The sequence below is a fragment of the Dyella subtropica genome (assembly GCF_026283965.1).
Taxonomy (GTDB): domain Bacteria; phylum Pseudomonadota; class Gammaproteobacteria; order Xanthomonadales; family Rhodanobacteraceae; genus Dyella_D; species Dyella_D subtropica.
The window spans coordinates 1-55,119 of sequence record NZ_JAPDPD010000029.1 but is presented as its reverse complement, the minus strand read 5'-3'; the positions used below and the strand labels follow the sequence as shown (position 1 = coordinate 55,119).

51 protein-coding genes are annotated in these 55,119 nt (G+C 61.5%); 26 read left to right on the top strand and 25 right to left on the bottom strand.

Features of this window, described 5'->3' with window-relative positions:
* Positions 1-148 precede the first annotated feature (148 nt).
* The 8 genes from OUZ45_RS19725 to OUZ45_RS19690 form a co-directional block, all read right to left on the bottom strand.
* Positions 149-553 (bottom strand): hypothetical protein, encoded by a 405-nt coding sequence (locus OUZ45_RS19725; RefSeq protein ID WP_266172038.1) that lies wholly within the window; start codon positions 551-553, stop codon positions 149-151.
* A 94-nt stretch (positions 554-647) separates the two neighbouring features.
* Positions 648-953 (bottom strand): hypothetical protein, encoded by a 306-nt coding sequence (locus tag OUZ45_RS19720; RefSeq protein WP_266172037.1) that lies wholly within the window; start codon positions 951-953, stop codon positions 648-650.
* 79 nt (positions 954-1,032) lie between these two features.
* Positions 1,033-1,446, bottom strand: coding sequence for a hypothetical protein (locus OUZ45_RS19715; protein WP_266172036.1), 414 nt, complete (start codon positions 1,444-1,446; stop codon positions 1,033-1,035).
* 140 nt (positions 1,447-1,586) lie between these two features.
* A complete protein-coding gene (locus OUZ45_RS19710; RefSeq protein WP_266172035.1) occupies positions 1,587-1,958 on the bottom strand; it encodes a hypothetical protein in 372 nt (123 codons plus the stop codon).
* A gap of 150 nt (positions 1,959-2,108) precedes the next feature.
* Positions 2,109-2,516, bottom strand: a complete 408-nt coding sequence (locus OUZ45_RS19705) for a hypothetical protein (RefSeq protein WP_266172034.1) — start codon at positions 2,514-2,516, stop codon at positions 2,109-2,111.
* 108 nt (positions 2,517-2,624) lie between these two features.
* On the bottom strand, positions 2,625-2,834 hold the full coding sequence (locus OUZ45_RS19700; RefSeq protein WP_266172033.1) for a DUF1737 domain-containing protein: 210 nt from the start codon (positions 2,832-2,834) through the stop codon (positions 2,625-2,627).
* Positions 2,827-3,303, bottom strand: a complete 477-nt coding sequence (locus OUZ45_RS19695) for a hypothetical protein (protein ID WP_266172032.1) — start codon at positions 3,301-3,303, stop codon at positions 2,827-2,829. Before OUZ45_RS19695 ends, OUZ45_RS19700 begins: the two co-directional genes overlap by 8 nt.
* A gap of 252 nt (positions 3,304-3,555) precedes the next feature.
* Positions 3,556-4,293, bottom strand: a complete 738-nt coding sequence (locus OUZ45_RS19690) for a cytochrome P460 family protein (protein WP_266172031.1) — start codon at positions 4,291-4,293, stop codon at positions 3,556-3,558.
* A 1,074-nt stretch (positions 4,294-5,367) separates the two neighbouring features.
* Between OUZ45_RS19690 and OUZ45_RS19685 the strand changes: the two genes are divergently transcribed.
* Positions 5,368-6,345, top strand: a complete 978-nt coding sequence (locus tag OUZ45_RS19685) for a hypothetical protein (RefSeq protein ID WP_266172030.1) — start codon at positions 5,368-5,370, stop codon at positions 6,343-6,345.
* Between the two features lie 142 nt (positions 6,346-6,487).
* Here OUZ45_RS19685 and OUZ45_RS19680 read toward each other — a convergent pair whose 3' ends face one another.
* From OUZ45_RS19680 to wecB, 4 genes are read right to left on the bottom strand one after another with little or no spacing between them, the layout of a single operon-like run.
* Positions 6,488-7,381: a DUF4434 domain-containing protein gene (locus tag OUZ45_RS19680; protein ID WP_266172029.1), complete on the bottom strand. Its 894-nt coding sequence runs from the start codon at positions 7,379-7,381 to the stop codon at positions 6,488-6,490.
* Positions 7,382-7,386: 5 nt separating this feature from the next.
* Positions 7,387-10,266: an NfrA family protein gene (locus tag OUZ45_RS19675; RefSeq protein WP_266172027.1), complete on the bottom strand. Its 2,880-nt coding sequence runs from the start codon at positions 10,264-10,266 to the stop codon at positions 7,387-7,389.
* Positions 10,267-10,292: 26 nt separating this feature from the next.
* On the bottom strand, positions 10,293-12,530 hold the full coding sequence (locus OUZ45_RS19670; RefSeq protein WP_266172026.1) for a glycosyl transferase family protein: 2,238 nt from the start codon (positions 12,528-12,530) through the stop codon (positions 10,293-10,295).
* A 17-nt stretch (positions 12,531-12,547) separates the two neighbouring features.
* On the bottom strand, positions 12,548-13,660 hold the full coding sequence (gene wecB, locus OUZ45_RS19665) for a non-hydrolyzing UDP-N-acetylglucosamine 2-epimerase (RefSeq protein ID WP_266172025.1): 1,113 nt from the start codon (positions 13,658-13,660) through the stop codon (positions 12,548-12,550).
* Positions 13,661-14,235: 575 nt separating this feature from the next.
* On the opposite strand from wecB, the gene OUZ45_RS19660 reads away from it, so the two are divergent.
* The 5 genes from OUZ45_RS19660 (at position 14,236) to OUZ45_RS19640 (ending at position 19,849) form a co-directional block, all read left to right on the top strand.
* Positions 14,236-16,014 carry a polysaccharide deacetylase family protein gene (locus OUZ45_RS19660; protein WP_266172024.1) on the top strand — a complete coding sequence of 593 codons (1,779 nt, stop codon included), beginning with the start codon at positions 14,236-14,238 and terminating at the stop codon, positions 16,012-16,014.
* A gap of 304 nt (positions 16,015-16,318) precedes the next feature.
* Entirely contained in the window at positions 16,319-17,950 is a 1,632-nt protein-coding gene (locus OUZ45_RS19655; RefSeq protein ID WP_266172023.1) for a DUF2334 domain-containing protein, read from the top strand.
* A 342-nt stretch (positions 17,951-18,292) separates the two neighbouring features.
* Positions 18,293-19,033: a nuclear transport factor 2 family protein gene (locus OUZ45_RS19650; RefSeq protein ID WP_266172022.1), complete on the top strand. Its 741-nt coding sequence runs from the start codon at positions 18,293-18,295 to the stop codon at positions 19,031-19,033.
* Between the two features lie 51 nt (positions 19,034-19,084).
* Positions 19,085-19,519, top strand: coding sequence for a DUF6326 family protein (locus OUZ45_RS19645; protein WP_266172020.1), 435 nt, complete (start codon positions 19,085-19,087; stop codon positions 19,517-19,519).
* 66 nt (positions 19,520-19,585) lie between these two features.
* Positions 19,586-19,849 carry a hypothetical protein gene (locus OUZ45_RS19640; RefSeq protein ID WP_266172019.1) on the top strand — a complete coding sequence of 88 codons (264 nt, stop codon included), beginning with the start codon at positions 19,586-19,588 and terminating at the stop codon, positions 19,847-19,849.
* A 229-nt stretch (positions 19,850-20,078) separates the two neighbouring features.
* Here the strand turns inward: OUZ45_RS19640 and OUZ45_RS19635 are convergent, their stop codons facing one another.
* The 3 genes from OUZ45_RS19635 to OUZ45_RS19625 form a co-directional block, all read right to left on the bottom strand.
* A complete protein-coding gene (locus tag OUZ45_RS19635; RefSeq protein WP_266172018.1) occupies positions 20,079-20,699 on the bottom strand; it encodes a hypothetical protein in 621 nt (206 codons plus the stop codon).
* A gap of 74 nt (positions 20,700-20,773) precedes the next feature.
* Complete coding sequence (locus OUZ45_RS19630; RefSeq protein WP_266172017.1) at positions 20,774-21,169, bottom strand: carboxypeptidase-like regulatory domain-containing protein; 396 nt, start codon at positions 21,167-21,169, stop codon at positions 20,774-20,776.
* An 87-nt stretch (positions 21,170-21,256) separates the two neighbouring features.
* Positions 21,257-23,569, bottom strand: a complete 2,313-nt coding sequence (locus OUZ45_RS19625; RefSeq protein WP_266172016.1) for a transferrin receptor-like dimerization domain-containing protein — start codon at positions 23,567-23,569, stop codon at positions 21,257-21,259.
* Between the two features lie 306 nt (positions 23,570-23,875).
* Here OUZ45_RS19625 and OUZ45_RS20925 point away from each other — a divergent pair, with 306 nt between their 5' ends.
* The 18 genes from OUZ45_RS20925 (at position 23,876) to OUZ45_RS19540 (ending at position 37,628) form a co-directional block, all read left to right on the top strand.
* Positions 23,876-24,265: a GNAT family N-acetyltransferase gene (locus tag OUZ45_RS20925; protein WP_425601723.1), complete on the top strand. Its 390-nt coding sequence runs from the start codon at positions 23,876-23,878 to the stop codon at positions 24,263-24,265.
* 114 nt (positions 24,266-24,379) lie between these two features.
* Positions 24,380-25,180, top strand: a complete 801-nt coding sequence (locus OUZ45_RS19615; protein ID WP_266172014.1) for a hypothetical protein — start codon at positions 24,380-24,382, stop codon at positions 25,178-25,180.
* 213 nt (positions 25,181-25,393) lie between these two features.
* On the top strand, positions 25,394-25,849 hold the full coding sequence (locus OUZ45_RS19610; protein WP_266172013.1) for a hypothetical protein: 456 nt from the start codon (positions 25,394-25,396) through the stop codon (positions 25,847-25,849).
* A 169-nt stretch (positions 25,850-26,018) separates the two neighbouring features.
* Positions 26,019-26,366 carry a hypothetical protein gene (locus tag OUZ45_RS19605; RefSeq protein ID WP_266172012.1) on the top strand — a complete coding sequence of 116 codons (348 nt, stop codon included), beginning with the start codon at positions 26,019-26,021 and terminating at the stop codon, positions 26,364-26,366.
* A gap of 21 nt (positions 26,367-26,387) precedes the next feature.
* A complete protein-coding gene (locus tag OUZ45_RS19600) occupies positions 26,388-26,783 on the top strand; it encodes a DUF2489 domain-containing protein (RefSeq protein WP_266172011.1) in 396 nt (131 codons plus the stop codon).
* A 73-nt stretch (positions 26,784-26,856) separates the two neighbouring features.
* The gene (locus OUZ45_RS19595; RefSeq protein ID WP_266172010.1) at positions 26,857-27,315 is read left to right on the top strand and encodes a hypothetical protein; all 459 of its coding nucleotides are present in this window, start codon (positions 26,857-26,859) and stop codon (positions 27,313-27,315) included.
* Positions 27,316-27,403: 88 nt separating this feature from the next.
* Positions 27,404-27,703 carry a hypothetical protein gene (locus tag OUZ45_RS19590; RefSeq protein ID WP_266172009.1) on the top strand — a complete coding sequence of 100 codons (300 nt, stop codon included), beginning with the start codon at positions 27,404-27,406 and terminating at the stop codon, positions 27,701-27,703.
* Between the two features lie 62 nt (positions 27,704-27,765).
* Positions 27,766-28,143: a hypothetical protein gene (locus OUZ45_RS19585; RefSeq protein WP_266172008.1), complete on the top strand. Its 378-nt coding sequence runs from the start codon at positions 27,766-27,768 to the stop codon at positions 28,141-28,143.
* Positions 28,144-28,201: 58 nt separating this feature from the next.
* Positions 28,202-28,504 carry a hypothetical protein gene (locus OUZ45_RS19580; protein ID WP_266172007.1) on the top strand — a complete coding sequence of 101 codons (303 nt, stop codon included), beginning with the start codon at positions 28,202-28,204 and terminating at the stop codon, positions 28,502-28,504.
* A gap of 350 nt (positions 28,505-28,854) precedes the next feature.
* The gene (locus OUZ45_RS19575) at positions 28,855-29,169 is read left to right on the top strand and encodes a hypothetical protein (RefSeq protein WP_266172006.1); all 315 of its coding nucleotides are present in this window, start codon (positions 28,855-28,857) and stop codon (positions 29,167-29,169) included.
* A gap of 112 nt (positions 29,170-29,281) precedes the next feature.
* The gene (locus OUZ45_RS20920) at positions 29,282-29,809 is read left to right on the top strand and encodes a CbrC family protein (protein ID WP_425601722.1); all 528 of its coding nucleotides are present in this window, start codon (positions 29,282-29,284) and stop codon (positions 29,807-29,809) included.
* Positions 29,810-30,506: 697 nt separating this feature from the next.
* Entirely contained in the window at positions 30,507-30,776 is a 270-nt protein-coding gene (locus OUZ45_RS19570; RefSeq protein ID WP_266172005.1) for a hypothetical protein, read from the top strand.
* Between the two features lie 66 nt (positions 30,777-30,842).
* Positions 30,843-31,178 carry a hypothetical protein gene (locus OUZ45_RS19565; protein WP_266172004.1) on the top strand — a complete coding sequence of 112 codons (336 nt, stop codon included), beginning with the start codon at positions 30,843-30,845 and terminating at the stop codon, positions 31,176-31,178.
* Between the two features lie 78 nt (positions 31,179-31,256).
* On the top strand, positions 31,257-31,628 hold the full coding sequence (locus OUZ45_RS19560) for a hypothetical protein (RefSeq protein WP_266172003.1): 372 nt from the start codon (positions 31,257-31,259) through the stop codon (positions 31,626-31,628).
* 56 nt (positions 31,629-31,684) lie between these two features.
* Positions 31,685-32,053, top strand: a complete 369-nt coding sequence (locus OUZ45_RS19555; protein ID WP_266172001.1) for a hypothetical protein — start codon at positions 31,685-31,687, stop codon at positions 32,051-32,053.
* A 581-nt stretch (positions 32,054-32,634) separates the two neighbouring features.
* Positions 32,635-33,081, top strand: a complete 447-nt coding sequence (locus OUZ45_RS19550) for a hypothetical protein (RefSeq protein WP_266172000.1) — start codon at positions 32,635-32,637, stop codon at positions 33,079-33,081.
* Between the two features lie 316 nt (positions 33,082-33,397).
* Positions 33,398-34,528, top strand: coding sequence for an efflux RND transporter periplasmic adaptor subunit (locus tag OUZ45_RS19545; protein WP_266171999.1), 1,131 nt, complete (start codon positions 33,398-33,400; stop codon positions 34,526-34,528).
* Positions 34,529-34,550: 22 nt separating this feature from the next.
* A complete protein-coding gene (locus tag OUZ45_RS19540) occupies positions 34,551-37,628 on the top strand; it encodes an efflux RND transporter permease subunit (RefSeq protein WP_266171998.1) in 3,078 nt (1,025 codons plus the stop codon).
* Between the two features lie 114 nt (positions 37,629-37,742).
* Here OUZ45_RS19540 and OUZ45_RS19535 read toward each other — a convergent pair whose 3' ends face one another.
* The 7 genes from OUZ45_RS19535 to OUZ45_RS19505 all read right to left on the bottom strand — a co-directional run bounded on the left by OUZ45_RS19535 (position 37,743) and on the right by OUZ45_RS19505 (position 48,442).
* Positions 37,743-38,090, bottom strand: a complete 348-nt coding sequence (locus OUZ45_RS19535) for a helix-turn-helix domain-containing transcriptional regulator (protein WP_266171997.1) — start codon at positions 38,088-38,090, stop codon at positions 37,743-37,745.
* A 59-nt stretch (positions 38,091-38,149) separates the two neighbouring features.
* Positions 38,150-38,551: a type II toxin-antitoxin system RelE/ParE family toxin gene (locus OUZ45_RS19530; protein WP_266171996.1), complete on the bottom strand. Its 402-nt coding sequence runs from the start codon at positions 38,549-38,551 to the stop codon at positions 38,150-38,152.
* Positions 38,552-38,717: 166 nt separating this feature from the next.
* A complete protein-coding gene (locus OUZ45_RS19525; protein WP_266171995.1) occupies positions 38,718-43,922 on the bottom strand; it encodes a hybrid non-ribosomal peptide synthetase/type I polyketide synthase in 5,205 nt (1,734 codons plus the stop codon).
* Between the two features lie 979 nt (positions 43,923-44,901).
* Positions 44,902-45,162: a hypothetical protein gene (locus tag OUZ45_RS19520; protein WP_266171994.1), complete on the bottom strand. Its 261-nt coding sequence runs from the start codon at positions 45,160-45,162 to the stop codon at positions 44,902-44,904.
* Between the two features lie 464 nt (positions 45,163-45,626).
* A complete protein-coding gene (locus tag OUZ45_RS19515) occupies positions 45,627-46,235 on the bottom strand; it encodes a hypothetical protein (RefSeq protein WP_266171993.1) in 609 nt (202 codons plus the stop codon).
* A 170-nt stretch (positions 46,236-46,405) separates the two neighbouring features.
* The gene (gene queF, locus OUZ45_RS19510; RefSeq protein WP_266171992.1) at positions 46,406-47,227 is read right to left on the bottom strand and encodes an NADPH-dependent 7-cyano-7-deazaguanine reductase QueF; all 822 of its coding nucleotides are present in this window, start codon (positions 47,225-47,227) and stop codon (positions 46,406-46,408) included.
* A gap of 222 nt (positions 47,228-47,449) precedes the next feature.
* Complete coding sequence (locus OUZ45_RS19505) at positions 47,450-48,442, bottom strand: aldo/keto reductase (protein ID WP_266171991.1); 993 nt, start codon at positions 48,440-48,442, stop codon at positions 47,450-47,452.
* 117 nt (positions 48,443-48,559) lie between these two features.
* On the opposite strand from OUZ45_RS19505, the gene OUZ45_RS19500 reads away from it, so the two are divergent.
* Positions 48,560-49,462: a LysR family transcriptional regulator gene (locus tag OUZ45_RS19500; protein WP_266171990.1), complete on the top strand. Its 903-nt coding sequence runs from the start codon at positions 48,560-48,562 to the stop codon at positions 49,460-49,462.
* Positions 49,463-49,658: 196 nt separating this feature from the next.
* Here the strand turns inward: OUZ45_RS19500 and OUZ45_RS19495 are convergent, their stop codons facing one another.
* Complete coding sequence (locus OUZ45_RS19495; RefSeq protein ID WP_266171989.1) at positions 49,659-50,054, bottom strand: acyl-CoA thioesterase; 396 nt, start codon at positions 50,052-50,054, stop codon at positions 49,659-49,661.
* A 163-nt stretch (positions 50,055-50,217) separates the two neighbouring features.
* On the opposite strand from OUZ45_RS19495, the gene OUZ45_RS19490 reads away from it, so the two are divergent.
* Entirely contained in the window at positions 50,218-52,566 is a 2,349-nt protein-coding gene (locus OUZ45_RS19490) for a S9 family peptidase (RefSeq protein ID WP_266171988.1), read from the top strand.
* A 61-nt stretch (positions 52,567-52,627) separates the two neighbouring features.
* On the opposite strand, the gene OUZ45_RS19485 is transcribed toward OUZ45_RS19490, so the two are convergent.
* On the bottom strand, positions 52,628-54,520 hold the full coding sequence (locus tag OUZ45_RS19485) for a M56 family metallopeptidase (RefSeq protein WP_266171987.1): 1,893 nt from the start codon (positions 54,518-54,520) through the stop codon (positions 52,628-52,630).
* A 1-nt stretch (position 54,521) separates the two neighbouring features.
* Entirely contained in the window at positions 54,522-54,908 is a 387-nt protein-coding gene (locus OUZ45_RS19480) for a BlaI/MecI/CopY family transcriptional regulator (RefSeq protein ID WP_266171986.1), read from the bottom strand.
* Positions 54,909-55,119: the final 211 nt, after the last annotated feature.

The following is a 55,119-nucleotide window of genomic DNA, read 5'->3' as shown; positions in this document are numbered from 1 at the left end:
CAAGCCAAGCTCAACGCCGTGGCTCGACAGTTGAATGCGCGTCCGAGAAAGACCTTACACTTCGAAACACCGGCCGAACGGTTTCATCAATCTGTTGCAACGACCGGCTGAATCCGCAGTCGAAAGCGGACCTAACAGGAAATTGTTGTCAGGTCGCTACTTTGGTTGCCTGACGACTTCCGCGCGCTCGTAGACCAACCGGAATGCCCAGAAACATCCCGAGCAATAGCAGGCTTGCGCACGTAGGGCCAAAGTTCATGGAAATGAACTTGGGAAGGCTTGCAATGATGATGCTGAGGCCCGCGCCGGCACCCACTGACATACTCATCCATCGTCTCGGGGCTGCGCGAAGGACGGCCAGGCTCACCGCATAGCCAAAGAATCCGGCGAAGCTCCCGGCAATGCAGAAGCTGCGCAAGATCGCACCAAAGTGAGCCAGCTGGTAGGTCGACAGTCCGACGGGGGGTGAAACAAGCCACGACGCTGGCAGACAGACAAGAATAGAGCCCCAAAAGAACCAGATGGCTGGGTAGTACAGTCGCTTCAGTTCCATAACCCCTCTTGAGCTTCAACGAAACCCCATGCTCCTCGATTGCAACTTCCCCTAATGTCTGCTTAGGGTCGGAAGCGGACACTCCGACCCAACGTTAAGCCAACATGATTTCCGGGCCAATAGCTCGCAGTGAGGCGAGCTCCAGTTCGGAATAGCTACTATTGAACAGAACCAACGATTGCAGCCCAGGAGTGCCCGCAACCTTCGCGACAGCCGACAGGAACAGTTCGGCCGCATTGAGCGCTATCTGTTGGACTCCTCGAAGTTCGACAAGTGGCAACACGTCTGCGTCGGTGATGGCGACGTTTGCCATGAACGCGACTGTAAAAACCTCAGTCTCCCATACATAAACACCCCCACGAGCTTCGACATTCGCGAGGATCGCTTCATTCGAACTCATGAAATCTCCCTTTGAAAGTGTCCGCCACGGGTCGAAAGCGGAACTTGTAAATGTCGCTGCTTGGAACAACGCTCAAGTCCTAACTGATCTGCTTGTACATCAGACTCGTTATCCCAGAGGCGGGTGCACGAGTGTTTAACTCCAAGCTCCCCATCTTCTCAAAAGCGTCCAGCGATTCCTTAAGTACTGACAACCTAAGGATCCGCTCGGTGCGATTGGCCGTAACTACGCTTACGAGAATTTCCACGCCATCGAGCGTCGCCAAGTACTTGTGCCGTAGCAACGCCACTACTCTCTTGCAAGCTGCAGGAACAACTTCCTTTCTAAGATTCTCATTGTGGAAGAACACTGCAACAAACAGATAGCTTCTCGCATGACCCTTCGCGAAGGGCATGACGATCGCCTGAGGAGGGGCAGCGTTGATCAGTCCACATAGGAGCGCATCGCTTTGCAGACAATTAACTACCGCCAATAGATCAACATCATTGCTCATGAAATGGCCTGAAAGGGTTCTATGGGAGCCGACGTGGCGGCGGAATCACCGTCTCCGGTATGGACGCTGCGGCTCGGGAGAGGCAAGGTCCAGATGCCGAAGACGGGGAGGAGTTCATATACGGACATTGGATCCCGCTTTTAAACAAGGCTGATATCTTCCAAAGTGATATGCCGTTCCGATCCGTCCCCGCTCACGATGAGCTCAACTAGGACTGCCGGACCTTCGGGCATGCGGGCGACGTATTCAACAACGGCGAACAGGTTCGTGGCGTTTGGTTTGAAGTACTTAACGGTTTGCCACGGAGTCGCTTGCTCAAGCTCCTGATCGGCCTGAGCTAGACAGGAAGCGAGGTCAACCTCAATCGCATCCGAGACCTTTCGATCGTAGGCCAAGGCATAGCCAAAGCGATCAGCCAATGCACAAAAGTCCCTGCCAACAAGCAAGGCGGCAGCTTCGGCGCCAATGCGCAACAAAGATTGTTGGTCGGTCTGATCTTCCGTGAGCAACATGCCGTTACACCCCTAAATTTTTGGTCCGCTTCGGGTCGAAAGCGGACCTTTCAGTTGCGACGAAAGAACGTCATCGCTGCGTAGGCGCGCTCACTCCCCAAGGCGTCGACCTTCGACATGGTTGCCTTGTCGCGCCGTAGAGAAAATCGACTAAAGATCTTCCCACAGCACTGAGATGATCTGCCAATGATCGCCGACGCGGCACAGCTGCACAAATTTCCGCCCTTCGCCGCAATAAGGTGCCCCATGTAACGTCCCAGCTTTTCCATAACGGGATTGCCGATTGGCTATGTTGCCCAACACCGTCGTTTCGGCTTCGATCTCCCATTCATGAAAATCGACCAGCGTGCCGTTCTTCAGCATCGTGAGGCGAGGCGCAATGAATTCGTCGACGGTCCAGGACTCGACGCCGTCTGGAGACACGCGCGTGACCCGCCCGTTCGGCAGGAACATGCGCCGTACTTCCGCCGTCGTCGGCAGTTGCGCTCCGCGATTGTCGAACGCCGCGTAAAAGGCCGCGATCAACTCATCGATGGCGGCGTGCTTCGGTTTGTCCATACCCACTCCCTGCCAATGAGAACAACAACCCGGCTCGACGATAGCCGCTTGCCGGGCCCTATCCAGCCCGTGCGCCAACGTGAGCGGTAGAGCCGCACCGGAGCGCAGCTAGGCTTTCTCCGGCCAGAGTAGCGCCTGAGCGACTATCACATGCTCGCCGTTGAACGTCGCCGCTGGAGAACCGTACAGCGTGTAGCCAAGGTTCAACGCTTCCGAAACGCGGTGGCAAAACGCTGCGTCATCCTTGCCCGTGAGCAATCGATATCGCGGAAGACCATCGGGTGGCGAATCAGACAATGGGAATACTGCTTCAGTCACTGCGCACCGAAGGCGCTTTCGTCGAGGGGAGTGCCTGATGAGATGCGCACTCGCCCCTTGGGTGAAATATGGGCGTGGTGGAGATGTTCTGCCAGCAGTACCAGGCGATGAGAACAGCAAGCGCAGCAATGGCGAGAAGAAAGTAGGCTCGCCTTCGCACGGCAACGCCACGCTGGATTTTGGTGCGCTGAAACACCCAGGTGCCGGGCGGAGGCGATTGGCCGTGTCGCAGAAGCTGGAGAGCGTTCCATGTGGAGAGAAAAGCGACGAAAAGGAACGACACCAAGACGCTGATCAACAGACCGCGCCACCAGGGAAGCTGGTCGCAAAGGGGAAGCGAATGGATATAACCAAGGAGCGCGGGTTGCAGCCAAAACCGGTACGAGATGGCGAGCACGACGCCTATCACCAAGAGCACGATCAGGCTGCGACGCCCCTGAGGCGTTGGCTCGATGAACTCATCGGTCATGCGCATCTACCTGCCGAATGGACGGACCGTTGGATCCGGTTATGCATCCCTTGTTGCGCTCAAAAATCGCTGCGCAGCCCCTTTGCTAGCTGGAAGCCTATCGGTGCTTATGCCAGCTAACAACCATGCGTATGGTCGGACGAAAAAGGCGACTCAGGAAATGTCTGTTTCGGATCGGAAGGGACTCTAGGATCGGAAAAGAGGGCAAGCTAGCTTGCGGACATCGCCGCGCCAGAGGAATTCGGCGCGATATCAATGCACGGTGTTGGCGGCTTGAGCCTCATCCTTCATGTATGCGGTGCTGAGGGTGACGTGCTGTTGAGCAATGGGCAAAAGAGTCGGGTAAAACTGCACGAAGGTCGTGTCCACCGCGCCGTGTGCGCTATGACAGCTATAGCAAGCCTGCGTCAGCGGGATTTGCTTGGCAGGCGATTGGCCATCGATACCGAAAAATGCCCAACCTCCTTGAAAACGCGATGTGTCCTTAACGTGCACTTCCATACCGGTGATAGCGCCACTTTGAAAGTGGCCGCGGTGATTGATTGATCCTTTTGCGGAAGAGCTGCGCACTTCAAGAACAAACTGCGTCTTGTCTGGCCAGGTTCCCGTCTTGAGGAACGCACGATAAGCCTCAGGATTGACAAAGACGTTATCGAAAACAGGCTGGCTTGATGCCATGGCCTTTTCGTTATAACTCATGTCCAGACCCGAGCTTAGAAAGACCCATTCGCGATAGTCCGCCGGCGGATTCAACCGGCCATCGGACGTGTAGGAGGGTGCGTGTGAGTACTCCGCAGACCCGTCGCCCATTGCTACAGATGCCTGGGCGGCGAGTGCCATTGCAATCAGCGCAGAGCGATAGATTGTTGCCTTGACCATAACGGTTACGCTCCCTGTTTGTTGTCGAAATTTCGACGCCAACAAAGCAACAGTTCTAAGCGCCCTGGCCTGGCCGAATCTCGCGCTCAGGGCGCAGATACGCCGACGCATGCTCCCGTTGCAGATCTATACGGTCAATGAGCCATTGGTAATGTCCGCAGTCGAAAAGCAGACATGGCCAACCTGCCGGCACCACCCGTCCGATGGCAATCCAGGCCTTCGCGGGAATGCTGGTCAACACCGGCAACTTGGTCAGCCCTTTCCGGAAATGGCGTTCAGTCCGACCGGAATCCGCAGTGGGCATTACCAGCTCGGCGATGGCCTGGCTGACCGCAAGCTCCGAATCCGGACCAAGGAGCATGTAACTATGATGAGCCAATCGCTTTCTCACCATCGTTACATGACAGCTCATGCCTCTCTCTGACGCCAAGGCGGTGAGAGATGGTTGGAAATCCGTCGATGTACATCCAATCCAGGCTGAGGAAACGTAGAGCAAGCACCGCGCCACCAGTCTCGGGCCGGGCCGAGACATGCGCCACCGATGATCTTCTTTGCCTCATTTTGTCATTGTAATTCATGGTGTTAGGAAGATTCTGTCCGGCCGCAAATCCGCCGTGCGCGCCCTCGACAGGTAGTCAGCCTTCCTCGCCCCTCCACGCGGGGAGAGCACAAGGATGTGGTCTGTTCCGGGGAGCGAGGAAAGCCGAGTCATCCCATTTCGCAAGCTCCGCGTAAGTTTGTTATGACCAAAAACACCTGGTCGTCACGAAAAATTGGCATAACTAACCAAATTTTGATCACCCGGGAGATCGATTCGTTAGACTCGTCGGGCCAGCGATACCCGGTGCGTCATCTCCCGGGTCTGTGCGGTCCGGCTTTGTCCAGGAAGGGCGGAATCGTTCAAGTCGAGGAATGCTTCCGAGACTTGCTTCGATCATCCATGTGGTTTTCGCCGCTTTCGCTGGCTTTCCCAACGGTGGTTTCAGCCTCCTCCTCTTGCATAAGCGCCAGGGGATAGGGGAACCGTTGTATGGACGATCTCCACCAGTGCTCGGATGAGCACGACTAAGCCCGGCTCCGCAAACTTTTTCCGCGGCGTCGTCGTCATGTCGTGGCAAACCATTTGTGTCATGGCCACTACTCCTAACCGGGTAAAGGATCGCCCCAGTACGTGAAAACTATTAAATGAAAAAACTTACGAATTCTGCAAAAACTCTTCTTACGCCACTTGCTGCTGCTGTTGCTCTCTTTGCTGCATCAGCCCCGCTTTCGCTGAACGCCAACGCCCAGGCGGCGGCGACGATCAAGGCACCGATCTACGGTGTCACCCTGGACGACCTGTCCAATATCAATGCGATCATCCCGTCGCTGACCAAATTGCCTTACAAGCCCACGGTTCGCGTGGTGTTCGATCCCGGCACCTCCGCTGCCGAGTACTACCCCGCCTTGGTCAAGCTGCACACAGTGGCTTACGTGATGGGCGAGATCATGGACTCCTACTATTTCCCGTCCGACATCGACACCTACACGGCGCGCACCAATGAGCTGGTCCATGGCCTGAACGGCACCGTCGACGTTTGGGAAATCGCCAACGAGATCAACGGCGAATGGCTGCGTCAGGATCCGAGCGGCGACGACGCCACCGTCAACGCCGAAGAGACCGCGATTGGCCAGATGGTCGACGCCGCCAACACGATCGTGAAGAGCGTCGGTGGCAAGACCGCCGTCACGCTGTATTACAACGACGACAGCAAGGGCAACAATTGCTGGCAGTTGCCCCAGGATTACTGGAAGAGCTGGGCCAGCACCTTCCTGTCGGCTCGCGTTCGCCAGGGTGCCGACTACGCGCTCTTCAGCTACTACCCGTACCAGGATTGCACGGGACTGTCACCCTCGTGGGGCGCCGACTTCCACGCGCTCGAGAGCATCTTCCCGAACGCCAAGGTCGGCTTCGGCGAGATCGGTACGTCGAGCACCTCCGCGCCCACCTATATCCAGACGGGCCTGATCAAGAAGTACTACCCGATGGTGAACACCTTCAACGATCCGAAGTTCATCGGCGGCTTCTTCTGGTGGAACTACGCCGAGCAGATGGTTCCGTACACCAAGTCGTACTGGAACGTGCTCGACCAGACCATCGCTCCGCTGAAGGCTCCGCAGTAAGTCATCGACCGTTGCTTGTCATGGACGGGGGTGCCTACTCACCTTCGTCCGCAAGCGGTTTGACCGTGAAACAGAACGCCTCCCTCGGGAGGCGTTCTGTTTTTTGTACTCACACTCCAGATAGATGATGTCGCTCCATCCGTCATTCGTGCCGCAGCAGCGCCGCCATTTCGGGCAGATAACGCAGCTCGAAGAAGACGCTGTCACCCTCGCATGGCGCACGTTGGGCCAATGCCGCACTGGCTTCGGCGTCAGGCAGTGCCGAAGCGGTAAACGCCTTGTCCCCGCCGGTCTGGCGGAAGATTTCGAAGACGATGCCACGCGCATGCGGCCCCGCGCATTGGCTGGCCGCGCCGAGATACAGCTCACGCTCCCACTTCAACAGGCGCCCGGTACCCGCGCCGTCCTGTATCCATGCGCGCACGCCGCTGCGTTGCATGTCGCCCAATAGATCGGCATAGCCCGATGGTGTCATTCGGCCAGTGAAGAACGAAGTCACGTAGATCGGTCGCTGTGCGATCCGATCCAGCTGACGTCGTTCCGTGGCGAGATAGCCCAGCAATAGCTTGCGTGCCTTGGGATCGGGCCATCGCTTATCGTCGATTTCGATGGGCAGGTACCAGCCAGCGATCGCATCCTCACCCAGGTCGTCGGCCCACCGGCGGGCCACCGCAGCGTTGCGGCGCGACAGCGTTTGCAGGTAGTCGTCCAAGGCCGCCGCCGCCGCCTCCTGGCGCTGGAAGAACGCGGGATCGCTGCCCAACCCCAGCACGATACGCAAGTTGGCGGCGCGCGCTTCGCGTACGCGCTGCAACAGCCACGCATGCCCGGCGGGGTCGCCGAACGCATCGCCGTACTGCGTCCACTGCACCACCAGCGTGTCGAAGCCCTGCGCATGCACCTGCGCAAACAGCCGCGGCCACTGCGCTGCCGCTACCCCGCGATCGCGCAATTGCGGCTGGTAGAAAATCGCTGTGGTCGCACTGGCCAGCAGCGGCGCCAGCAGCAGCGACAGTCCAACCCACCAACGCAGCATGTGTCTCACCATTGTGTCCTCGCGATCAGGAAGATCGCATTGTTCTCGCGCAGGTAGGTGGTGAAGGCGTGTTGCCCCTCCAGCGCCACGCTGAAGCGATGCGGGTAGGCGTCGTAGCGGGTTTCGCCGTACCAGAGATTCCACTGCACGCCGACGCCGGCACGCGCATCGCGCACATAGCCTGCGCCGTGCGCGCGGTCGATGCCGGTGTACTGCAGATGGACGTAGGGCTCGATGGTTTGTCCCTCGACCAGTTTGCGATGCCAGCCCAGCTGGTAGTCGGCGGTGAACACCGTTTGTTTGGCGCGCAGGTAGCGGGCGATGTCCACGTAGAAGTTCTGGCTGAACCAGCTTGGCCCGGTGGCATGCCAGTCGTCGCTGAGCCGCGGACTGAACGCCCACGATCCGCTGGCGCGCAGCATGGTGTCGTTGCGGGTGTTGCGGCTGTTGCCCATCGGCGTCTGCTGCTCGACGGAGAGCACGATGTTCTGCGAGCGCAGCGGTTTCCAGTGCAGGCCCACGCCGAGCATCGGCGAATGGATCGGCCACACCGCGCCGCTGCCGCCGCTGCCGGCGAACACGCGGGCGTAGGCAGCCAACGTGTTGGCATCGCCGCCGGTGAGGTGCGGATCGAAGCGGTACTGCGCTTCGAGTTGCATGTAGCTGCGATAGGAGAAGCCCGGGTGCGCCGTGTTGGCGGCCGAGGAGACGGTATTGCCCAGCGTCATGTCGGCGTTGAAGCGCCACTTGCGGCCTAGGTCTTCGTGCAGGCGCCGCAAGGTGTAGCGCTGGTCGTCTTCGTCCTCTTGCGCCTTGCCGCTCGGGCTGCCGGCATCAATGGCGGGACCGAGCTGGTCGATCGCTTGCGCGGCGTAGACCTGTGCTTGCGCGTTATCGCCGAGCTGCTGGTGCACGTACAGCAACTGCCGAGTCATGGCGGTGTCGTCGGGGTTGGCCTGGTGCGCGCGTTCGAACTGCACCACCGCCTTGTCCGGCGCACCCACTTGCATATAGGCGTAGCCCAGCGAGGCCGCCAGCTTGCTGTCGTCGGGTGCGAGCACGCTGGCTCGCTGCAGCGAGGCCAGCGCCTGCTGCGGTTCGCCGGCCTGGCTTTGCAAGGCCGCCAGGCGCGCGTAGTACTGCGGGTCGGGGCGCATCGCCACGGCGTTTTCAAGGTCGGCACGCGCCAGCGATGGATCGCGCGGCTCGTCGGCCTGCGCGCGCAGCCACCAGTACGTGTCGTCTTGCCGCCCGCCCTGCGCTGCATAGGTATCCAGCCAGGAACGCGCGACGGCCGGTTGGTCGATGGTGAGCGCGGTGGTCGCGGCGGCGATCAAATCGGTGAGTTGCATGCGCGTCGCCGGCAGCGAACGCCAGGCTTGCAGCGCCGTCGCATAGTCCCGTGCGCTGAAGGCCTGATAGGCCAGCGCGCGGGTGGTGTCGCTGTCGGGCTTGCGCTGGTTGGCCTCAGCGTAGGCGTACTCGGCCAGGCCGGGCCGATCGTTGCCATAGCAGTCGCCGAGCTGCCGCCACAGCGCCGCGGGATAGTCCGGCGAATGGTCGGCCATCACCTGGCGGATGCCATCGCAGTCGCGCAGCGCGCTGAGGATGGGAATTTGCGCCACGCGCAGCGACACGCTTTCCAGTGGCCGCTCCAGGCGCGCGCGATCATCGGATGAAAACAGCTTCGGTTGCCCGCTGGCTAGTACGGCCAGGCGAGCAAACAACGTCGCCGCGCGCGGGTTGCCGGCAAACGGATACGCCGCCAGCAGCAGGTGCTTCGCTTCGTTGCGTGCGCCGGCTTCCATCAAGCGATAGCTCAGTGGATCAAGCAGGCGATGGCCGTCCGGTTGGGCGATCAGTGCTTCGGCCTGCTGCCTGGCCTCGGCATGCCGGCCCTGCTGCAGAGCAAGGCTGAATCGGTCCTCGCGGAAGCTTTCGCCAGGCAGTCGCGACAGCATGCGTTGGGCCATCGCGCTATCGCCGCGCGCCATGGCCAGCGGCACCGAAAGCTGTGCCTGCAACGCGGCGTTGGCGGGATAGCGCGCGGTGTAGCCGGCCAACAGCTCCGGTCGATCGCGCGCAGCCAGCGCGAGCAGGTTCACCCATTGCCGCTCGTCCTTCTCACTGGCGAATGCGGGTTGGCGCGGTGCCATATAGGCCGCCAACAGCTTGCGCTCGCCGCTGTTGCTCAACGCCTGCGCCATGGCCAGGTCATACGCCGGTGCATCCAGCCCGCCGCGCGATTGCAGCTGGCGGGCCTCGCCCAGCTTGCCGAGCTTGAGCAGCAGATTGAACCATTGATCACGTTCGTCGGCGCTGAGCTTATCGCTGGCATCCAGCTCGGCCAGTTGCGTCTCGGCCCGGGGGGCGTCTCCGAGGTAAATCGCGCGCTGGACCAGTGCATGGCGCAAAGCACGGCCTTCCGTGCTGCGCGCGAAATCCGGCGCATCGAGTTCCGCCTGTGCCTTGGCGAGATCGCCCGCCTGCAAGTCGTCGAAGCCGCGCTGGGCGCGACACACCGGCCGGTTGTCCCGGCCACAATCGACGGCGGGGGCTGCCGCCACAGTCTTGGGGGCGCGCAGTCGTGGATCGGCCGGCGTGTAGCGGCGTTGTTCGTCCAGCACCGCCTGCGCACGCGCCGCATGTCCGAAATGCCGATACACCTCGGCCAGATCCAGTGCGGTGTCGATACTCTGCGGCGCCAGCGCGCGTGCGCGCTCGAATTCATCGACAGCGGCGCGCTCGTCGCCGGCCCGCATCGCTGCGTAGCCGGCTTGCCGGTGCGGGTACACCATGAATTGTTGGTAGCGGCTGGCGTTTCCGGCCGACTCCTGGCCTGCGGCGCAGAGCGGCCACGCTGGCGCCATCACGAACAACGCCATTGCACATCGGGTTGGCCATGGTCGTTTCATGCTGCTCGGCCCGTTGGTGTCTCCTGCTGCGCCGAACCGGCGGCTTCCTGCTCCAGGAGGCTCGCGATGCTCGGTTGCAGCGCCGCCTGCAGGGTCAGCATGCGATCCAGCGTTTCGCGGCTGATCACACCCTGCCCAACCAGGAACTCACCCAGCGGCAGCCCGCTGCGTGCATGTTTCAACAGCAATGCTCTGAACGCGACTTCGTCCAGATGACCTTGTGCGACCAGGACTTCGCCCAAAGTGACCTGCCGCGACACATAGCTGTCCCACAGTGTCGTCGCGCGGTCGCCATCGATTTGCCCGCTGCGCATCGCGGCATCGAGCAAGCCGCGCGGGTCGTGATTGTGGTCGCGTACGTGGGCATACCAGCGGCGCAGGCCCACCGTGACCTGTCCTTTGTGGGCGATCACATAGCGCACGGGCCGGTCGAGCTGGCGCGCGATGGCAGCCATCGATACCGGGTCGATATAGGACTCGCTGGCAAGCACCAGCTTGCCGCTCTCAACCCGTAGCGGCAGCACGGCGTAATGCAGCGCGATGCTGGCCGGGATCGCATCCAGCAACTCGGGCGGTAGCCTGGACGCGTCCACCGATTCGCAGTGCACTCCGATCCGCTCCGCAATCGGGCGGGCCAGCTGCTCGGCGGTGATCAGGCCTTTATGGATCATCGAGCTGCCCAGTTGCAGGCCGTCGATGCGGTGCAGTTCCGCCTCGCGCAGTGCCGCCGCCGACACCGCGCCGTTCGCGACCAGCATCTCGTCCAGCGAGCGCTTGGCGTGATTCTCGCCGCCGATGCTGGGGAAATCGTGCTTGGTTTTATCCCAGGCCACCCGGTGCGGATCGCCGCATTTGATGATCTGGTGGATCGCACGCCAATTGGCCAAGAAATTGACCAGGTTGCCCCACAGCAGCCGCGGTATCGACAACAGGCCTTGCTTCACGCCGTAGTAGCTGGATACGAAGATGATCCGCTGCAACATGCGGTTGCCCATCAGCGTGGCGTTACCGATCAGGATGGCATCGAACCACGGCTGCCCCTCGAAGATCGATACGAAGTGCGGCGCTTGCGTCCACACCTGCTGCAACAGCCAGATCATGAACAGGTGGAGCAGGATCAGCATGGCGGCGAAACTGACAAAGTTATTGATCGCGCCTTTGCGATCGCGCCACAGGAAGTAGTTGAGCACCGGGCCGTGCTTCCAGCCGTGGGTGCGGTAGCCCTGGTAGACGATGCCGATGATCCAGCGCGACTTTTGGCGCACGGCCGTTCCCAGGCGATCAGGGAAGTATTCGCGCACGCAGATGACGTTGGACTCGCGCAAGCTCTGGCCCAGATGGCTGTCGTGCACGCGATGGCGCTGGTAACGCAATACCGGAAAGCGCACGAAGATCTCTTCCATGCCCCACTTCTTCAGGCGCAGGCCGATGTCATAGTCCTCAGTGAGACTCTGCGCGTCGAACGCGATGCCGTTGCCTTCGTCGATCAAGGCAAGCATCGCGCGTCGGCTGAAGCAGGTGCCGACGCCAGCACTGGGCACTTGCCCCGCCAGCGCCTCGCGCACCGGCACGTCCTTGCCGTGCAGTTCGGCGAACTCGTCCAGGTAATGCAGGCTGGTGAAATTGTTCCACTGCCGCTCGAACGGGTAGACCGGAATCTGGATCAGGTCCTTGCGCCCCACCAGGAAGTTGAACAGGCGCAGCTCGAGTGCGCACACCACGTCTTCGGCATCGTGCAGGATGAATCCCTCGAAATGCATGTGGGCGCGCCGCTCGAATTGCAGGATGGCGTCCAGCACGTTGTTGAGGCAGTCGGCCTTGCTGGTCGGCCCGGGGCGCGCGCACACCACTTTATGCACATTGGGAAAGCGCGCGCAGACCTCGTCGACGTCGCGCGGGGTATCCGGGTCGTTCGGATAGGTGCCGACGAAGATATGGTAGTTCTCGTAATCCAGCGTGGTCGCGACCAGCTCGGCCATCTGACCGATGACGCCGGTTTCATGCCAGGCCGGCACCATGATCGCCAGCGGCTTTTCCACCGGGCGATACAGCTCGTGGAAATAGGTGCGCTCGTGCCTGCGATAGACAGTCAGCGACTTCCACAGCCGGCGCACCCAATAAACGACGTCGATGAACAAGTCGTCCAGACCGCTGATCAGCAGCATGAAGGCGATCGCGGAGACGACCGCGCCCAGGCCGTAGAGGTAAGTCGTAAATGCATCCAGCCACCACATGCCTGGCCTCCGCCCCCCTAGCTCGCTACGCGCTGACCCTCGCTACACGCCAGCGCGTTCTGGAGCAGATCGGCGATCCGGATGCTAGCCCGGCCGTCGCCAAACGGATTGTCCGCACGCGCCATCGAAAGGTAGGCGTTCGGGTTCGACCACAACTCCTCGATCTGCTTCACGATTGACGCGCGTCGTGTGCCAGCCAGCCGGGCGCAACCGGCCTCGATCGCTTCCGGCCGCTCGGTCGCCGTGCGCAGCACCAGCAGCGGCACGCCAAAAGTGGGTGCCTCTTCCTGCAGGCCGCCGGAATCGGTCAGCACCAGCCAGGAGTCCACCAGGGCTTGCTGCATGGCCAGATAGTCGAACGGCGCACTCAGGTGCACATTGGGCAGTTCGCCGAGGATGGCGTGTACGGGCTGGCTCACCACCGGGTTGAGATGCACGGGAAACAGCACCTGCAACTCCGGGTGCCGGCTGGCCACGTCGGCGATCGCGTAGCAGATCTCGCGCAGGTCGCTACCCCAGCTCTCGCGCCGATGCGCGGTGACCAGCAGGTGGCCGAGACCCTTCACCTTGCGCTGAATCTGGTAGCGCCGGGTCACCCAGTGCTGCGCATCGATCACGGTATTGCCAGTGACGAATATGCGCTCCTGGGGGATGGACTCCGCGCGCAGCGCCATTGCCGCGCGTGGAGTCGGCGCGAAATGGAAACTGGCGATGCGGCTGACCATCTGGCGCAGCCCCTCCTCGGGGAAGGGCTGTTCCAGGTCATGGGTGCGCAAGCCCGCTTCGACATGCGCGACCATCACATGGTGATAGAACCCGCCCAACGCGCCGAGGAAGGTGCTCTCGGTATCGCCCTGAACGATCACCAGCGACCAGGTGCCCTTCGACAACACCTGGTCGAGCAAGCTGCGGCAGCGGGTACTGAACTCGCACAACCCGTTGCCGCCCCGCTCAAGCGAGATGTCGGGCGCAATGTCGAAACAGCCGAGCATCTGGCGCGCCATCTCGTCGTGTTGCCCCGTGTGCAGCCATTGCGGTCGTGCCCATCGGCTGGCACGCAGACAGTGATACAGCGGCGCCAGTTTGATGATTTCCGGACGCGTGCCGGAGATGATCAGTATGTCCTGCATACGCCCCCCTAGGATGGCGGTCCCAGCCTGCTACACGGGCATCCCGTCCCTGCCTTCCGTGCTCCATTGCGAGCAGCAGTCCGTGAATGCCTCGAGTGGACACCGCACCTGCGGTCATGCCGGCATCGGCAACTCGAGGGGTTTTGTGATTCGTTCGATATCGCGATTCAGAAGTTAAGGGAATCTCGAAAAGCCGCCATTCTGGCGATCTTTCGAGTCCGCCAATCCGGCACGTGTCCGGACTGGCTTTCGCCACTCAAGCACGCACGTGCTTGAGCGCGAACGGCACATCCTTAGTGCCGCAGGGCACCTCGAAGTCTTTCGAGGCTCCCTTAATTTCTGACGCATTATTGGAGCGCGCTGGCCGCATTGCACTTGACTGAAAGCCATACCTCTAGCGGCCAGTGAAGCGGGCAGGCGGTTTGGTCGTAAGCTTCCCTGCGGAAGGCGAGGCTTCCCCTTCGCGGGAACAGGGGCCTGGGCATTCGGGATGTGAATCGCACTCCGGTAATGCGCGCGTCAGTTGTGCAGCAACTGTGGCGCGTCGATTCCATCACCGTGTGTGAGGAGTTCCCATGGCCAGCTCAGTGCTCCCCAAACCCTCCCTTCTCAAGTCCCTTGTTGTCAGTGCGGTACTGGTATGGGCCTCGACCGTCGGCCCGATGTCCGTTGCCAGTGCGACACAGCTAAGCTCTACACCGACCTTGCATAACGCGGGCCATGGCGTGCTTCGCGCGCCACCGCCGCCGCCGAAAGCGGCATTGCCCACGAAGGATGCGCTGACCATCGTCTCGGCACCGGTCAGCAGCGCGCAGTCGCTGCTGCTGCCGGCATCGAACCACTACGCTGGCGCACCTGGTGCGAACGCAAACCAGAACACGCTGGTGCTGTACGACAGCACCGGTCCTTATGGCTGGTTGGGCGAGGCCTATGGCGTGATGGCCGGGAACCTGACAACCCACGGTAGCCAATACACCTTGCAGCCAGCGGTGAATTACGTCGCCGGCGAGTTGGGCGGCTACACCGGCCTGATCTATGTCGGCTCGACGTATGGCGAACCGCTGCCGACTGCGCTGCTGGACGACGTGCTGGCGACCACCAAGCCGGTGCTGTGGATGAACGACAACATCTGGCAGCTGTCCGCCCGTGCGAGCAATTTCGCCGGGCAGTACGGCTTCACGCCGATGTTCTTCGACTTCAGCAATGCGCTGACCGTGACCTACAAGGGCATCGCACTGCAGCGCAACGCACTGCAGGTACCGTCCGGTCTGCTGCAGACGGTGATCAGCGACCCCACCAAGGCACAGGTGCTCGCCGTCGCGACCAATGACACCGGCGGCACCATCAACTGGGCTACCAAGGGCGCCAACCTGACCTACATCGGCGAGGTCCCCTTCAGTTATACCGGGCCGAACGATCGCTATCTTGCCGCCGTCGACCTGATCGGCAAGGTCTCCAACCCGACCATGTTGGCGCGCAAGCGCGCGCTGGTGCGCATTGAGGATGTCGACCCGCTGGCCGACCCGGCCGCGCTGCGTGCGATCGCCGACTATCTCTACAGCGTGCATGTGCCCTTCAGCGTGGCGGTGATTCCGTTCTACGTAGATCCCAACGGCTACTACAACAACGGCATACCGGTATCCCAGCATCTGTATCAGTCCCGTGGCGTGGTCAACGCGCTCAAGTACATGCAGTCCAAGGGCGGCACGCTGCTGATGCACGGGTATACGCACCAGTATTCGAACGTCGCCAATCCGTATAGCGGGGTCAGTGGCGATGACTTCGAGTTCTATACCGCCCACATCAACGCCAGCAACTATGTGATTTTCGACACGCCCGTAGCGGAAGACTCCATGCTGTGGGCGCATGGACGCGTCGTGAAAGGGCAGATGGAATTCGCCTTGGCGGGCTTTTTTGCACCGACCATTTTCGTGCCGCCGCACTACGCCGCCTCGGCCATCGACTATCAGGTGTTCAACGCCTCCTTCAGCGCACGCTACGATCGCGGCCTGTACCCCATCGGCTGGTGCCCGAACGGGATCTGCGGCACGGGAACGCCGAACTACGCCAGGATTTACGGTGAGTTCTTCCCCTACCTGGTGCGCGACATCTATGGCTCAGTGGTGGTGCCGGAGCAGCTCGGCAATGTCGAACTGGTGGAGTTCAACAACAACCCGCCGCGCTTCCCGGCCGACATTCTCTACAGCGCCAATTGCAACACAGTGATCCAAGACAGCGTGCAGAGCTTTTTCTTCCACCCCTACCTGGACATCAGCTACCTGAAGCAGATCGTCCAGGGCCTGCAGACGATGGGCTACACCTTCGTGCCCGCGAACACGGTCAAGCAGGGCTGAGGCATTTTGCTGGCAGACCGCGGATGGAGCGGTCTGTCAGCTGGGGGCCGGGAGAGCCGGCGACTTCTTCGGCCAGGCGCACATCGCCTGAACCTGAAACCGGAGCCGCTCGCCCGACGCGTTTCGATTCCATAACTGTGTACGAGGCACTCCCATGACCAGGTCAATACGCGTTGGGCCGTCCACACTCAAGTCCCTCCTTGTTAGTGCAGCACTGGTGTTTGCCGCGGCATCCGGCCCGATGTCCGTAGCCAGTGCAATGCCACCGGGCTCCCCTTCAACCACGCAACATGTCGACCAACGCATGTTGCCCGCGCCGCCGCCGCCACCGAGCGCCGCGTTGCCGAAAAAGGTGGCGTCGGTCGCTGCCCCAAGGGTGATCCGCAGCGCGGCCTTCGTGCCACCCCCACCGTCGAACGGCTATAGCGGAGCGCCGGGATCAAACCCCAACCAGAGCACGCTGGTGGTGTACGACAGCACCGGTCCCTACGGTTGGTTGGGCGAAGCCTACGGTGTCATGGCCGCCAACCTGGCAAGCCACGGAAGCCAATACACGCTGGAGCGGGCGGTGGACTATGCCCAGGGTGACCTCGACTTTTTCACCGGCCTGATCTATGTCGGCTCGACCTATGGTGAACCACTACCGACGGGCTTTCTGGACGACGTGCTGGCGACCACCAAGCCAGTGCTGTGGATGAACGACAACATCTGGCAGCTGTCCGCCCGCGCGAGCAATTTTGCCGGGCAGTACGGCTTCACCCCGATGTTCTTCGACTTCAGCAATACGCTGACGGTGACCTACAAGAGCGTTGCGCTGCAGCGCAATTCACTGTCGGTACCGTCCGGCCTGCTGCAGACGGTGATCAACGATTCTACCAAGGCACAGGTGCTCGCTGTGGCGACCAATAACACCGGCGGCATGATCAACTGGGCTACCAAGGGAGCCAACCTGACCTATATCGGCGAGATTCCCTTCAGCTATATCGGCCCGAACGACCGTTACCTTGCTGCCGTCGATCTGATCGGCAAGGTTTCCAACCCGACCATGTTGGCGCGCAAGCATGCACTGGTGCGCATCGAGGATGTCGACCCGCTGGCCGACCCGACGCGGCTGCGCGCGATTGCCGATTACCTGTACAGCAAGCACGTGCCTTTCAGCATCGCCGTGATTCCGTTCTACGTGGACCCGAAAGGCTATTACAACAACGGCGTACCGGTGATGCAGCACCTCTACCAATCGACCACCGTCGTCAGTGCGCTTCACTACATGGTGTCCAAAGGCGGCCTGATTCTGATGCATGGCTACACACATCAATACTCAAACGTGGCCAACCCCTATAGCGGTGTCACCGGCGATGACTTCGAGTTCTACCGTTCGCATATCAGCCCCGACAACTACGTGATCTACGACACGCCGGTGGCGGAAGACTCCTACGATTGGACGCTGGGACGCATCCAGAACGGTTTCAATGAATTCGGGGCGGCAGGTTTCAACTGGCCGAACTTCTTCGTGCCGCCGCACTATGCAGGCTCCGCGATCGACTATCAGGCATTCGACTCCCAGTTCAACGCCCGCTATGACCGCGGATTGTTCGCCAGCGGATGGTGCCCAGCCGGTGCATGCGGCGCAGGCACGCCCGACTACACTCGGATCTACGGGCAGTTCTATCCGTACGTAGTGCGAGACATCTTCGGGACTATCGTCATCCCGGAGCAACTGGGCAACATCGAGCTTGTTCCGTTCAACCACAACCCGGCGCGCTTCCCCGCCGACATCCTCTACAGCGCCAATTGCAACACGGTGATCCAGGACGGAGTGCAGAGCTTCTTCTTCCACCCGTACCTGGACATCAGCTACCTGAAGCAGACCGTCGAAGGCCTGCAGGCGATGGGCTACACCTTCGTCACGTCCAGGTCGGTCAAGCAGGGCAACTAAGGCAACTGAGGGATTTGCTGGCAGACCGCCATGGAGCGGCGGTTTGCCAGCTGGGGCTAGGGACACTCCGAGTCGGTCAGCGCCAACTCTGTAGGAGCCCACCCTGTGGGCGACCAGGCGCTAACGAACCCTCCTTCGTGTGGTCTTCATTCGGGCCATCCATGGCCCTCGCCCTATGGGCGGCTTTCGCCGTGCAAACCGGCAGTCCTGCCGGTTTGTCGCGCACAGGGTGCGCTCCTACAGACACGTGAACGGCGCATCACCTTAGCAATCTGTGACTTCATGCACGGGTAGGGCGCATGGGGAGCAGCGCATGCTCTGCACATCCTTGGGGAGCTCGCCATGCGTATGAGATCGCTCGGTCTTCTGCTGGTCACGGCTGTTTTGAGCCCGGTCCCGGCAGCGCGAGCCGCCGAGGCACCGAAGTCCTTGCGCGATGAGCTGCTGCAGAGCACTCAAGCGCTGGTCGATGCGATTCCCACGGGGGACAAAGCCGTGTGGGAACGTGCGCTCACCGACGACGCTGTCCTTGTTGACGAATTTGGCCGTGTCACGCACAAGGCCGATACCATTGCCTCCCTGCATCCCTTTCCAGCCGGCTTTTCAGGCAGCATCGAACTGCGCGACGCGCACGCGCAGCAGTACGGCGACACGGCGATTCTGCAGGTGGAGGAGTACGAGCGTGAAACCGTGTTCGGTCAGAACCTCATCGTGCGTTACCTGTCGATGCTCACTTTTGTGAAGCAGTCCGGTGTGTGGAAAGTCGCCGGCTATGCAGACGTCACCCTGCCTACCGCACCACCGAAGCTGGCCGTAGCGGATCTTGTACTCGCTGACTATAGCGGCACCTACCGCTACGCGCCCGATCGCGCCTGGAAGGTAAGTGATGAGCATGGTGTGCTCAGCTACGTCACGAAGCCCGGTGGGCCCAGGAACGTACTCGAGCCGATCGGGAAGGATGTGTTCATGAGCAGCGACGACGAACGAAACCTGCTCATCTTCCGTCGCGATGAACACGGAAAGGTCAGCGCGCTGATCGAGCGACGCAAGTTCAACGACCTGCGCCTGATCAGAGAGATCTAGGGTGTGCGAAAGGTGCGCTATCACCTTCGCCCTTCAATCCAAGGAGAGAGTGTGAATTCAAAGAAAACAGCCTTGCTTGCCCTGGAGGACGTCAAGATTCCCGTCAAGCTGAAGCTTTCAGCTCTATGGGCGAGCCTGATGTTTTGTTACATCTACGGCGACTATTTCGGGCTGTATGAGCCTGGGACGCTGCAGAGCATGCTGCAGGGACACATGGGGCCGTTAGGTCCGACGACTCAAGGCGTGCTGCTGGGAACGGCGGCGCTTATGGCCGTTCCAAGTGTGATGGTGTTTCTGTGCCTGGTGTTGAAGCCGGCCGTGAACCGCGTGGCGAACATCGTTCTCGGCGTCTTCTATACGGTCATCATGTTGATCTCCATGCCGGGTGCCTGGATGTTCTATATCTTCCTGGGAATCATCGAGATTGCGCTCTCACTGCTGATTGCCTGGTATGCATTGCGATGGCCCAGACAGCAAGCGCCGTAGCGGTGTCCGCTTGCAGTCATGTGGGGCGCCGGGCAAGCTAGAACGCTTTAGCCAAACGGATACGCCATGTCGGACCAAGAAACCATCATTCAGATCATGCCTGCCACCGGCTGGGTTGCCGTCTACGAGATGGATGGCGAAGAAAGCGCCGAGCCCATCGTCTGCTTCGCGCTGGTCGAAACGGTCGAGAATGGCGTCAAGCGTCGCGAGGTCCGCCCCATGTCTGCCGACGATAAGGTCATCGACTTCGCGGATGACGCCGAAAACTTCCTGCGCGTGGAAGAGCTGGCAACGTTCGAGGAAGAAGACGAAGAAGAGGTTGAAGAGTAAGCAGGGCGATCTTGCTGCCCTGATGTCGCTGGCCGCAGGCTAGCGACATTACTGGTCTCTGGGCCTATGGGCCAAGAAAGCGGGGCAGGTTCTGAGGTAGCCCCACGTTTGGAGCCGTCATTCCGGCCTGCGCCGGAATGACGAGCAAAAACACGCTTCGTGCCGCATGCGCTCTATCTGGAAGCAGTTATGCGCACTCTGCGCAGCCATCGATCTCCATGCACGCCATTCAGTCGCGCTGACTTGCTGCTTCTTTGGCCTCACATGTTTTGACAGGTGTCGGCGACAACGTCTTTCCATTGGTTGTCCAGCACTCGTCAAACACCGAGCAATAGCAAATCTTGAAGCTCACTTCATTGCGCGCCACATTCAATTTGTGCCAGGCCACTCGATCGGCGTCCAATGCCGGGACGCTAAGGACATTCACCTCTTCACCTGCGCGCAACACGCCGAAATTTGCGTTGTCGGAAGACGTGTAAGACAGCTTTGAGGTCCCGGGGACGTTGCAGCAATCGTCGAGGAATTTGTCCCAATTCTGGATGACTGCACCCTTGTAGCGCAGTTCCGAGCTGTAAATTTTGGCCGGACCCACACCGGTATTTCTCACCGTCAGTGCGACCAGGCTGTTGCCTTTGTCGCCCACATTGCTGGTGCCCTGTTGCAAGAAGGGCCACGAGTTGGCTTGCACAAGTTGTGCGTTCGCATTGGCCATCCTCTCCATCGTATGCCCATGCAACACGGCAACAGCGAGCGACACCAGCGAGAGGAATAGCGCTGATCCGCCAATAATCAAATCAATTTTATGGTGACCGGTCTTGTGCGGCTCCGGCCGTTCTACGTCAAGCAACATGATGATTTTCCGTGAACAGTTCTAGATTTCAGTTGAGGCTGTGAGTTGTCGGCGATTCCGCGCCGCGTGTCCGATCAACCGCCTTCAGGTGCCGCGCATTGGTCGTTGGGACAAGCAAAATCAACCTCCGCGCCCCCACTCACCTTCAGTGGAATGTTTGCGCGTGTGTCGACGATTTTCCCATCCTTCTCCAGAGTCACCGTGTAGATGCTTAGAGGTAGCGGTTTGACGGTGTAGTGGCCCTTGGCATTCGCAGTGGCATGACGGCGGACGCCGGTGGTGCTGTGCACCGTGATGGTGGCGCCTGCAGGCGCCTGGCCGAAAATGGATGCAGTGGTCTCTTGCGCGTGCGCGGTAGTGACCGCTGCGGTGCTGCAGAGACCCATAGCGACTGCCACGGCCACGGCGCGCACGGAGAAACCCACGCGGCGTGGGTGGCTAAGGGTCTCGAAGTGCTCGATGCTTTTCATGAAACTCCCTTCTCATCAGTGACAAATCAAACGGCGGGTTCTACCTACGGTTCGGCTATCCGTGCTCAATCTAGGTAAGCCGGTGCATTACGACGGCTTCTTCAACAACGCAGTCAATTGGTCGAGTTGTACGCGATAGCGGTCGAGGACCTTGGCGGTGACCGTCGCGTACTGATTGGCCTCGTTCCAGCGGCGCGCTTCGAGTGCTTCGCGCACACCTGGCACGGTCTTTACTCCGTAGCCGGTCAACATGCCTGGCGCATAGATCATGTGCTTGAACCATGGGCGCTCGGGCAGGCCGGCGGGATCGCTCAGCGCCTGCTCCATCTGCCCCATCAGCGCGTTCAGCTGGCGCTGTTGTGCTTCAGACAGGTTGAGGCCGGCGGCAGCGCGTTCGTTGTAGGCGGCGTCGTACGCTTGCGCGCTCTGCTTGAGCTGCTTGGCGGCCTGATCGAGCGGTGCGAGATGGATATCGGGCACGTCAGAGTCGCGGGCCGGCGGCGCGATCGGTCGGGTGGGGTCGGAAACAAGCGCGAACGCGTGCTGGTCAAGCAACTGGTGTTGCTGTTGGGTGGCCTTGCGCGTGTCGTCGACCAGCTTGTGGACTTCACCCACGTAGCGATCCAGCGTGTCGCTGAAATCGCTGAAGCGCAGCGGCACTACGTTGGCATCGGCGGTGCGCAGCACGATGTGGCCGGCAACCTTGGACAAGGCGACGCCGTACTCGAACGTGGTATCGCCAAAGCGTACGTAGTGATCGAACGAGTCGTAGCGCGAGTGGTAGATGCCGGCGTTGTCGTCTTCACCGCCGAAGCTGACGTCGAGCGAGGCAATACCCAGGTGTTCCAGGAATGCGCTGTAGTCGGAACCCGAGCCCAGCGCTCCGATCGGCACATCGCCGCCCTGCGCGGCCACCTTGGCGATCTCGTTGGTCTCAGGTTTGGCCTCCTTGCCAAAGCCATCCACCAGCGCGCGTGCGCGCATGCGTTCGCGCACGCTGACCTTGGTTTCCGGATCGATGACGCCACCCGCCACCTGGTTGACCAGATGCTGCAGCGAGTGGCTACCTTCGGCATTCAGCAAGCCGCGGCCGTTGGTGTCGGAGTTGAGATACAGCACGGCCTTCTGTTGCAACTCCGTGGCGTGCGTCTCGGCCCATTCGGTCGAACCGAGCAGGCCCGGCTCTTCGCCGTCCCAGCTGGCGTAGACCAGCGTACGCTTTGGCCGCCAACCTTCTTTGTAGAGCGCGCCGATGGCTTTGGCCTCGGCCATGAGCGCGACATTGCCGGAGAGCGGGTCCCATGCGCCGAATACCCAGCCGTCGTGATGGTTGCCGCGCACGATCCATTGGTCGGGCTCGGTGGAACCTTTGAGCGTGGCAATCACGTCATAGATGGGCTTCTGTCCCCAATCCGACTGCACGGTCAGATGCACCGGAGCCGAGCTTGGCCCGACGTGATACGTCAGCGGCAGCGAACCGCGCCAACCAGACGGCGCAACGGGCCCCGTCAGCGACTGCAGCAACGGCGTGGCATCCGCATAGGAGATCGGCAGCACCGGGATCTTCAAAATCGATTTCGCGTCTTTGAGCGCCAGCCGCTTGGCGTCCGGCGTTGAGCCAATACCCGGCGTCAACGGGTCACCCGGATACTGCTGCATATCCGCCACCGAGCCGCGCTGCACGGCATCGGCCGGACGCCAGCCACCTTCCGGATAGGTATCGCCCTGGGCGTAACCATCGTCGCGCGGGTCCGAGTAGATCAGGCAGCCGATGGCGCCGTGCTCCTGCGCGAGCTTGGGCTTCAGTCCGCGCCAGCCATCGCCGTAGCGTGCGATGACGATCTTGCCGCGCACGTCGATACCGCGCCGTGCCAGCTCCTTGTAGTCGTCCGGCATACCGTAGTTCACGTAGACCAGCGCCGCGGTGACATCACCGTCACCGCCGTAGACGTTGTAAGGCGGCAGTACGTTGTCCTTGATGCCTGATGTGGCGTCGCCGGCCACGGCCGGTTCGCTCAGCGTGGCGGTGTAGGGATGTGGGCCGAGCAGTTCCAGCGCCACCTTTTTGGGCGTGGGATACAGCACGCCGAAGGTCTCGATATGCGCGTCCCAACCCCACTCGCGGAACCTGGCCAGCATGAACTCGGCGTTGGCCTTGTCATGCGGCGAGCCCACCTGGTTGGGTTCGGACGACAGCTGCTTGAGCCACGCGCGCTGGTCGGCAGGATCCAGTTGCGCGTCAAAGCGCTGTTCCAGCCTTAGCTGATCGTTCGCACCGCCAGGTGTGAACCCAAGCATGCCGCCGTCGTCATGACCTTCCTTAGCCGTCGCCATGCCACTGCCAAACGTTGCGATCAGGCAGGCTGCTGCCAGAAGCGGCCGTGTCTTCAATCGAGTCATGCCGTCTTTACTCCCCAAGGGGTGGTCGTCGTGCGCGATGGCGCCTCGTTCTGATCACCCCGAATCGCACTTATAGCGCGCGTGGCACTTCAGTCGCGTAGGACAGAAGTCATGTCTGTTGGGAGGCGGTCTTTCGGCTTCACCGAAGGCGTTGATGTCGGGAGGGCGATGTACTGAACTCGGTAGCCCGGCTTCGACCGCGGATTCAGCCGGTCGTTGCCGCAAAGGTATGGCAGGTCGTGCTGGCCGTTCGAAGCTGAAGTTGTGAAGATATAGGCATCGTCAAAAGTTGCCTATTTGAATTCCATGCTTATTCGCGATATCCAGCTGCAAGAAGTCGAACCGGTTCGACAATTTCTCTGCGCCAACGGGTGGGCTCACCGGGTGGGGGACGCTGAACAGTTCGCGCTGCTTCTGGCCAACTCGCAGCGGACAGCGGTCGCTGTCGTAGATCGACAGATCATTGGCTTTGCCCGGGCGATTACCGATGGCATATCCAACGGGTATCTCTCCATGTTGGTCGTATCGTCCGCACACCGGCGTCAAGGTGTTGGTCGAGGGCTGGTTCAGCACATTACGGGTGACAACCCCCATATCACATGGGTTCTTCGTGCAGGCCGAGAAGGTGCGGAAGCCTTCTTCGCAAAGCTCGGTTTCCAGGTGTCTTCCATTGCTATGGAGAGGCTGCGTAGCTAGCGGGCCAGGCAAACCGCCGGGAATGGCGGCGGTTAAAGCTGGACTCTGCTTAACTACCCCGTCCTCATATGCTCCGCGCCCTTGGCGACGGTGCCCAACAGCAAGGAATGCAACATGGTCAGGTTTTCAATGCGGATGCTTCTGGGGGGCTTGCTGGCCTTCGGTGCGCTAGGCGCATCCGCCGCATTCGCCGCCGATGTCGTGGACGACGAAGCGCAGCAGGCCGCGTTGGAGGTCCTGGTTGGCAAGAGCCCGCCAAAGGCGGACAGCGTCAAGGGCATCGCGTTGGCCACTTGGACGCATGGCCCGGTGAAGGCGGGGGCGCTGTGGGTGGTGGCCGTATTGGTCCAGCCCTCTGGCAACGACAGTCAGGCCCAGGTATGGGCCGGCGTCCTTAGTCGTGACGACCAGGGCTTCCATCTGCTCGCCGGTGATCGCAGCGAACGGATCGAACTTGGTCCGATCCTGTGGAATCCGTCGCTGACGCTGGACCTGATTCCCTACCGCATCAGCGACCAGGAGACCGCCTTCGGCGTGCGCTTCAGCAACTCCTATACCTCGACCGCGCACAGCGACACGCAGGAAGTGCTCAGCCTGTATCGCTACGCCGATGGTGCGGTGACGCCCATCTTCACCGCGCTCACCGATAGCAGCGGGTACGACAGGGATGAGGCCGCCGAGTGCGCGAAGGGCAAAGCAGGGCAGGGCAAACCACCGACCGACGCGCAACAGGACGCCTGCGATGCGGCGAACATGACGGAGCAGCACTACGCGCTGTCATTCAGTCCGCACATCACTAACGGTCACTACGACGTGCTGGTGCGCGCCAAGTCCAAGGCGGCGCCGGGCAAGACCGCGCGTTTCAGCTGGAACGGCAAGAGCTATCAGCCGCGGCGATTTGAAGGCGGTTTGTAGGGCTCAGCTCTCGGCGCTAACCATTGCCGGGCGGGGGGCCATCTGATCTATACCCTGGCCCGCACTATCAGGCTGTTTCTCAACAGCCTGTTAGGAGCCGGCTCCCTCCTTACTCGACGCACCCAACTATTGATTTGAAAAGTCGCCACAATCACGGCTGAAGCAGGAGCCGATCCATCGTCGAAGTTCGTACTGAAGTTCAAAGGGAATTTTATGAAGAAAGTACTCTCGATCCTTGGCGGGATCTTCCTGGTGCTCATACTCATCGTGGCCGTCTTTATTGGCATCTACCACGGCAATGGCCTCGACGCATCCAGCAAGGCATACGTTGAGGCGAACGTGAAGCCCATTGTCACCACGTGGTCGCTAGACGAACTGGCGAAGCGGTCATCGCCCAAGCTGGTAGATATCCTCAAAAAGAATCCAGGCCAGGCCGAACAATATTTCGCAAAGCTATCCAAGCTCGGAACGTTGAAGACCCTGGGGGAGCCGAAGGGCCAGGCACACGTCGCGGTAAATACCGGTACGGGCAAGGTCATCAGTGCGACGTACAGGGAGACAGCCGAATTTCAGAACGGCAAAGCTGATTTGATTATTAATCTAATTCAGGAAGACGGACAGTGGCGGCTCCTTGGCTTCTCCGTCAACTCACCCATCTTGCCGCAGTAAGAAAGCACAGCGTGCGTCACCACCAGATGGCTGCGTGACAGTCACCCACGGTCCCGTATGGACATTCGCTGTGCGTGACACATGGTTTATTTGCGTGTGAGCGAGGTCTGCTTCCGACTCAGAGCGGACCTTAGAAAGACCCTGATGATATGGGTCAAGGGGAGAGGGAATGGCTTACGAACTGAGCTTGGAGCGCGAGCCGGCGCTCACGATTGAGGAGTGGCGCTGTGTCGTCGAGGCCAGTCCATTACTGCGCTGCGGTTCAATCGACACGATCAGCACGAATCCGAAGACCGGAGAGTCGATCGCGGTCCGGGGCGCCGAAGGTGATGCGGCAATCGAGTTGGATGGCCGATGGGTGAACGTCTTCCGTTGGCGTAAAGGGCGCGTCACGTTCAATGCGCGTGACATAGAGAATTCAAACGACCTGGTTTCTAAGGTCGCATTCTCGCTAGCACGCGCTCTCGGTGCCATAGTCCGTGGCGAAGAAGGCGAGACCTATGGGCCGGTCGTCTAAGGCAATTGGTGTACATCACTGATGCCTGCTTCCGACCCAGAGTGGACCTTATCCGATGTACAGGCCGGAGAGATTTTCGTGGACAGGCAATCTTTGAATGAGCAGGAGCAGTTGGCGCGGCAGCAATTGACCGTGCTGCTCCGCAGCGTCCTCGATGGTCAATGCTCCTATTTGGAGGCGGCACCGCAGATCGTTGGCCTGCGATCCAGCCTTGGTGGCGTCAGAGAGTTTGATGAAGATTTCCGGGTCTTTGTCGTCATCAGTTCCGAAACAGACAACCTGCCTACGCAAATGACGCGCCATCTGTGGTCAGAAAGAGCTGTGCAGGAATTGGAACCGGATATGGCGAAGTATGAAAAATGGGCGAATAACCTCGGGTCCAAGTCTTGTTCGGCCTTGTTGGCTCGGTTTGGCTAGCAAGGTTTCAGAAAAGGAACCGCTTCCGACCCGGAGCGGACATTGGGCAATATCGACGCAATCAAGACCCGTCATGACGAATCATCAAGGGGGACTAAGGATGGGGCGCTTTTCTGATGGTTACATTGTCCGGCTCTTAGCTCCTGCCGATTTTCAAGCGCTGCTTGACCTGCAAGGTTTGCTCCTTAGCGCCCCTCGTTGCGATCCGTCTCATCCCACGTATGCGCTTCCGCTCGAGGCGTTCACCTTCCTAGAGGTGTTGAGTTGGTTTTCGCAGAGCATTCGATCGGGCTCATGGACGTACTTCGAAGTGATTGGAGGACCAAGAAGTGCGGCGATGCTCGAGGCCCTGGCCAGATTTGGTCCGCCCGGGTATGTCGACAAGTATCGGCTAGGTGTTGAACATTGGCCCGATCTCACAAAGATGCGGGGGCTTGATCTATGGATTGCTTCCGTTGAAGACGATTCGAATGTATGGCTTCGAGGTTTTGTGAAGCGGCATGAGCCTGAGATTCGCTCACTGATCGCCTAACCGGGTCTTGTCGCTCGAGCCAGGACTGAGCAAGCTAAGAATGTTTGCTTCCGACCCATAGCGGACGTCTAACAAGGAGCAAGGACAAATGGAAGGGGTGCCAAATCTGCTTAAAAGGCTGGCAAAGCAGTTCATCTTTGCTTCTATCGCTGTGTTCGTCGTCGGCTTCGGCTGGATCATTGCGGCCTCCCCGTGTAGCAACACTGGCTTTTACATCCTGCTTTCATCTGTTGCGATATCTGCTCTATCTGTCCTCATCTTGTTGGCGAGAGCCTTGATGGTGCGCGCCTTGGATTCACTTGGGCTCGCCGGCGCCATCGCGTTCTACGCTGTTGTCCAATTTGGCGTGTCTTCTTTCACTGCACTTATGCTGTGCAGGGGCGTATGAATCGCCCGCTCTCGACCCCACGCGGACCAAAGCGCAGGTTCAAAGTTACCGAGGAGGGCAGAGTGACCGAAACGCAGATGAATGTTGGCGCTATCGCCGTTGAGTTGGGCCTTCCACTCGCGCTGATCGTTCTGATGGCTCTCAACCCAAAGGCGACGCCGCGAGCAATCGTGGTCCTCGGGGCGGTATTTCCTGCGCTGTGTTTGTACGTTGCGGTCACGATCAGCTGCCTGGTATCCGGAGGGCAGTTGGACATCTTCGCGTTCTTCGCGATGTGGGTGATGACTTTCGCCGTTTATGTGGCGGCGGCGCTGGGTGGATTAGCGATGTCGTTCGTTCGAAGGCCTGCGGGCAAGTTGGCGCGTTTTGGGCTGGGGCTCTTGTCCGCGCCTGTCGCGTATTTTGCATTCGTGCTACTCGTACCCCTGATCCCTTGGTGACGGGGTAAAAATGTCCGCTTCCGACCCATAGCGGACACTTTCTGACAGGGAGGGGTGAATGAGCAGCATTGGAATCATCGTGCGAGCGGACGCAAATGCGGGGTCGTTAAGCCAGGACTGGGTGCCGGCTCCGCTTGGACAAAGGCAAGTCGTGGAAAGCATTGTCGCGGAGCTCATGTCAGGCACGGAACACCTGATGCTTACAGCCAATATCGAAGGCCCTGAGGAGAGCGCCGACCCACGCGCCATCACCGTTAGCGGCGTATGGGGAGACGAGGAGCGGGCCGTTCTGCGACAGCTGTGCAATCGGTTGAGCGCGCGCTTCTATGTCGCCGAAACGGGTGAATTTGAAGAGCTCTAAGCGTTGGTCTTGATGTCCGCTTTCGACCCAGAGCGGACATTGATTCGAAGGAAAACAGATGCGGCAAGGCCACCGGCTAATGCGACGGCGAAGTCCGACCCCTCACACAGAAGCGGAACGGTCCGAGCTTTTTCAGCTCTTGGCATCCGCCCCGGGAACGAGCCACGTCGAGATCGTTGAGCAACATCCCAAAGGTGGATATCGAACTCGATTCGATCTTTCACCTGAAGCCATCGATGACTTCATTGCCTACCTAGAAGATCACGACTGGATGTCTGTCTTCTAACCCACTAGGTTTCTAAGGTTCGCTACCGACCCGGAGCGGACATTCCTATACAAGGAAGCATTGGATGAGCAGCGACGCACCCGACGAAGCCACGATCGCCGCACTTGCGGCGACGAGGTCGTTCGTGACAATTCTCAGAGATGAGGGATTGACGTCGTGGGCCAAGAAATTTGAGGCGATCGCTGCAAGCCTCGAAAGTGAACTGACTCAGGAGGCTCTCCACCTGTTCTCGATGACCAAGTACACGGGACCAGGCAGTCTTTCCGATGTCTATGCAAGAGACGAGAAGGTCTTCTATGCGGCTTGGGGCGCTTGCAGTAGGGCCTTAGGGGAGCTCCGACGGTTTACGGCAATACGAGCCAATGGTGATGGCTATTGATCGTAATAAGGTCCGCTACCGACCCGGAGCGGACACTCCACTACATGGGGCAATCATCACTACATTGGGCAATCATCCGAGGGATTGATACGGCGATATACAAAGGTTCCAAGTGCTTCCCAGGTTTCGCTATCACCCGGACCCCGTGGCCACGGGGGCTATAGTGCAGAGTGACAACGCGTGCATCTGTTGTGGTGAGGCGAGAGGGTTCATCTACGCAGGGCCGATCTATTCCACCACTGAGCTTGACGAGCTCATTTGTCCCTGGTGTATCTCCGATGGCTCTGCGGCTGCAAAGCACGGAGCGTCTTTTGCCGACTCGCACCCATTGCATATGGCGGGTGTTTCGGACGAGGTCATCGAGGAAGTGCACCTGAGAACCCCGGCGTACACGTCCTGGCAACAGGAAGAGTGGCTAGCCCATTGCGGGGACGCATGTGAGTTCCACGGGGAAGCGGCCGAGGCGGACGTTACTCAGGCTTCCGAAGACACCAAGGCGAACTGGAAGGAGCGTTACCAATTGTCAGATGGGGATTGGTCTGCCATTACCCGAGGATACGGGCCAGGTGGTGATCCTGCGTTCTATAAGTTCGTATGCCGACATTGCAGCCTCACGCTCCTGGGCTGGGATTGTACTTAGCGCTATCGAAGTGATGTCCGCTTTCGACCCAAAGCAGACATGGCTAGAGTGACATCCTTAAGCGATTCGGGGGCCAGAATGGACTACGTAGAGAGCGTGCTTGCAGATTCCGTCGTAGTGCATTGCGAGTCTGGTGACCTTGGCAGCAGGTTTGGGCTGCCCGCCAACATCGGGTCGTCCGTGGCACTGCCATATGCGGGCAGGACGGAGCTGGCTAGTGTGCTGACTGCTCTTCAGGAACTAGGTATCCCATTCGTGTCCGCCGGTCCAAATCCGCCGTCAGACATCTTTGAATTTCTCCGTTCCGAAGGCTTAGTTACGGGGCGAGTACGCGGCATCCGTTGGCGAGGTCCGGGAGATGCGGTCATAGACGATGCTTGAAGGAGTGTCCGCTTCCGATCCGGAGCAGACACTACATACCCATCCAGGTAACCCCATCACCACCGGTGCTTGAATCATGAACTTTCGGCTTGTGTGGCAATCGTTGATGTTTACTGTCGTGGTGGGCGGGATCCTTTTTACAGCGGGTATTCTTGTTGGACGGTCGGGTCTAACGGATGCAGCCTTTAATCCTTTTGTTGGGGCGGCATCGTTTTTAGCTGGCCTTGTTCTTTTGCGACGTCGCGCCGCGTAGTGTCCGCTTCCGACCCGAAGCGGACATCGCAGCTCGGCCAGAAATCGGTCATCGGGGGACAACATGGAACTGCTTTTAGAAGTAAAGGACACCTTTGAGATCGCTGGCCGCGGATTGGCGTTGGCTCCCGATTTACTGCTTCACGGTCGGACCAAAGATTCGATCCATGATGTTCTGGTCGAACGCCCGGACGGTTTGTCTATCCAGGCTCAGGCGCGCCTAACTGTCGAACACTTCCGACCCGGCGGCTACAAGCTGGTTGTCTATTTACCTGAGCTGCGGAAAGAGCAGGTTCCCATTGGGACCAGAGTCCTCTGGCAGCCTGGACAGTGATATTTCGACAGGAGCCAGTGTCTGCTTCCCATAGTGGACACTTCTGGCGCCTTATGGAGTGGGTGGATGCAACTTGTAAAAAGCGGGGACGTTTACAAGATCGCCAGAATCACGGGCGCGCAAGCCAATCTTCTTGGCGTGACGTTTTTCGATCATCCAGGGGAAATTGAGCTTGTTGCGTTGGGGGCAGAGGATACCCGCAAGGTGCGCGCTGAACCTGGAGAAGTGCTTAGGCAAGTGACTGCCGGGCTGGCTGAAATCAATCGGGAGCTGGGTACCAGCTATTGCCTCTCAAAGATCTTCTATCTTCCGAGCGAGAGCGCGGCGAATTCGGTATACGAGTTGTTGATCGCTGCGCTCGTTAAGAAGCTTGAGGCTGGGGAGATTGTTGAGGGATCGTAGATGTCCGCTTCCGACCCAGAGCGGACACTCCGAATTTGGCGCGGGATCTGGCCCAACATTTGATATGGACTAGTGATCATGGCAGACGGTGCAGTGACCGTATATCCAACGGAACTCTTGCCAGATGGTTTCGCGTATCCGGCCGAGTACCTAGAATTCGCTTCTGCACCGCGAACACCGCTCTATCCGTGGTGGCTGATCGACGCCGAGTCCGAAGCTGGCCGGCTGATGCACCGCATCACCGTCGGTAGCAGTAAGGCGTTGGTGCCCTTCGCCAAGACGGACTTGTACGATGACATAGCTTGCTTCGATGCCGAAACGAATACTCAAAATCCAAAGGTCGTAATGATCTGCAGCACGCCTGGCAGATCCTACGGCTTTCGCGACTTTGCCACCTGGCGTTCGCATGCTGAAAGGGATGCCTCTGAGTTTCGCGCTGGAACCAGCTAAGTCGCGAAATAGCTACTGTCAGAGTGTCCGCTTCCGACCCATGGCGGATCTCATTCTTGAAAAAACAAAGCCCAGGCTCGGAGACCGCCATGGACGGGACGATATCAGTGAACGAAGCGATTGACCGGCTGGCTTGGAAGCCGGGCGCGGTCGTCGCGGTCAGCGGGATACTCAGTTTCGAGTTTGAGGATGTCTCGCTGAATCATTTTCCGATTTCTGAGCGCCGAGAAGGTTATGGCTCGTCTGTCTGGTTGAGTGCCGGAACAGGCAGCATCCAGCTGAACGAGCAGGTGCTAAAGCGTTGGCATGGAAAGAGGGTTGTAGTGACCGGAACAATTCATGGATCGTACGCCGGGTTTGGCGGTTGCGGTCACATGTCGTTGTATGCGGCGGACTTGCTGGTTGCGTCAATCGATCGCCCGTAACCGTTCATGTCCGCTTTCGACTGCGGATTCAGACGGTCATTGGCAATACGCCTCCTGCTCAAGCAGTCTATGGGTGTTGCAACGACCGGCTGAATCCGCAACCCGGAGCAGACATTGGCAACAACTGAGAAGTGGGAGCTCTATGAAGCGCCGGATGTTGATAGTCGTTGCCTTGTTGGTCGTCGGTGGATGCACGCATACGCCATATCGGCCACCCGTTGCAGGGGCGCCGTCTGCCTCTCTGGTTCTGAAACGAGGTGACCGTACCCTCCCCGACGATCGGCAAGGGGGCATATTTGCCATCGATGGCCATCCCGTCGAGCCTGGCCAGCAATTCTCCGTCGTTCTGCCGCCGGGACATCACACCATTGCTTTCCTGTGTCCCGGGTGGAAGTACGTGGACGGGTTTCCCGGAGAGAAGCGCAACTTTCGGGCGGGACAGCGATATGAACTCCGTTGCGCGACTGGCGACATTCGCATAGAACTGGTCGAGTGAGCGCCTAGGAGATGTCAGCGGTTAGGTCCGCTTCCGACCCATAGCGGACATCGTTAGGTAACCTCGCGAGGAAATGGTGAGGCCTATGCAAAAGTCGGGGCTGAAAGAATCTAGCGTCACGCTGAAAGCGCTTACATTTGGACGCTGGATTGCGTTTCTACCGGCGGCTTGGTTGGCCGGGTATGCGCATAATTGGATACTGCGGGCCTTTGGCGTGTCGATGAGCAGCCATGTCGTTGCTGCCAGCGACAGCGATCTTTTTGCCTTCGGCGTTGCTGGGTTTCTCACGCCAATTTGCGTGATTGCCGTTGGGGCATTCATTTGCCCGACCAAGAGAAAGGCTTTGCCCGTACTGGCTCTCTGTGCGGTATTTGTTGTGGCTGGAGCGAGGAGCCTGAGCCGATCGATAGCCTCGGGACAGCTCTGGCATCCGTTTGGCCTAAACGCGTTCTTTATTGTGTCTGTGCCAGCACTGATCGCAATCACCTACTTGGTCGTGTTTTGGCGATCGAGCCGTTCTCAACGGGCCTAGCTCGGAACAGGGTCAGGTTCACTTCTTGCGGTGAATAAGTGCGCCTGGCTCCGTTCGTATGCGTCGATTTGATGGCGGTCTGTAGGGCTCGGCTTATGGGCGCTTTGCTCCATAGCGTTCATATGCACAAGCGCGGCTGCGCAAGGCAGCCAGAGCCCCCTGACTCTCCGCTCCAAGTAAGTCAGTCTGATGGCAAAGACGTTGCCCATGGTGATGATCCTGCAACGCAGGACGCTTGGCGCACGCTAATCTATGGATAAGCGAGGCGGCGTAGGGTTTCGCGGTTTCGTACCTTATTTGGGCGGCCGGCACACCCATGAAAAAGACTCTGTTGTTTGTCGGTCTGCTTGTCATTGGGGCCGCCGTTTGGTGGCTATTCCAAACGCGTCTGTTCGCTTCGAGCGCTGCGGCGGAGGTTTCGCCAAACACCGTGCCCGTCGTGGTGGCCCGTGTCGAGCGCCAAGACACTCCGGCGGTGATAAGTGCCATAGGCACGGCTCAGGCGTACAACAGTGTTATGGTCCGTGCGCGTGTCGACGGACAACTCGACAAGGTCGCCTTCGTCGAAGGACAGGAGGTGCACCGTGGCGATCTGCTTGCCCAGCTCGATCCTCGCCCCTTCGAGGCCCAGCTGAGGGCTGCCTTGGCGCAGAAGGATAGGGATGCGGCGCAGCGTGCCAATGTCGAGCGCGACTTTGCACGTTTTTCCGATCTTGCTCATCGGGGGGCGATACCTGCACAAACCCTCGATACCACGCGCGCGCAAATCGAACAGCTCAAGGCTACCGTCGAGATGGATCAGGCGCAGATCGACAATGCGCGCATCGCTCTCGGCTACACCACCATTCGCGCGCCCCTGGACGGCCGCACGGGAGCGCGCCTGGTCGATGCCGGCAACATGGTCCATGCCGCGGACAGCACCGGGCTCGTGCTGATTACGCAGGTCCACCCGATCACGGTGAGCTTTTCATTGCCGCAGGATCAGCTGCCGGCGCTGCTCGCCAGTCAGCGCAAGGCCCCGCCTCGGGTCACGGCGTTGAGCCGCGATGGCAGTCAGCCGCTCGGCGACGGCGTGATCAGCCTCATCGACAACCAGATCGATGCAGCTACCGGCACGATCCATTGCAAGGCGACCTTTGCCAATGCCGACAACCTGCTCTGGCCCGGCCAGTTTGTGGTCTTGCACGTTGTACTCGACGTGCATCGCGATGCACTGACGGTTCCGGCGACCGCCGTGCAACTGGGAACGGACGGTGCGTACGTGTTTGTGGTTACCGGCAAGGGCACCGCCGACCTTCGCCACGTCGAAGTCGCGTCCACTGACGGAGGCCGCAGCGTGATCGCACGCGGTGTCTCGCAGGGCGAGCGCGTGGTGACCGAGGGTCAATACAAGCTCGAGCCGGGCACGCCCGTGCGGGTGATCGATCGGCCACCCACTCTGAAGTGAGTCCACCACCCGTAGGGGCGACATGAATTTTTCAGCGGTGTTCATACGGCGGCCGATCGCCACCTCCTTGCTTATGCTTGGCGTGTTGTTCCTGGGGATCATCGGCTACACGCAGTTACCTATCGCCGGGGTGCCTCAGGTCGATATTCCGACCATTTCGATCAATGCGGGGCTGCCGGGCGCAAGCGCAGAGACCATGGCCTCGTCGGTGACCGCCCCGCTGGAGCGCGCGCTTGCCGTGTTGCCGGGTGTCACGTCGCTGACGTCGACAAGCTCGCTCGGTTCCAGCTCTATTGCGGTGCAGTTCGACCTTTCGCGCAACGTCGATAGCGCCGCGCTCGACGTACAGACGGCCATCAATGCCGCGTCCGGCGATCTGCCGAAGAATCTGCCGCACCCGCCGACCTTCGAGAAGGCCAACCCCGCCGACGCCTTGCTCATGACCATCGCGGTCTACTCGGAGCTCATGCCGCTCGGCAAGGTCGACGACTATGTGGAGAACTATCTCGCGCCCGAAATTGCGCGTGTCCAAGGTGTCGGCGTGGTCGACTACCACGGCCAGCAGAAGCCGGCCGTTCGCGTTCGCATCAATCCGGAGGCGATCGCCGCGCTGGGTCTGAGTCTCGAAGATGTACGCGCCGCGATTGCCGCTTCCACCGCCAACGCGCCAAAGGGAACGCTCAATGGCGAACATCAGGCGGTGACGCTCGATGCGACCGATCAGGTGGTCGATGCCGATGGCTACGCTGCCCTGGTGGTGGCCTATCGTAATGATGCGCCGGTGCGGTTGCGTGATATCGCCAGTGTGGTCGCCAGTGCCGAGGATGTACGGTCTGGCGCCTGGGTCGGCGGACATCAGGCAGTGATGATCGATGTGCACAAGCAGATCGGATTCAACATCAACCAGACCGTCGAACGCGTCAAGGCGGAGCTGCCGCGCCTGACCCACGATCTTCCCGCATCGATGCATTTGGTCCTGCTCGGCGATCGCACGCAGACCATTCGCGCCTCGGTGGTCGACTTGCAATTCACGCTGATGCTGAGCGTGATTCTGGTTGTTCTGGTTGTCTATGCGTTCCTGCGGGATTTTCGCGCGACCCTCATTCCGGTCATAACGATACCGCTGTCGTTGCTCGGCACGATCGCGGTGATGGACGTACTCGGCTACAGCCTCGACAACGTCTCGCTGATGGCGCTGACCGTGGTGATCGGCTTTGTCGTCGATGACGCGATCGTGATGCTGGAAAACATCCTGCGGCACATCGAAGACGGCGAATCGCCTTTCGACGCCGCCATCAAAGGTTCGCGAGAGATCGCTTTCACCATCGTCTCGATGACCGTCTCGCTGGTGGCCGTGTTTATCCCGCTGTTGTTCATGAGCGGCCTGGTGGGTCGGCTGTTTCGCGAATTTGCCGTTACCGCCGGCATCGCCATTCTCATTTCCGGCCTGGTCTCGTTGACACTGACGCCCACCCTGTGCGCGCGTTTCCTCAACCGGCAAACCGCACACGGCCGTGGCCGCTTTCACGAGGGCGCCGAACGTGTATTCAACCGCTTGCTCGATATCTACGCCGCCGGCCTGCGCAAGGCCTTGCTGCACCGGAAGCTGACCATGCTGGTGGCTGGGTTGACGCTTGTCGGCACCGTGGTGATGTATGTCGCGATTCCCAAAGGGTTCTTCCCACAGCAGGACAACGGCTTGATCGGTGGCGTTGCGGAAGCTTCGCAGGACATTTCATATGCCGCCATGGTCGAGCGCATGCACGCGCTCGCCGCCGTGATCGAGCGCGACCCTGACATTCAGCATGTCTATTACTGGGTTGAAGGCGATCCATCGGCGAACATCGGCCGCGTGTTGATCGACCTCAAGCCTTTCGGAAAGCGATCGGCGTCCGTCTACGACGTGATCAAACGCCTGCGGCCGCAAATGGCGAAGTTGCCCGGCATTTCGCTTTACCTGCAGGCACGGCAGGATCTTCAGATCGGCGCACGCACCAGCAAGACCCAGTTTCAATACACGCTGCGCGACACGAATCTTGAAGAACTGCGGCACTGGGCACCGATTATGCTCAAAGCCCTCGGCGATATTCCGGTGATCCAGGATGTTGCCGGCGACCTGGAGCCGGTGGCCCCGCGACTCACGGCGGTGCTCGATCGCGACACGATGAGCCGCTTCGGCATCACACCGCAAATGGTGGACGACACGCTGTACGACGCGTTCGGCCAACGCCAGGTCGCCACGTTCTACACGCAGCTCAACGTCTATCGCGTGGTTCTGGAGGTCGGGCCGCGTTATCAGCTCGACGCAAACGCGTTGAGCCAGCTCTATCTGAAGGCGTCGAACGGCAAGCAGGTGCCGCTGTCCTCGTTCATTCGGCTGGAGAGCTCGACCGCGCCGCTGACCATCAACCACGACGGCCAGTTTCCGGCGGTGACGTTGTCGTTCAATCTTGCTCCAGGCCACGCGTTGAGCGAGGCGATCGCGGCCATCGATGTCAAGGGAGCGGAGCTTGGAAAACCCGCGGGTTTGACGGCCGTGTTCCAAGGCTCGGCCCAGGCGTTCAAGGCGTCCCTGTCGAATCAACCCTTGTTGATTGCCGCCGCGCTCCTGGCCATCTACATCGTCTTGGGGATTCTCTACGAGAGCTATATCCACCCGCTGACGATTCTGTCGACACTGCCATCCGCCGGTATCGGCGCGTTGGGTGCGCTGATGCTGTTGCGGTACGACTTCTCCCTGATAGCGCTGATCGGCGTGATCCTGCTGATCGGGATCGTCAAGAAGAACGGCATCATGATGGTCGACTTCGCGCTGTCGGCGGAGCAGGAGCGCGGACTCTCGCCCGAGAAAGCTATTTACGAAGCGTGCCTGCTGCGCTTTCGCCCCATCATGATGACGACGATGGCGGCCTTGCTGGGTGCGCTGCCGCTCGCGTTCGGTTCGGGAGCAGGCGCGGAATTGCGGCGCCCTCTTGGCGTGGCCATCGTTGGTGGCCTGCTGATATCGCAGATCCTCACGCTCTATACCACCCCAGTGATCTATCTCTTTCTCGATCGCATCCGCCTATATCAAATGCGTAGAGCGATGGCCGCCGCATGATTTGACGTGTCTGCCTGCAAAGGGGGCGCAATCGGACTCGGTGTCAGGTGCCGCGATAGCGCAGCCGCAAAGATTGTCGGCGGCTCGGGTAGTAAAGGTGGTCGCGCGCCCAGGTCACGCGACCATCAAATCATCAGTAGGCGCGGGAACCACATGCACTACTGCCGGTGCGTGAAGCGTCGCCTGTGTCAGCTGTTGAAATATTTCGCTAAGCGCGTTCATGCCGGGATTGCCGTCCTTGCTCAGCATGCGGTGCAAGGACTTGCTGGGTGTGCCGGTGGCCTTAGCCAGACCTTCAAAACCCACCAAGCCGTGGGTCAGGTCACGCATCAGCAGGCGGGCTGCTTCTGCCTCACCGTTGAACATCATGCTTGCGGCTTCATCGAGCAGCGCACGGGCGAACTCGGGGTCACTTTTGATACGGTTTGCGATTGTCTCGCGGTAGTCCACGGTCAGTGCCATAGCCCCATCCTCATCATCGTCAATCGTGGCTGGCTGGTAAAACATGGCCAGGTGTTTCGCTACTTTCTTCGCTTCCGGGTCTTGTCCTGGGGAGCCTTGCCGCTGCCGGTTTTCACAGCGATTTTGGCTGCTTTGGCGGCCTCCTTCTTACGCTCCTTGTATTCATGCACGAGCACGGCAGCGGCGTTGATTTCGGTCTGTTGGTCGCCTTTGTCGCTGCCGCCCATCAAAAGGATCAAGTCCTTGCCGTCCTGATGCACATACACGCGGATGCCTGGGCCCCAATCCAGCTTCCATTCCGCCAGGCCGTTGGCGATTCCTTTCAAGCCCGAAGTATTGCCGGTGGCCAATCGGCCAATCACGCCGGCCACTTTCGCGGCGGCTGGCGCTCCCAGACGGTTGAACCATTCGGCGTAGTGGTTGCGGCCATCCCTTGCGATGTATTCCCTAACTGCCGGCATGGCTCCCTCGCTATACCCTTAGGGAGGTAACAGTAACACATGTGTTACTTTTGATGGCGGTCAGCGCTGAGCGCACCGATGGGGAAGCATGCTCGTCGACGCGCACCACTACGACGCTCAGCGATAGCGCAGTGCATCGAACAGCACGGCCAGCGCTCGCCGGTCGCTAGCGGTGACGAAACCGGCCGGCACCAGGGAGGGCGGCTTCCAGGGGGCTATCCGCCACAGGGGCAGAAGGTGTGACGAAGGTGGTAGTGATGTCGGGGGCTGCCGGTGTGGCCAGCGCGGCAGGCGCCGTTGAAGTGACGGCCGTCTGCGCATCGATCCAGTAGCGTTTGCGCTCGAACGGGTAGGTGGGCAGGCGCACGTGCAGCTTGCGTTGACGATGATCGAGCGCGGTCACATCCAGCGGCGTACCCAGGCTCCAAAGCCGCCCGGCGGCATCCAGCCATGCCGCGCGTTCGTTCTCCGGCGTATCGGCCAGGGAGGACAGCACGTTGCGGCCGCGACTCTGAGGATGTTGCCGCGCCAAGGTGGCGAGCGCGATGCGCGGACCCACTTCGAGGAAAGCATGCTGCGTGCCTTCGAGCACGCTGAGCAGGGCGGTGGAGAAGCGCACCGTGCCGCGCAGTTGGCGCGTCCAGTAATCGATGGAGGTCGCCTCGCCATCGCTCAGCAGGGCGCCGGTGACGGTCGAGACGATCGGGATGCTCGGTGCCGCCAGCGGGATGCCGGCGACTTCGTCGCGGAACGGCGCCAGCACCGGCTCCATCATCGCGGAGTGGAAGGCGTGCGAGGTGTGCAGCAGGCGGCTGGCGATGCCGGCGCTTTCCAGCTCCGTGCGGAACGCTCCGACGATGGCGGTTTCGCCGCTCACCACACACGCGTTCGGCGCATTCTCGGCGGCTATTTGCAGGGTGGACGGCAGGCGTTCGGCGAGTTGCTTCGCATCGAGTCGCACGGACAACATCGAGCCGGCGGGTAAGGCCTGCATCAGGTGGGCTCGGCGTGCGACCAGGCGTGCGCCATCGGTGAGGCTCATCACGCCAGCCATCACCGCCGCGACGAACTCGCCGACACTATGGCCGATCATCGCCACCGGGCGGATGCCCAGGCTCATCCACAGCCGCGCCATGGCGTATTCGACGGCGAAAGTGGCGGGCTGGGTCAGCGAGGTTTCGCCCAGGGCCTCGGCATAGGCATCCGCATCGTCGGCGAACAGGCGGTCGCGCAAGTCGAAGCCCAGCTCATTCGCCAATGCCTCTGCGCATGCGTCGAGCGCGGCGCGGAACACGGGCTCCGTCGCATGCAGTTCGCGGCCCATGCCTGCGTACTGCGAACCCTGGCCGGGGAACAGGAAGACCATGCCAGGGGCTGGGTTCGACGCGGTACGCATAGCAGCGGGATCAATCGCCGCGAGCCGTGTGGTTGCCTCCTCGAGGTTGCTGGCCACGACATAGGTGCGCTGCGCGAACGCCTTGCGTCCGGTGGCCAGCGTGTAGGCGACATCGCCGAGCTGGCTGTTCGGCTGTGCGGCGAGGTATTCGCCGAGCCGACCGGCTGCATGGCCAAGCGCCGTCGCTGAGCGAGCGGAAAGCAACAGCAGTTGCGCACCGGTGGCGACATCGGAGGGCGTGCGCTGCGGCGGTTCCTCCAGGATCACATGGGCGTTGGTGCCGCCCACGCCGAACGAACTCACGCCGGCGCGTAACGGATCTTCGTCGGGCGACCATTCACGCAGGCAATCGTTGACTACGAAGGGCGAATGCGCGAAGTCGATCTTGGGATTGGTCTTTCGCAAGTACAACGACGGCGGCAGCGTGTGCTCGCGCAAGGCCAGCGCGGTCTTGATCACACCGGCCACGCCGGCCGCCATCACCAGATGGCCGACGTTGCTCTTCACCGATCCTACGGCGCAGAAACCGCAGTCGTCGGTGTGCTCGCGAAAGGCCAGGGTCAGGCCTTCGATCTCGATCGGATCGCCCAGCGGCGTGGCCGTACCGTGCGTTTCCACATAGGAGATCGAGCGCGCGCTCACACCGGCATCGTCCAGCGCCATGGCGACTACCGCCGCCTGGCCGGCGCTGCTGGGCGCGGTGAAGCTCGCCTTGATGCCGCCGTCGTTGTTGATGGCCACGCCGCGGATCACCGCGACGATGGCGTCGTTATCGCGCTGTGCGTCAGACAGACGCTTCAGCAACACCACCGCGGCGCCGTCGCTGAACACGGTGCCGCGCGCTTCCGCGTCGAACGTGCGGGTGTGTCCGTCCGGCGACAGCATCGAGCCTTCCTGGGACAGATAGCCGCTGCGCGGTGGGCAACTCACCGACGAGCCGCCGGCCAATGCCATGCCGCATTGCCCGGCGCGTAACGCGGCGACGGCCTGGCAGATGGCGACCAGCGAGGTCGAGCAACCGGTGTTCATGCTGATCGCCGGCCCGGTGAGGTTGAGCTTGTGCGCCACGTGCGTGGCGAGATAATCCTTTTCGTTGGCCAGCATCACCTGGAACGCGCCCAGTTTGTCGATCAGATCGGGTCGCGCATTGAGGTGGCGCTGGTAGTAGGTAGCGTTGTGCATGCCGCCGAACACGCCGACCGGCACCGTTTGCGCGTCCGGCACGTAGCCGCCGCGCTCCATGCACTCCCAGCACAGCTCCAGGAAGATCCGCTGTTGCGGATCGGTCAGTTCCGCCTCGCGCGGCGACATGCCGAAGAAGCCGGCGTCGAACTCCTCCACGCCATCGATGACGCCGCGTGCGGCGACATAGTCAGGATGGTTGCGTTCCTCGGCGGGGATGGCCGGGTCGAGCGCGTCGGCGCTGAAGAAGGTAATCGTCTCGCGGCCTTCGCACAGATGGCGCCAGAACGTTTCTACGTCGCCGGCACCGGGGAAGCGTCCAGCCATGGCGACGATCGCGATCGCCTCCGCCTGGTCGCCGCCCTTGCCGCGTGCGATGCGCGCAGTGCGGCGCTCGGCGCGCCCTTCGATGGAGGCGGCCAGGGCCGCAGGTGTCGGCTCGCCGTAGAACATGGGGATGGTGGGAAGAGCCGACAGTTCGGCATGGATGCGCGCGACGGCTTTCACCGCCAGCAGCGAGTCGCCGCCCAGGTCGAAGAAGTGATCGTGGCGGCCGACCTGGCCCAGCCCGAGCACGTCGGCGAACAGTTCGCACAGGCGCCGCTCCAGCGGACCCTCGGCGGGTACGTAGGCATCCGCGAGCTCCGGGCGGCGGTGGTCCGGCGCGGGCAGCGCGCGGCGATCGAGCTTGCCGTTTGGGGTGATCGGCAGCGCGGCCAGGCGCAGATAGATGCCCGGCACCATGAACTCCGGTAGCGACTGCGCGAGCTGTTCGCGCAAGTGCCGGGCAGTGACGCGGTCGTCCGCCGCCACGTAGTACGCCACCAGGCGTTTCTGGTCAGGCCGATCCTGGCGCGCGAGCACCGCGCTGGCTCGTACGCCGGGCAGGCGCTGCAGCGCGGCCTCGACTTCGCCGAGCTCGATACGATAGCCGCGGATCTTCACCTGCCCATCGGCGCGGCCGATGAACTCGATCACGCCTCCGGGCAGCCAGCGCACCAGGTCGCCGGTGCGGTACAGGCGCGCACCGCTGGTGTCGAACCTTGGACAGTTGAAGGGTGGGACGACGAAGCGTTCGCGGGTCAGTTGGGGGCGCCCCAGATAGCCGCGCGCGAGTCCCGCACCGCCGATGTACAGCTCGCCTATCACGCCCACCGGTACGTGTTCGCCGCGCGCATTCAGCACATGCAGCGTGGTGTCGGCGATGGGGCGGCCGATCGGGATGGAAGGCAAATGCGCATCCAGCTTGCGCGGAATGCGATACGCGGCCGAGAACGTGGTGCATTCGGTCGGCCCGTAACCATTGATGATCCTCACCTCCGGCAGCGCAGCGTACGCCTTGCGCACATGCGCCACCGACAGCGCTTCGCCACCGATCAGCAACTGCCGCAGGCCGCGCAGCTTGCTGACGTCGTCATCGACGATGGCATTGAAGAGCGCGGCACTGAGCCAGGCGATACGCACATCGTGGTCTGCGATGGTGCGCGCCAGGCCGCCGCCACTGGGAATCCGTTCGTCGTGGATCACGCAGGTGCCGCCGTTGAGCAGGGCGCCCCAGATCTCCAGCGTCGATGCGTCGAAGCCGAGCGGCGCGGCGTGCAGCACGCGTGGACGTTCGCGGAGGTCGACATAGTCCACGTCGCGCACCAGGCGGATGATCGCGCGATGCGTGATCTCGGCGCCCTTGGGCGTGCCGGTGGAGCCGGAGGTGTACATCACATAGGCGAGCGCCATGCCGTTCAGCGCTGGCGGAATGGCGGCCAGCGCGTCGGCCTCCAGCTGCTGCAACGACACCATCGGCACAGCGATGCCCGGCACGGCGGGCGTGTCGTCGTGAGCGATCACCAGCGCGGCACGCGCGTCGCCGATGGCGAAGGCCAGACGTTCGGCGGGATAGCTGGCGTCCAGTGGCAGATAGGCGGCACCCGCCTTGAGAATGCCGAGCATGGCGACGATGGCATCCGCCGAGCGATCAAGCAGCAGGGCCACCGGTGAACCGGTGCTCACCCCCGCAGCCATCAGGGCAGCGGCGACGTGGTTGGAGCGCAGCTCCAGTTCGCCATAGGAAAGCGCGCCGCTCTGCCATTCCACCGCGGTGTGGGTGAGATGCCGCTGGGCAAACGCGGTGAACAGCCCGTGCACGGTATCGCCGGCGCGCCGTTCCACAGCGGTGTCGTTCCAGCGGTGCAGCAAGCAATAGCGCTCGATCGGATCGATCACCCCGATCGACGCGAGCAGCATGTCTTTGGGCGTGCTCAGCGCAGCGAGCGCGCGCAGCACGCAAGCGGCGAACAGATCGATCGACGCGGGATGAAACGGGGCGCGAAACGTCACGCGCAGACGCGCAGGGGCTGTGGTGTCGAGCTGCCAGCGGCTGAAGGTCGAGACGTCATCAGGGTCGACTTCATCAGGACGCGCTTCATCAGGGCCGGCTTCGCCTTCCACGACCACGGCCCAGGCGCTGCGAGAGAGCGACGCCGTAGCGGTGTGCATGGCCTCTAGAAAGGTCGCCTGCCATGCATCGCGGCGACCTGCGCGTGGCACGTTGATCAGGCATTGCGTGGACCGCGCCTGCACCACGCGCGTCGCCAGCACGGCATCGGCACCAGTGAGGCGCGATTCGGCCAGCGCGAGTGCCGCACCGAGCTGACCGGCGTGCAAACCGTGCGCATGGGTGAGCGGGTAGTCGCGCTTCGTCCAGCCGGCATCGACAGCCCCAGCCCGACTCGGCAACACCTCAAACAGACGCATGGCAGTTTCGACATCCTGGATTTCGGCCATGCTCGCGTTCATAGGGATTCCGCGCTCATTCGATGTTGGCCAAGGGCTCGGCTACGGGTTCAAGCCGCGACGGCAGACGTCATGTGGCGCGCGTGGACGCACGGCGCGGATGCGGCACGGAGAGATGGTTCCCTCATCGATATCGATGAGCGCAGCGGAAGTGGCGTGCATGATTTCCACCTTCCCCACATGCGGCGGAATAAGCCCGTGTCGAAATCGATGACCCTTGGTTTCGACGGGGGGTGTGCTTGAATCGATGGATGCCGGCGGGCCGGTATGACAGGGATTTGGGTTTGATTGTCGGCCAATCGGGGTGGGATTCCTTTACGTCATCCCGGCTATGTCTGATCTATTTCTTTCTGCCTATGGAGGTGTTTCTTCTGCCGACCGCGCTCCCTACTTCGTCACCCCGGCGTAGGCCGGGGTCCAGTGTCTTTGCGCTTCGATTGTCGCGACTGCGTGTTCTGGTTTGCCTGCCGCGGGCTTTCGAACCGCTGCCGCGGTCCGAGTCACTTTTCTCTGTTGGCCAGAGAAAAGTAACCAAAAGAGAGGCCACCCCGGTTACGCTCCCTCCGGCTTCGCCTGCGGGTCCGTGAGGTCTGGCCGGGCCTGCTCTTAGATGACATGGGGACACGACGTCCCTGTCGTGTCGAAAAGGCATCGACGTCCTGTCGATGCCCCCTTCGGGGCCTGATCGTCCAGCCCTCACCGCTGTACAGGGGACCCAGGAGCTGAAGATCAAGAGCAACGTCGTGCTGCGCCTGAAGTGGTGCACTCCCTTCCTTGCGTGTCCCAAAAAAGGGACTCCTTTCGATCGCCGCAGAGGCTGCGTGCTCGTTCACGGCGAGAGGAAGCGCGAGAGGCGAGTAGCGAGGGCGCCAGAATCAATAGTGCTCGGCCGGTTCTCCGACAAGAGCCTAGCTACGCGACATGGACTCGCTGTGTGCGTACAGGCTTGTGCCCTCGTTACTCGCTTATCGCGCCTCCACGCTCATGACTCACCTTGCCCGGGACGCACGCCGGCACCAGAGATCAGCCGCCGCCGCTTCAGCGCATCCAGCTCCATCAGACGCATCAACAACCAGCGAAAGGCCGCCACCGCGATGAGGCCCAGCGTCAGCACCCTTTCGGGGGGCGAGCGGAAATAGCGCAGATTCGTCGCCAGATACAGCGCGCCGGCCAGCAACGCCAACTCGCAAAAGGCGAGCAGAAGAAGCCAGCGCGTGGTCTGGTGTGGCAGGAAATAGAGCATCCGACTGCCTCTTCGCCTTCAATCCGATCAATCCGAATGAGGACGCATAATCCGTTCCGCCGGAAGCTCAGCCTATGCCGCGCATGCCATGGTGTCGATGCAACTTTGGTAAGAACGCACTAGGCCAAACGTGAGCCCACCAAGTGGCCTGTTCGGTGTGCGGAAGCGACTAGGTGTTGCACGCGCGATACGCGTCGAGATGGCGTGGCTTGAATATCGTCCATCACGCGTGACGACCCAGTTCGGCTTTTCGCTTTTGCTCTGGATCTCCGGGCCCCCGGTTACACGCTCTCTGGCTTTGCCTCCGAGTCCATGAGATCTGGCCAGGCCTGCTCTTAGATGACGTGGGGAAACGGCGTTCCTGTCGTGTCGAAGGGGCGCAGGCATGAATGCCTGCGCCCCTTCGGGATCTTTTCGTCCGGCCCTCACCGCTACACAGGGGGCCCTGGGATCAAGAGCGAGGCTCAGCTCTTGGAGACTTCGAAGTCTTGGGTGGTTACGGGTTTGCCGTCGAGTGAGATCACTACTTGGTATTTGCCGGCTGGCCACAGGTTGGGGTTGCGGATTTCGAAGGTGGTGGTGGCGGGGCCGTTGGTGGCGATGGATTGGTTGGTGCTGGTGATTTGCCGGGCCTGGCCTTCGAGGTAGGTCCAGGTGGCGTTGAGGGTGGCACCGGCGGTGTCGCCCTGGGTGGCGACGCTAGCGTAGATGGCTTTCTCGTTCGGGGCGAAGCGGTTCTTCGCTTCGCTGATCTGGAGGTCGTTGGCGACCTTGCTGCCCAGGGTGACGGCGGCGACGTGGAAGTTGTCGTTGACGGCCGCGGGTGTGGCTGACGCCGATGCGCCGGCGCCTGCGGGTTTGGTCGTCGTCGTGCTGGCGGGGGCTGGTGCGGCGGGAGCGGTACTGGCCGGCGCAGGGGCTGGCGTTGGCGCCTGTTGGGCGGCGGGTGTGCTGGCCGGTGCGGCGGGAGCGTTGGCCGGTGGCGCCTGTTCGTGTTTGCCGCAGGCGCTGAGCGTGAGCAGGCCGGCGAGCGTGGCGCTGTAGAGGGCGACGTGGCGGATGGAACGTTTCATGTGCGGCATCCTCGAGTCGATGAGTGACAAGCGACCGGGCCAGGCCGATCGCCTTCCGAGTAGGGGGGAGGCTAGTGCCACCGATATGAAGCTGGGGTTAGTAATGAGTTCAGCGACGATGTCGTCTTACGATGGTGTTCGCGAAGGTTCAGCCGGCAGCACGCGCGCGGTTACTGGCGCGCTCCTCGCGGATTGCCCGGTGTCGCGGCCACGCTGCTGCGGAACGGGTTGATGTCCAGACCGCCGCGTCGCGTGTAGCGCGCGTACACGCTGAGTTGTTGCGGTGCGCAGCGTGCCGTGACGTCCACGAAAATGCGCTCCACGCACTGCTCGTGGAATTCGTTGTGATTGCGGAACGACACCAGGTAGCGCAGCAGGCCGGCCGGATCGATGCGGGGGCCGCGATAGCGGATCTGCACGCTGCCCCAATCCGGCTGTCCGGTCACCGGGCAGTTGGAGCGCAGCAGGTTCGATACCAGGGTTTCTTCCACGACATCGCTGGTGGTGGCGTGCAGATAGTCGGCCTTGGGCGGGCCGTAGTCGTCGACATCGATATCCAGCGTGTCGATCACATGGCCGTCCAGATCGACGATGGCGTGGCCTTGTGCGCTGGTGTCGCTCAGCCGCACGTCGATCGTGGCGCCAGCCGCGGCGGACAGGTCGCGGCTGAGTGTGTCGATCAGCGCCGACGCATCCGCGATGCGCTCTTGCGCGAAGCCGTTGAGATACAGCTTGAACGACTTCGATTCGATGATGTTCGGCGAGGTCGCCGGGACACGGAATTCGGCCAGCGCCACCACCGGCTTGCCGCGTGCGTCCAGCCACGAGAGTTCGTAGGCGTTCCAGATGTCGACGCCGTAAAACGGCAGCGGTTCGCCAACGCCGATTTCCTCGCGCTTGATGCTGCGCGGGATGGGAAACAGCAGGCCGGGGTCGTAGCGGTCGGCGTAGACGGTGCTTTTGCCGAGGGGGGAGTGTTCGGGGGTGGTCATGGGCGCATTTTAGAGGAATGCGCTGGGGTGGGTTTGGGTGAGGGTGTCGCTAGGGCTTACCCCCTCCCAGCCTCCCCCTGTCCCACGGGGCTAGCTTCGCGTCGCAAGCAAGGGGAGGAGCTAGAAGCTCGCGACGACCTGCTCCCTCCCTTGCTTGCGACGCGAAGCTAGTCCCGTGGGACAGGGGAGGGTTGGGGAGGGGTGGGCCCTAGCGACAACGCCTCAAGCGTTGATCAACTTCATCATGTGCTCCGCATAACGCGTACCTGCCACCGCATCCGCCGGGAAGATCGCATCGATGGCCGTCAGCTCTGCATCGCTGAGCTTCACCTCCAGCGCGGCGAGATTCTCATCGAGACGGTCGCGACGCTTGGTGCCCGGGATGCCGATCACGTCGTCGCCTTGTGCCAGCACCCAGGCCAATGCCAGCTGCGCCGGTGTGCAGCCCTTGTCGCTGGCCAGCTGTTTCACCTGTTCGACCAAGCGCAGATTGCGGTGGAAGTTCTCGCCCTGGAAGCGGGGGCTGTGGCGGCGATAGTCGTCCGCCTCGAAGTCTTCCGGCTTGGTGATCGCACCGGTCAGGAAACCGCGGCCCAGCGGCGAGTAGGCGACCAGACTCACGCCGAGGCGACGGCAGGCTTCGAGCACATCGGTCTCCTGCGGGTCGCGCGTCCACAGCGAAAACTCGGTCTGCATGGCGGCGATGGGATGCACGGCGTGCGCTCGCTCGAGCGTAGCGGCGGAGACTTCGCATAGACCGATGTGGCGCACCTTGCCGGCGCTGACGAGTTCCGCCATGGCGCCGACGGTTTCCTCGATCGGCACCGTCGGATCGACGCGGTGCTGGTAGTACAGGTCGATATGGTCGACGCCCAGACGCTTGAGGCTGCCCTCGACGGAAGCGCGCACGTACTCCGGGCGTCCGTTGATGCCGCGCGATTGCGGTTCGCCCGGTGTGCGTACCAAGCCGAACTTGGTGGCGACGAAGGCCTGATCGCGTCGATCGCGAATGGCTTTGCCGACCAGGATCTCGTTGGTGTGCGGGCCGTACACGTCGGCGGTATCGAGCAGGTTGAAACCGCGTTCCAGCGCGTGGTGGATGGTGGCGATGGATTCGACGTCGTCGGGCACGCCGTAAAAATCGCTCATCCCCATGCAGCCCAAACCGAGGGCGGAAACCTTGGGGCCGTGCCGGCCAAGCAGTCGAGTTTGCATGTTTGGGTCTCGGGTGGTGGGAAAGTGCGCCTATCCTGCGCTTGCACGGCCTGTCGATAAATAATCAATAATCGACATGTCTATTTCAAAATCACCAACAATCCCGGGCCAACCATCATGGACCAGCTGCAAGCTATGCGAGTGTTCACGCGCATCGTGGAACTGGGCAGCTTTACCCGCGCGGCCGACGACCTCAGCCTGCCGCGCGCCACGTTGACGCATACCATCAAGCGATTGGAAGCGCGGCTGGGTTCGCATCTGCTGCAGCGGACCACGCGCAGCGTGCACCCCACCCGCGATGGCGAGGTGTACTACGGTCATTGCGTGCGTTTGCTGACCGACCTCGACGAGGTGGAGGCGAATTTCCGCGAAGCGGCGGTGCAGCCGAAAGGGCGCATACGCGTGGATATGCCGGGCACCATGGCGCGGCATCTGGTGGTGCCGAGCCTGCCGGCATTCTTTGCCCGTTATCCCCAGGTGGAACTCGACCTAGGCACCAGCGACCGTTTTGTGGACCTGGTGCAGGAGGGCGTGGACTGCGTGCTGCGTTCCGGCGAACTGCGCGATTCCAGCATGATCGGCCGACGCGTCGCCACGCTGGAACAGGTCACCGTGGCGAGCGCGGGCTATGTGAAAAAGCATGGCATGCCCGAAACGCTGGCCGCGCTGAGTGAAGGGCACCTCGCGGTGAATTGGGCTTCGCCCAATACACGCCGCTCGACGCCGCTGGATTTCATGGTCGGCCGCAAGTTGCGTGAGGTGACCATGCCGTCCCTGGTCACGGTAAATGGCGTCGAAGCCTACCTGGCCTGCTGCGAAGCGGGCCTGGGCATAGCGCAGTTCCCGCGTTATCGCATTGGCGCAGCGCTGGCCCGAGGCGAGTTGCGCGAACTGCTGCCGGCGTATCCGCCCCCTGTGCTACCGGTGAACGTGGTGTACCTGCGCCAGCGCCAGCAACCGTTGCGACTGCGCGTATTCATCGACTGGCTGGCGGAAGTGATGAAGAACGCTCCCCTATGAAACGCCGAGATTCCCGCACCGCCACCTGTAGGAGCGCACCCTGTGCGCGAAACGGTCTGCAAGGACCGCGCATTTTCAAACAACGGCCCTGCTCGCGCAGGGCTTTCATTCGGGCCATCCCTGGCCCTCACTCTGCGGGTGGCTTGCGCCGTGCAAACCGGCAGTCCTGCCGGTTTGTCGCGCACAGGGTGCGCTCCTACTGAGCGTTCAGTGCCGGCACGTGGGTCGACGCGCCGTTGGAATCGAGAGCAATCATCACGAAGCGGCCGGTGGTGCAGATGCGGCGGTCGCCGGTGAGTGGGTCTTCGGCGGTCATTTCCACCTCCACGTGCATGGAGCTGCGGCCGACTTGGACGATGCGTGCGACCAGTTCCACCAGCTGACCTTTGCGCACGGGCACGCGGAAATTGACTTCTTCGGAGCGGGCGGTGACGACGATGCGGCGCGCGTGGCGCGAGGCGACGATGAAGGCGGCTTTGTCCATCCACGCAAGAGCCTGTCCGCCGAACAACGTGCCGAGGTGATTGGTGTGGTCGGGGAAGACCATCTCCAGCAGACGTGCTTCGGGCAAGGGCAGGGTCGGATCGTTCATGAGGGGGATGCTCGGCGATGGGGACGGTGGGGGGGCATTCTGCCGCAGGCAGGGACTTCTGGCAGGGGTCTGACCATGACCTCCGGACTACGATCCATGGGTTTGGACGTATCAGGCCACGGCGGGCCTCCGTGGGTGTCGCCTTTTCTAGGGGGAGTAGAGCATGGGTTTGAAGATGGACAGGTCGCGCCTGCTGGGCGCGCTGGTGTTGAGTACGTTGTCGGCCGGCGTGGCCGCGCAGAGCAAGACGCTGACGGCTGAGGATTACGCCAAGGCCGAGCGCCTGATCGGCTACAACACCATGCCGCTGGTCGATCACGCGGTGCAGAGCGTGACCTGGCTGGATGACGGCCACTTTTGGTATCGCGATCACGACATCAATGGCGATCGCTACCTGCGCATGGATGTCAGCAACGGCAACGCCGAGCCGGCCTTTGACCAAACCAAGCTCGCCGCGGCGCTGGGCAAGGTCATCGGCAAGCCGGTGGACGCCAAGAAGCCCGGCATCACCGATTTCAGCACCACCGCGGATGGCCGGCTCGACGTGAACCTGCGCGGCAAGCACTACCTGTGCGACCTCAATGCCGAAGGCGTGTGTGTCGCTGGCAAGGGCGCGAAGTCCAAGGACGCGGACGCCAAGAGCGGCGACGAGCCCGGTGTGCTGTCGCCGGACAAGAAGACCGAAGCCTTCATCCGCCACTGGAACCTGTGGCTGCGCGATGTCGCCAGCGGCACGGAAACCCAGCTCACCACCGACGGTATCGAAGATTTCGGCTACGCCACCGACAACGCCGGCTGGAAGCATTCCGACAATGCCATCCTGGTGTGGTCGCCGGATTCGAAGCAGATCGCCACCTTCCAGCAGGACCAGCGCAAGACCAGCGATATGTTTCTGGTCAGCACCAACGTGGGCCGTCCCAAGCTGGAGAAGTGGAAGTACCCGCTGGTGGGCGACGAGCACGTCACCATGATCGAGCGCGTGATTATCGACGTGCCGAGCAAGAACGTAGTGCGCCTGAAGATGGAGCCCGATCAGCACCGCTCCACCCTGTGCGACGACGTGAGCTGCGGCCGCGACGGCGGCTGGGACGATGTGCAGTGGGCGGCTGACGGCAAGACACTGGCTTTCGTGTCGTCGTCGCGCGATCACAAGCAGGCGTGGTTCCGCATCGCGGATGCGCAGACCGGCACAGTGCGTACTGTGTTCGATGAGAAGGTGCCGACGTATTACGAGAGCGGCAACGGCAAGGTCAACTGGAGCTATCTGCCGGAGACCCACGAGGCGATCTGGTTCAGCGAGCGCAACAACTGGGGCAACCTGTACCTGTACGACCTCAATACCGGCAAGCGCAAGCGTGCCATCACTACCGGCGACGGCAATGTCACCGAAGTGCTCAAGGTCGATGCGAAGACGCGCACGCTGTGGTTCCGCGGCGTGGGTCGCACCAAGGGCGTCGATCCTTACTACCAGCAGTTCTGGAAGGTGAGCCTGGATGGCGGCAAGCCGGCACTGCTGACGCCGGAAGACTCCGATCACACCGTGACGCTATCGCCGGATGGACGTCTATTCGTGGATGCGTATTCCACGCCAACCGTGCCGCCGGTGACAGTGCTGCGCTCGTCGGATGACGGCCACACCGTGGCGCAGGTCGCCAAGGCCGATATCAGCCGCCTGCTCGCCACCGGCTGGAAGGCGCCGGAGCCGTTCACGGTGAAGGGGCGCGACGGCAAGACCGATCTGTACGGCCTGATGTTCAAGCCGACCAACTTCGATCCGAGCAAGAAATACCCGATCATCGATTACGTCTACCCAGGTCCGCAGACCGGTTCCGTCGGCACGCGCAGCTTCACGTCGGCGCGCAGCGACCATCAGTCGCTGGCCGAACTGGGCTTCATCGTGGTCGCCATCGACGGCATGGGTACGCCGTGGCGTTCCAAGGCGTTCCATGACGCGTACTACGGCAACATCATCGACAACACGCTGCCCGACCAGGTCGCTGGTCTGAAAGAGCTGGGCAAGCGCTATGCCTGGATCGACATGGACCGCGTCGGCATGTGGGGCCATTCCGGCGGCGGCAATGCCACGGTGGGTGCGATGTTCATGTACCCGGACTTCTTCAAGGTCGGCATCGCCGAAAGCGGCAACCACGACAACCGCAATTACGAAGACGACTGGGCCGAGAAATGGCACGGTCTGCTGGTGAAGGACAAGGACGGCAAGAGCAATTACGACAATCAGGCCAACCAGGTGTATGCCGACAAGTTGAAGGGGCACCTGTTGCTGGCGCACGGCACCATGGACGACAACGTGCCGCCGTATCAGACGCTGCTGGTGGTCGATGCGCTGATCAAGGCCAACAAGGATTTCGATCTGCTGCTCATTCCCAATGCGCGCCATGGTTACGCCACGGCCAGCTACTACATGACCCGCAAGCGCTGGGATTACTTCGTGCGTTATTTGATGGAGGCAACGCCGCCGAAGGAATACGTGTTGAAGCCGCCGAAGGATTGAGTGGCTTGTCTTCCTCTCCCCCGTTCACCGATTTGTGCACGGGGGAGAGGGAGTTATGGCATTAGCGGCTGACGGCAGGTGTCGCGATGCCCTTCGCCAGCGCCTCGTCCAGTAGCTTCTTGATCTGCTGGTTTGCTTGGTCGAGGGCCTGCTCCTGTCGCTTGCCGAGTGCCTCCTGCTGCGCACCGAGTTCAGCCTGCTGCTTGTCCAGCGCTTCCTGTTGCTTGTCGAACGCTTCCTGTTGCCGGTTGATCGCTTCCTGCTGCGCATCGAGTTCGGCCATGCTGGCTTGAAGCGCCTTCTGCTTCGCCTGCAGCTCCGCGGTAGGCTTGCCCTGGCTGGTCAACATCTCCAGCTCAGCTTGCTGGTTGGCCAGCCGTGCCTGCCGCGCCGTCAGTTCGCCAAGGCGTGCGCCGAGCGCACCTTGCTGACTCCCCAGTTGGCCTTGCTGTCCTCCGAGCCGACCTTGCTGACCGCCCAGCTTGCCTTGCTCCTTACCGAGTGCAGCCGCCGGTGCATACGCGGCTCTGGCGCGCTGGATATAGGCCGCGTCGTGAATCACATAAGCCTTGTCGCCTCTGCGAAACCACAGCACGGGTTCGCCGTTCTGGCGAAGGGCCTTTGCGACGGCCAGGTCGCTGTCGGTTCCGTTGATGGTGACTGAGTCGCCATCGAGCAGTGCGAAACCGTAGCCGGTGTCGGTATGGGTATCGATGTCGACATGGTGCGCCGAGAAACTGTGGTCGTAACGCGGGGGCTCGGGTGGCGCCGGTGGTGCCACCGGGGCTGGTGGCGGGGCGGGTGGTGTGGGCAGTGCAGCAACGGGTGGCGCGGGCGGTGGAGGCGGTGGAGGCGGAGGCGGCGTTAGTGTCGTCGCCTCGCTGGTCGCCGTCTTTTGTTCTGCGTCGCCGGTATCGCCAGCGGTCACGCGATAGGGCAGTACGCCGATCAGTGCGACGAGAGCGACGAGCAACCAGCCGCGCGCGCGCGGCGCCGTGTCGTTGACGGTTTGCTGCAACATGATCAATCGCCTTTTCAGGTTCTGGAACGTGGGGGAGGCTCCGGCCAAGCCGGAGGGCACGGGAAAGGCCACGCCGAGACGCAGCAGCAGGCGGCCGTAGTCCTGCGGTTCGGCTCGTGACTGCTGCAGCACCTGTGCATCGCAAGCGGTTTCGCGGTGGAAGGCGTATTCGCGCATCGCCCAGGCCACCAGCGGATGGAAAAAGAACACGCGCTGCGCGATCGCCGGTACCCAACCCAGCCACAGATCGCCGCGACGCAGGTGAGCCAGCTCGTGAGCCAGCGCCATCGCCGACTCGGTCGGGCTCAAGGTGTGATCCGCCGGCAGCAGAATCAGTGGACGCCAGAGTCCGGTGACTTGCGGAGAGACGATGGCCTCGGACTGGCGCAGCTCTGGGCAGCGCCGCAAGCCGAGCGTACGGGCCTGCTGCACGCATAGATGGTGTAAGGCATCGTCATGCAGCGGTGTTGAATGGCGGATCACGTCGCGCGTTTCGTGCCACTGGCGCAAGGCGAGCGCCAGCTGCGCCGCCATGCCCATCAACCACAGCGCCGCCAGCGTTTCGCGCCACCGCCATGGGGTGGTGGCCAGGGCGACCGCGGCATCCGTTGCTGGCGCGATCGGTGCAGTGGCGATCGGCAGCGCGGATGATGGGAGCATGGCCGCCTGCTCCGGCTGCACCACATCAGAGGTGGACAACACGGGTGCATCCTGGGGTGGCGCTAGCAGCGGCAGCTCCAGGGGCTTGGTGAGCACCAGACCGAGCATCAGCTGCAGACCCACCAGCCACCACAGCATGCTGCGCATGGCCGGCGACAGTCGCGGTATCCAGCGGCAGACCAGCCACAACACGCCGATCAGCAGAGCCGCTTGAATGGACGTCCATAACAAGCGCGGAAATACGAGGTCGGTGAATGCATGAAACGCATCCATGTCATGTCTCCTTGCGCCGGGATTGCAGCTGGCTCACCAGGGCTTGCAGCTCCGCCAGTTCGTGATCGCTGACGTCGGCCTTCTCGGACATCCACGCGACGAACGGCGAAACCGAGCCGGACAAGGTGTTCTCCACGAACTGGTCCACGGCTTGCCGCATCGCTTCGCCAGGACCGGTAGCGGTGCTGTAGCGATAAACGCCGTTGGCCTGCCTGCGGCGCAGATACTTCTTGCTGCGCAGGCGCTCCATCATGGTGAGCACGGTGGAGCGCGCCAGGCCGCGCGGCTCACCGAAGCCGCTGGCGACTTCGCCCACGGAGGCGGGTTCGTGTTCCGCCAGGTAATGGAGCAGGGCGAGTTCCTGGTCGCCGATGGAAGGCTTGGACATGGTCGTGACGCCGCGTGACTACAGGTGTAGGCACGCTACGCCTTGACTACAGGTGTAGTCAATAGGTCAGGTGGAAGGGATGTGGCGTGGTCGCAAGGGCTTACCCCTCCCCAGCCCTCCCCTGTCCCACGGGACTAGCTTCGCGTCGCAAGCAAGGGAGGGAGCACGGTGTCGCGAGCTCTTGGCTCCTCCCCTTGCTTGCGACGCGAAG

Excerpts from the sequence above, each read along its gene's own strand:
- OUZ45_RS19495 (WP_266171989.1), bottom strand. The coding sequence starts at position 50,054 with ATGAACGATCCGACCCTGCCCTTGCCCGAAGCACGTCTGCTGGAGATG.
- OUZ45_RS19690 (WP_266172031.1), bottom strand. The coding sequence starts at position 4,293 with ATGCGTCGGCGTATCTGCGCCCTGAGCGCGAGATTCGGCCAGGCCAGG.
- OUZ45_RS19630 (WP_266172017.1), bottom strand. The coding sequence starts at position 21,169 with ATGAAAAGCATCGAGCACTTCGAGACCCTTAGCCACCCACGCCGCGTG.
- OUZ45_RS19725 (WP_266172038.1), bottom strand. The coding sequence starts at position 553 with ATGGAACTGAAGCGACTGTACTACCCAGCCATCTGGTTCTTTTGGGGC.
- OUZ45_RS19580 (WP_266172007.1), top strand. The coding sequence starts at position 28,202 with ATGAGCAGCATTGGAATCATCGTGCGAGCGGACGCAAATGCGGGGTCG.
- OUZ45_RS19720 (WP_266172037.1), bottom strand. The coding sequence starts at position 953 with ATGAGTTCGAATGAAGCGATCCTCGCGAATGTCGAAGCTCGTGGGGGT.
- queF (WP_266171992.1), bottom strand. The coding sequence starts at position 47,227 with ATGACCACCCCCGAACACTCCCCCCTCGGCAAAAGCACCGTCTACGCC.
- OUZ45_RS19500 (WP_266171990.1), top strand. The coding sequence starts at position 48,560 with ATGGACCAGCTGCAAGCTATGCGAGTGTTCACGCGCATCGTGGAACTG.
- OUZ45_RS19485 (WP_266171987.1), bottom strand. The coding sequence starts at position 54,520 with ATGGATGCGTTTCATGCATTCACCGACCTCGTATTTCCGCGCTTGTTA.
- wecB (WP_266172025.1), bottom strand. The coding sequence starts at position 13,660 with ATGCAGGACATACTGATCATCTCCGGCACGCGTCCGGAAATCATCAAA.
- OUZ45_RS19590 (WP_266172009.1), top strand. The coding sequence starts at position 27,404 with ATGGAAGGGGTGCCAAATCTGCTTAAAAGGCTGGCAAAGCAGTTCATC.
- OUZ45_RS19715 (WP_266172036.1), bottom strand. The coding sequence starts at position 1,446 with ATGAGCAATGATGTTGATCTATTGGCGGTAGTTAATTGTCTGCAAAGC.
- OUZ45_RS19710 (WP_266172035.1), bottom strand. The coding sequence starts at position 1,958 with ATGTTGCTCACGGAAGATCAGACCGACCAACAATCTTTGTTGCGCATT.
- OUZ45_RS19550 (WP_266172000.1), top strand. The coding sequence starts at position 32,635 with ATGCAAAAGTCGGGGCTGAAAGAATCTAGCGTCACGCTGAAAGCGCTT.
- OUZ45_RS19565 (WP_266172004.1), top strand. The coding sequence starts at position 30,843 with ATGCAACTTGTAAAAAGCGGGGACGTTTACAAGATCGCCAGAATCACG.
- OUZ45_RS19675 (WP_266172027.1), bottom strand. The coding sequence starts at position 10,266 with ATGGCGTTGTTCGTGATGGCGCCAGCGTGGCCGCTCTGCGCCGCAGGC.
- OUZ45_RS19560 (WP_266172003.1), top strand. The coding sequence starts at position 31,257 with ATGGCAGACGGTGCAGTGACCGTATATCCAACGGAACTCTTGCCAGAT.
- OUZ45_RS19540 (WP_266171998.1), top strand. The coding sequence starts at position 34,551 with ATGAATTTTTCAGCGGTGTTCATACGGCGGCCGATCGCCACCTCCTTG.
- OUZ45_RS19705 (WP_266172034.1), bottom strand. The coding sequence starts at position 2,516 with ATGGACAAACCGAAGCACGCCGCCATCGATGAGTTGATCGCGGCCTTT.
- OUZ45_RS19615 (WP_266172014.1), top strand. The coding sequence starts at position 24,380 with ATGGTCAGGTTTTCAATGCGGATGCTTCTGGGGGGCTTGCTGGCCTTC.
- OUZ45_RS19680 (WP_266172029.1), bottom strand. The coding sequence starts at position 7,381 with ATGCTGCGTTGGTGGGTTGGACTGTCGCTGCTGCTGGCGCCGCTGCTG.
- OUZ45_RS20925 (WP_425601723.1), top strand. The coding sequence starts at position 23,876 with ATGCTTATTCGCGATATCCAGCTGCAAGAAGTCGAACCGGTTCGACAA.
- OUZ45_RS19545 (WP_266171999.1), top strand. The coding sequence starts at position 33,398 with ATGAAAAAGACTCTGTTGTTTGTCGGTCTGCTTGTCATTGGGGCCGCC.
- OUZ45_RS19635 (WP_266172018.1), bottom strand. The coding sequence starts at position 20,699 with ATGTTGCTTGACGTAGAACGGCCGGAGCCGCACAAGACCGGTCACCAT.
- OUZ45_RS19605 (WP_266172012.1), top strand. The coding sequence starts at position 26,019 with ATGGCTTACGAACTGAGCTTGGAGCGCGAGCCGGCGCTCACGATTGAG.
- OUZ45_RS19660 (WP_266172024.1), top strand. The coding sequence starts at position 14,236 with ATGGCCAGCTCAGTGCTCCCCAAACCCTCCCTTCTCAAGTCCCTTGTT.
- OUZ45_RS19640 (WP_266172019.1), top strand. The coding sequence starts at position 19,586 with ATGTCGGACCAAGAAACCATCATTCAGATCATGCCTGCCACCGGCTGG.
- OUZ45_RS19570 (WP_266172005.1), top strand. The coding sequence starts at position 30,507 with ATGGAACTGCTTTTAGAAGTAAAGGACACCTTTGAGATCGCTGGCCGC.
- OUZ45_RS19530 (WP_266171996.1), bottom strand. The coding sequence starts at position 38,551 with ATGCCGGCAGTTAGGGAATACATCGCAAGGGATGGCCGCAACCACTAC.
- OUZ45_RS19490 (WP_266171988.1), top strand. The coding sequence starts at position 50,218 with ATGGGTTTGAAGATGGACAGGTCGCGCCTGCTGGGCGCGCTGGTGTTG.
- OUZ45_RS19670 (WP_266172026.1), bottom strand. The coding sequence starts at position 12,530 with ATGTGGTGGCTGGATGCATTTACGACTTACCTCTACGGCCTGGGCGCG.
- OUZ45_RS19515 (WP_266171993.1), bottom strand. The coding sequence starts at position 46,235 with ATGAAACGTTCCATCCGCCACGTCGCCCTCTACAGCGCCACGCTCGCC.
- OUZ45_RS19600 (WP_266172011.1), top strand. The coding sequence starts at position 26,388 with ATGCCTGCTTCCGACCCAGAGTGGACCTTATCCGATGTACAGGCCGGA.
- OUZ45_RS19610 (WP_266172013.1), top strand. The coding sequence starts at position 25,394 with ATGAAGAAAGTACTCTCGATCCTTGGCGGGATCTTCCTGGTGCTCATA.
- OUZ45_RS19525 (WP_266171995.1), bottom strand. The coding sequence starts at position 43,922 with ATGAACGCGAGCATGGCCGAAATCCAGGATGTCGAAACTGCCATGCGT.
- OUZ45_RS19695 (WP_266172032.1), bottom strand. The coding sequence starts at position 3,303 with ATGACCGATGAGTTCATCGAGCCAACGCCTCAGGGGCGTCGCAGCCTG.
- OUZ45_RS19520 (WP_266171994.1), bottom strand. The coding sequence starts at position 45,162 with ATGCTCTATTTCCTGCCACACCAGACCACGCGCTGGCTTCTTCTGCTC.
- OUZ45_RS19650 (WP_266172022.1), top strand. The coding sequence starts at position 18,293 with ATGCGTATGAGATCGCTCGGTCTTCTGCTGGTCACGGCTGTTTTGAGC.
- OUZ45_RS19685 (WP_266172030.1), top strand. The coding sequence starts at position 5,368 with ATGAAAAAACTTACGAATTCTGCAAAAACTCTTCTTACGCCACTTGCT.
- OUZ45_RS19575 (WP_266172006.1), top strand. The coding sequence starts at position 28,855 with ATGAGCAGCGACGCACCCGACGAAGCCACGATCGCCGCACTTGCGGCG.
- OUZ45_RS19505 (WP_266171991.1), bottom strand. The coding sequence starts at position 48,442 with ATGCAAACTCGACTGCTTGGCCGGCACGGCCCCAAGGTTTCCGCCCTC.
- OUZ45_RS19625 (WP_266172016.1), bottom strand. The coding sequence starts at position 23,569 with ATGACTCGATTGAAGACACGGCCGCTTCTGGCAGCAGCCTGCCTGATC.
- OUZ45_RS19480 (WP_266171986.1), bottom strand. The coding sequence starts at position 54,908 with ATGTCCAAGCCTTCCATCGGCGACCAGGAACTCGCCCTGCTCCATTAC.
- OUZ45_RS19595 (WP_266172010.1), top strand. The coding sequence starts at position 26,857 with ATGACGAATCATCAAGGGGGACTAAGGATGGGGCGCTTTTCTGATGGT.
- OUZ45_RS19655 (WP_266172023.1), top strand. The coding sequence starts at position 16,319 with ATGTTGCCCGCGCCGCCGCCGCCACCGAGCGCCGCGTTGCCGAAAAAG.
- OUZ45_RS19535 (WP_266171997.1), bottom strand. The coding sequence starts at position 38,090 with ATGGCACTGACCGTGGACTACCGCGAGACAATCGCAAACCGTATCAAA.